The 57,671-nt window shown below is 66.3% G+C and carries 54 protein-coding genes (2 of these 54 only partly in view); 35 read left to right on the top strand and 19 right to left on the bottom strand.

What is annotated here, in order from left to right; translation table 11 throughout:
• From HPC46_RS01715 to HPC46_RS01690, 6 genes are all read right to left on the bottom strand, one after another.
• Positions 1-493: the 5' portion of an alpha-ketoacid dehydrogenase subunit beta gene (locus tag HPC46_RS01715; RefSeq protein WP_179466471.1), read on the bottom strand. The gene continues 488 nt to the left of window position 1, outside the view; the window shows 493 of its 981 coding nt (coding positions 1-493); it begins with the start codon at positions 491-493; its stop codon lies off the left edge, out of view.
• Entirely contained in the window at positions 490-1,470 is a 981-nt protein-coding gene (gene pdhA, locus HPC46_RS01710; RefSeq protein WP_179466470.1) for a pyruvate dehydrogenase (acetyl-transferring) E1 component subunit alpha, read from the bottom strand. Before pdhA ends, HPC46_RS01715 begins: the two co-directional genes overlap by 4 nt.
• Positions 1,467-3,248, bottom strand: coding sequence for an acetate--CoA ligase (gene acsA, locus HPC46_RS01705; RefSeq protein WP_179466469.1), 1,782 nt, complete (start codon positions 3,246-3,248; stop codon positions 1,467-1,469). Before acsA ends, pdhA begins: the two co-directional genes overlap by 4 nt.
• Before the next feature lie 8 nt (positions 3,249-3,256).
• A complete protein-coding gene (locus HPC46_RS01700) occupies positions 3,257-3,514 on the bottom strand; it encodes a hypothetical protein (RefSeq protein ID WP_233716140.1) in 258 nt (85 codons plus the stop codon).
• Positions 3,515-3,623: 109 nt separating this feature from the next.
• Entirely contained in the window at positions 3,624-4,799 is a 1,176-nt protein-coding gene (locus HPC46_RS01695; protein ID WP_179466467.1) for an FAD-binding oxidoreductase, read from the bottom strand.
• A gap of 23 nt (positions 4,800-4,822) precedes the next feature.
• Positions 4,823-5,491, bottom strand: coding sequence for a GAP family protein (locus HPC46_RS01690; RefSeq protein ID WP_179466466.1), 669 nt, complete (start codon positions 5,489-5,491; stop codon positions 4,823-4,825).
• Positions 5,492-5,552: 61 nt separating this feature from the next.
• Between HPC46_RS01690 and HPC46_RS01685 the strand changes: the two genes are divergently transcribed.
• Positions 5,553-5,969, top strand: coding sequence for a hypothetical protein (locus HPC46_RS01685; RefSeq protein ID WP_179466465.1), 417 nt, complete (start codon positions 5,553-5,555; stop codon positions 5,967-5,969).
• Positions 5,970-5,987: 18 nt separating this feature from the next.
• Here the strand turns inward: HPC46_RS01685 and HPC46_RS01680 are convergent, their stop codons facing one another.
• Positions 5,988-6,296 carry a hypothetical protein gene (locus HPC46_RS01680; RefSeq protein WP_179466464.1) on the bottom strand — a complete coding sequence of 103 codons (309 nt, stop codon included), beginning with the start codon at positions 6,294-6,296 and terminating at the stop codon, positions 5,988-5,990.
• 193 nt (positions 6,297-6,489) lie between these two features.
• On the opposite strand from HPC46_RS01680, the gene clpB reads away from it, so the two are divergent.
• The gene (gene clpB, locus HPC46_RS01675) at positions 6,490-9,036 is read left to right on the top strand and encodes an ATP-dependent chaperone ClpB (RefSeq protein ID WP_179466463.1); all 2,547 of its coding nucleotides are present in this window, start codon (positions 6,490-6,492) and stop codon (positions 9,034-9,036) included.
• 48 nt (positions 9,037-9,084) lie between these two features.
• On the opposite strand, the gene HPC46_RS01670 is transcribed toward clpB, so the two are convergent.
• The gene (locus HPC46_RS01670) at positions 9,085-9,639 is read right to left on the bottom strand and encodes a TetR/AcrR family transcriptional regulator (RefSeq protein WP_179466462.1); all 555 of its coding nucleotides are present in this window, start codon (positions 9,637-9,639) and stop codon (positions 9,085-9,087) included.
• An 84-nt stretch (positions 9,640-9,723) separates the two neighbouring features.
• Here HPC46_RS01670 and HPC46_RS01665 point away from each other — a divergent pair, with 84 nt between their 5' ends.
• From HPC46_RS01665 to HPC46_RS01640, 6 genes are all read left to right on the top strand, one after another.
• Complete coding sequence (locus HPC46_RS01665) at positions 9,724-10,941, top strand: FAD-dependent monooxygenase (protein WP_179466461.1); 1,218 nt, start codon at positions 9,724-9,726, stop codon at positions 10,939-10,941.
• Entirely contained in the window at positions 10,941-12,314 is a 1,374-nt protein-coding gene (locus HPC46_RS01660; protein ID WP_179466460.1) for an alpha/beta hydrolase domain-containing protein, read from the top strand. Before HPC46_RS01665 ends, HPC46_RS01660 begins: the two co-directional genes overlap by 1 nt.
• A 78-nt stretch (positions 12,315-12,392) precedes the next feature.
• Positions 12,393-13,178, top strand: coding sequence for a trehalose monomycolate transport factor TtfA (gene ttfA, locus HPC46_RS01655; protein ID WP_179466459.1), 786 nt, complete (start codon positions 12,393-12,395; stop codon positions 13,176-13,178).
• A gap of 17 nt (positions 13,179-13,195) precedes the next feature.
• Positions 13,196-13,972 carry an SDR family NAD(P)-dependent oxidoreductase gene (locus HPC46_RS01650; protein WP_179466458.1) on the top strand — a complete coding sequence of 259 codons (777 nt, stop codon included), beginning with the start codon at positions 13,196-13,198 and terminating at the stop codon, positions 13,970-13,972.
• Positions 13,959-14,519 (top strand): orotate phosphoribosyltransferase, encoded by a 561-nt coding sequence (gene pyrE, locus HPC46_RS01645; protein ID WP_179466457.1) that lies wholly within the window; start codon positions 13,959-13,961, stop codon positions 14,517-14,519. Before HPC46_RS01650 ends, pyrE begins: the two co-directional genes overlap by 14 nt.
• Before the next feature lie 4 nt (positions 14,520-14,523).
• The gene (locus HPC46_RS01640; RefSeq protein ID WP_179466456.1) at positions 14,524-15,291 is read left to right on the top strand and encodes an FAD-dependent oxidoreductase; all 768 of its coding nucleotides are present in this window, start codon (positions 14,524-14,526) and stop codon (positions 15,289-15,291) included.
• 6 nt (positions 15,292-15,297) lie between these two features.
• On the opposite strand, the gene HPC46_RS01635 is transcribed toward HPC46_RS01640, so the two are convergent.
• Genes HPC46_RS01635 through HPC46_RS01625 form a run of 3 tightly spaced genes read right to left on the bottom strand, consistent with a single transcriptional unit; the run spans position 15,298 to position 20,044 of the window.
• Complete coding sequence (locus HPC46_RS01635) at positions 15,298-17,151, bottom strand: putative bifunctional diguanylate cyclase/phosphodiesterase (RefSeq protein WP_179466455.1); 1,854 nt, start codon at positions 17,149-17,151, stop codon at positions 15,298-15,300.
• Positions 17,151-19,292 (bottom strand): Rv1355c family protein, encoded by a 2,142-nt coding sequence (locus HPC46_RS01630; protein WP_179466454.1) that lies wholly within the window; start codon positions 19,290-19,292, stop codon positions 17,151-17,153. The genes HPC46_RS01635 and HPC46_RS01630 overlap by 1 nt, the downstream gene beginning before the upstream one ends.
• The gene (locus HPC46_RS01625; protein WP_179466453.1) at positions 19,289-20,044 is read right to left on the bottom strand and encodes a hypothetical protein; all 756 of its coding nucleotides are present in this window, start codon (positions 20,042-20,044) and stop codon (positions 19,289-19,291) included. The genes HPC46_RS01630 and HPC46_RS01625 overlap by 4 nt, the downstream gene beginning before the upstream one ends.
• Positions 20,045-20,711: 667 nt before the next feature.
• Here HPC46_RS01625 and HPC46_RS01620 point away from each other — a divergent pair.
• The 3 genes from HPC46_RS01620 to nhaA are packed head-to-tail and all read left to right on the top strand — an operon-like array spanning position 20,712 to position 24,295.
• A complete protein-coding gene (locus tag HPC46_RS01620; RefSeq protein WP_179466452.1) occupies positions 20,712-21,356 on the top strand; it encodes a TrmH family RNA methyltransferase in 645 nt (214 codons plus the stop codon).
• Positions 21,357-21,371: 15 nt separating this feature from the next.
• On the top strand, positions 21,372-22,484 hold the full coding sequence (locus HPC46_RS01615) for a glycoside hydrolase family 76 protein (RefSeq protein WP_179466451.1): 1,113 nt from the start codon (positions 21,372-21,374) through the stop codon (positions 22,482-22,484).
• Positions 22,481-24,295, top strand: coding sequence for a Na+/H+ antiporter NhaA (gene nhaA, locus HPC46_RS01610; protein WP_179466450.1), 1,815 nt, complete (start codon positions 22,481-22,483; stop codon positions 24,293-24,295). Before HPC46_RS01615 ends, nhaA begins: the two co-directional genes overlap by 4 nt.
• Positions 24,296-24,300: 5 nt before the next feature.
• Here the strand turns inward: nhaA and HPC46_RS01605 are convergent, their stop codons facing one another.
• Entirely contained in the window at positions 24,301-25,200 is a 900-nt protein-coding gene (locus HPC46_RS01605; RefSeq protein WP_179466449.1) for an SDR family NAD(P)-dependent oxidoreductase, read from the bottom strand.
• Between the two features lie 62 nt (positions 25,201-25,262).
• Here HPC46_RS01605 and HPC46_RS01600 point away from each other — a divergent pair, with 62 nt between their 5' ends.
• The 4 genes from HPC46_RS01600 to HPC46_RS01585 are packed head-to-tail and all read left to right on the top strand — an operon-like array spanning position 25,263 to position 28,977.
• Positions 25,263-25,706 carry a nuclear transport factor 2 family protein gene (locus HPC46_RS01600; protein WP_179466448.1) on the top strand — a complete coding sequence of 148 codons (444 nt, stop codon included), beginning with the start codon at positions 25,263-25,265 and terminating at the stop codon, positions 25,704-25,706.
• Positions 25,707-25,710: 4 nt separating this feature from the next.
• Complete coding sequence (locus HPC46_RS01595; RefSeq protein ID WP_179466447.1) at positions 25,711-26,883, top strand: sulfotransferase family protein; 1,173 nt, start codon at positions 25,711-25,713, stop codon at positions 26,881-26,883.
• A complete protein-coding gene (locus HPC46_RS01590; RefSeq protein WP_218893525.1) occupies positions 26,883-28,145 on the top strand; it encodes a DUF1214 domain-containing protein in 1,263 nt (420 codons plus the stop codon). The genes HPC46_RS01595 and HPC46_RS01590 overlap by 1 nt, the downstream gene beginning before the upstream one ends.
• Before the next feature lies 1 nt (position 28,146).
• Complete coding sequence (locus tag HPC46_RS01585) at positions 28,147-28,977, top strand: oxidoreductase (RefSeq protein WP_179466446.1); 831 nt, start codon at positions 28,147-28,149, stop codon at positions 28,975-28,977.
• 15 nt (positions 28,978-28,992) lie between these two features.
• Here the strand turns inward: HPC46_RS01585 and HPC46_RS01580 are convergent, their stop codons facing one another.
• Positions 28,993-29,937 (bottom strand): LysR family transcriptional regulator, encoded by a 945-nt coding sequence (locus HPC46_RS01580; protein ID WP_179466445.1) that lies wholly within the window; start codon positions 29,935-29,937, stop codon positions 28,993-28,995.
• 23 nt (positions 29,938-29,960) lie between these two features.
• Here HPC46_RS01580 and HPC46_RS01575 point away from each other — a divergent pair, with 23 nt between their 5' ends.
• The 8 genes from HPC46_RS01575 to HPC46_RS01540 are packed head-to-tail and all read left to right on the top strand — an operon-like array spanning position 29,961 to position 38,612.
• Positions 29,961-31,130, top strand: a complete 1,170-nt coding sequence (locus tag HPC46_RS01575) for an XdhC family protein (RefSeq protein ID WP_179466444.1) — start codon at positions 29,961-29,963, stop codon at positions 31,128-31,130.
• Between the two features lie 59 nt (positions 31,131-31,189).
• Positions 31,190-32,080: an FAD binding domain-containing protein gene (locus HPC46_RS01570; protein ID WP_179466443.1), complete on the top strand. Its 891-nt coding sequence runs from the start codon at positions 31,190-31,192 to the stop codon at positions 32,078-32,080.
• On the top strand, positions 32,080-32,556 hold the full coding sequence (locus HPC46_RS01565) for a (2Fe-2S)-binding protein (protein ID WP_179466442.1): 477 nt from the start codon (positions 32,080-32,082) through the stop codon (positions 32,554-32,556). The genes HPC46_RS01570 and HPC46_RS01565 overlap by 1 nt, the downstream gene beginning before the upstream one ends.
• Positions 32,553-34,943 (top strand): aerobic carbon-monoxide dehydrogenase large subunit, encoded by a 2,391-nt coding sequence (locus tag HPC46_RS01560; RefSeq protein ID WP_179466441.1) that lies wholly within the window; start codon positions 32,553-32,555, stop codon positions 34,941-34,943. The genes HPC46_RS01565 and HPC46_RS01560 overlap by 4 nt, the downstream gene beginning before the upstream one ends.
• Before the next feature lies 1 nt (position 34,944).
• Complete coding sequence (locus tag HPC46_RS01555; RefSeq protein WP_179466440.1) at positions 34,945-35,856, top strand: XdhC family protein; 912 nt, start codon at positions 34,945-34,947, stop codon at positions 35,854-35,856.
• A complete protein-coding gene (locus HPC46_RS01550; protein ID WP_179466439.1) occupies positions 35,853-36,734 on the top strand; it encodes an AAA family ATPase in 882 nt (293 codons plus the stop codon). Before HPC46_RS01555 ends, HPC46_RS01550 begins: the two co-directional genes overlap by 4 nt.
• Before the next feature lie 10 nt (positions 36,735-36,744).
• The gene (locus HPC46_RS01545; protein ID WP_179466438.1) at positions 36,745-37,422 is read left to right on the top strand and encodes an SRPBCC family protein; all 678 of its coding nucleotides are present in this window, start codon (positions 36,745-36,747) and stop codon (positions 37,420-37,422) included.
• On the top strand, positions 37,419-38,612 hold the full coding sequence (locus HPC46_RS01540) for a vWA domain-containing protein (protein WP_179466437.1): 1,194 nt from the start codon (positions 37,419-37,421) through the stop codon (positions 38,610-38,612). Before HPC46_RS01545 ends, HPC46_RS01540 begins: the two co-directional genes overlap by 4 nt.
• Before the next feature lie 315 nt (positions 38,613-38,927).
• Here the strand turns inward: HPC46_RS01540 and HPC46_RS01535 are convergent, their stop codons facing one another.
• Entirely contained in the window at positions 38,928-39,290 is a 363-nt protein-coding gene (locus HPC46_RS01535) for a hypothetical protein (protein ID WP_179466436.1), read from the bottom strand.
• On the opposite strand from HPC46_RS01535, the gene HPC46_RS01530 reads away from it, so the two are divergent.
• The gene (locus tag HPC46_RS01530) at positions 39,289-41,460 is read left to right on the top strand and encodes an Ig-like domain-containing protein (RefSeq protein ID WP_179466435.1); all 2,172 of its coding nucleotides are present in this window, start codon (positions 39,289-39,291) and stop codon (positions 41,458-41,460) included. The genes HPC46_RS01535 and HPC46_RS01530 overlap by 2 nt on opposite strands.
• Positions 41,461-41,511: 51 nt before the next feature.
• On the opposite strand, the gene HPC46_RS01525 is transcribed toward HPC46_RS01530, so the two are convergent.
• A complete protein-coding gene (locus tag HPC46_RS01525; protein WP_179466434.1) occupies positions 41,512-41,742 on the bottom strand; it encodes a hypothetical protein in 231 nt (76 codons plus the stop codon).
• A 141-nt stretch (positions 41,743-41,883) separates the two neighbouring features.
• Positions 41,884-42,549 carry a VTT domain-containing protein gene (locus HPC46_RS01520; protein ID WP_179466532.1) on the bottom strand — a complete coding sequence of 222 codons (666 nt, stop codon included), beginning with the start codon at positions 42,547-42,549 and terminating at the stop codon, positions 41,884-41,886.
• A 123-nt stretch (positions 42,550-42,672) separates the two neighbouring features.
• Here HPC46_RS01520 and fbaA point away from each other — a divergent pair, with 123 nt between their 5' ends.
• On the top strand, positions 42,673-43,710 hold the full coding sequence (fbaA, locus tag HPC46_RS01515) for a class II fructose-bisphosphate aldolase (protein ID WP_179466433.1): 1,038 nt from the start codon (positions 42,673-42,675) through the stop codon (positions 43,708-43,710).
• Between the two features lie 55 nt (positions 43,711-43,765).
• Here the strand turns inward: fbaA and HPC46_RS01510 are convergent, their stop codons facing one another.
• The gene (locus HPC46_RS01510) at positions 43,766-44,497 is read right to left on the bottom strand and encodes an Rv0361 family membrane protein (RefSeq protein WP_179466432.1); all 732 of its coding nucleotides are present in this window, start codon (positions 44,495-44,497) and stop codon (positions 43,766-43,768) included.
• A gap of 92 nt (positions 44,498-44,589) precedes the next feature.
• Here HPC46_RS01510 and HPC46_RS01505 point away from each other — a divergent pair, with 92 nt between their 5' ends.
• Entirely contained in the window at positions 44,590-45,006 is a 417-nt protein-coding gene (locus HPC46_RS01505) for a DUF3151 domain-containing protein (protein WP_179466431.1), read from the top strand.
• On the opposite strand, the gene HPC46_RS01500 is transcribed toward HPC46_RS01505, so the two are convergent.
• The gene (locus tag HPC46_RS01500) at positions 45,003-46,775 is read right to left on the bottom strand and encodes an FUSC family protein (RefSeq protein WP_325096532.1); all 1,773 of its coding nucleotides are present in this window, start codon (positions 46,773-46,775) and stop codon (positions 45,003-45,005) included. The two genes, HPC46_RS01505 and HPC46_RS01500, sit on opposite strands and share 4 nt — an antisense overlap.
• Before the next feature lie 4 nt (positions 46,776-46,779).
• Positions 46,780-47,676, bottom strand: coding sequence for a cation diffusion facilitator family transporter (locus HPC46_RS01495; protein ID WP_179466430.1), 897 nt, complete (start codon positions 47,674-47,676; stop codon positions 46,780-46,782).
• Positions 47,677-47,776: 100 nt separating this feature from the next.
• Here HPC46_RS01495 and HPC46_RS01490 point away from each other — a divergent pair, with 100 nt between their 5' ends.
• The 9 genes from HPC46_RS01490 to HPC46_RS01450 all read left to right on the top strand — a co-directional run.
• Positions 47,777-48,856: a PE-PPE domain-containing protein gene (locus tag HPC46_RS01490; protein WP_179466429.1), complete on the top strand. Its 1,080-nt coding sequence runs from the start codon at positions 47,777-47,779 to the stop codon at positions 48,854-48,856.
• A 90-nt stretch (positions 48,857-48,946) separates the two neighbouring features.
• Positions 48,947-51,448 carry an Ig-like domain-containing protein gene (locus HPC46_RS01485; protein ID WP_179466428.1) on the top strand — a complete coding sequence of 834 codons (2,502 nt, stop codon included), beginning with the start codon at positions 48,947-48,949 and terminating at the stop codon, positions 51,446-51,448.
• Positions 51,449-51,614: 166 nt separating this feature from the next.
• A complete protein-coding gene (locus HPC46_RS01480) occupies positions 51,615-52,250 on the top strand; it encodes a TetR/AcrR family transcriptional regulator (protein ID WP_179466427.1) in 636 nt (211 codons plus the stop codon).
• 69 nt (positions 52,251-52,319) lie between these two features.
• A complete protein-coding gene (locus HPC46_RS01475; protein WP_179466426.1) occupies positions 52,320-52,937 on the top strand; it encodes a TetR/AcrR family transcriptional regulator in 618 nt (205 codons plus the stop codon).
• A 68-nt stretch (positions 52,938-53,005) separates the two neighbouring features.
• Complete coding sequence (locus HPC46_RS01470; protein WP_179466425.1) at positions 53,006-54,196, top strand: lipid-transfer protein; 1,191 nt, start codon at positions 53,006-53,008, stop codon at positions 54,194-54,196.
• 27 nt (positions 54,197-54,223) lie between these two features.
• On the top strand, positions 54,224-54,664 hold the full coding sequence (locus HPC46_RS01465; RefSeq protein WP_179466424.1) for a type II toxin-antitoxin system Rv0910 family toxin: 441 nt from the start codon (positions 54,224-54,226) through the stop codon (positions 54,662-54,664).
• A gap of 1 nt (position 54,665) precedes the next feature.
• Positions 54,666-55,532 carry a MaoC/PaaZ C-terminal domain-containing protein gene (locus tag HPC46_RS01460; protein ID WP_179466423.1) on the top strand — a complete coding sequence of 289 codons (867 nt, stop codon included), beginning with the start codon at positions 54,666-54,668 and terminating at the stop codon, positions 55,530-55,532.
• 28 nt (positions 55,533-55,560) lie between these two features.
• The gene (locus HPC46_RS01455) at positions 55,561-56,433 is read left to right on the top strand and encodes an SDR family oxidoreductase (RefSeq protein WP_179466422.1); all 873 of its coding nucleotides are present in this window, start codon (positions 55,561-55,563) and stop codon (positions 56,431-56,433) included.
• Positions 56,434-56,435: 2 nt separating this feature from the next.
• On the top strand, positions 56,436-57,671 hold the 5' portion of the coding sequence (locus tag HPC46_RS01450) for an acyl-CoA dehydrogenase family protein (RefSeq protein WP_179466421.1). 24 nt of this gene lie beyond the right edge of the window; only the first 1,236 of its 1,260 coding nucleotides appear in the window; the start codon lies at positions 56,436-56,438; the stop codon falls past the right edge of the window.

The raw sequence follows: 57,671 nt of genomic DNA, 5'->3' as shown, positions 1-57,671 counted from the left end.
CCGGGTCGGCCAGCGCGGTGAGCAGCATGCCGTAGGCATCGGCGACCGTGGCCGGCGCCAGCACCTTGATGCCGGGGATGTGCGCGTACCAGCCTTCCAGGCTGTGCGAGTGCTGGGCGGCGAGTTGGCGCCCAGCGCCGGTGGCCATCCGCACCACCAGCGGAACGGAGAACTGGCCGCCGGACATGTGCCGCAGTGCGGCAGCGGTGTTGAGGATCTGGTCAAGCGCGAGCAGGCTGAAGTTCACCGTCATGACTTCGACGATCGGGCGCAATCCACCGAGGGCCGCGCCCACTCCGATGCCGACGAAACCCAATTCCGACAACGGGGTGTCCCTGATCCGTTCGGGGCCGAACTCCTCGAGAAGTCCCTTCGAAGCAGCGTAGGTTCCGCCATAGGCGCCGACGTCCTCACCCATCAACAAGACGCGGGAATCCTGTTGCATCGCATGGCGAATCGCGTCATGAACGGCGTTGCGGTAGGTCGTTTTCATGAGAGGATGTCCGTGGTCGCCGGTGACATCAGATGCCGAGCGAGGTCGTCGACGCTTTCCCAGGTGCCCGCCTCGGCGTAGGCGACCGCCTCGGCCACCTCGGTCTCGGCGGCCGCCCGGATGGTGGCGATGTCCTCGGCGGTGAGAGTGCCGTCAGCCAGGCACTTGTCGCCGAAGAGATGGATCGGGTCGCGCTTGCGCCACTCCTCGACTTCGGATTTCTCCCGATAGAGTTCGGGATCGAACATCGAGTGCGGACGGAAACGGTAGGTGCGGAACTCGATGAAGAACGGTCCGCCTTCGGTGCGGATGTGTTCGACCGCCTGTTGCGTGACGGTGTGGCAGGCCAGCACATCCATACCGTCGGCCGATGCGCCGGGCACGCGGTAGGACGCCGCCTTGGCCACCAGATCCGGCTGGGACAGCTCGTGGTCGATCACCGTTCCCATCGCGTACCGGTTGTTCTCACAGCAGAACAGCACCGGCAGCTGCCACAGCTCGGCCATGTTCATGGACTCGTGAAACGCGCCCTCTGCGGTCGCTCCTTCGCCGAAATAGCAAGCGGTGACGTTCTTTCGACCCAGCTGCGCGTCGGCGAACGCCAGTCCGGCTGCCAGCGGCAGGCCGCCGGCAACGATGGCGTTGCCGCCGTAGAACCGGCGCTCGGCGTCGAACAGGTGCATGGATCCACCGCGTCCGCCTGAGCAGCCCTGCACCTTTCCGTACATCTCGGCCATGATCTTGGTCATCGGAATGCCACGAAGTAGCGCGTGGGCATGGTCCCGATAGGTCGTCACCACCGCGTCGTCAGGGCCCAGGGCCCGCAGTGATCCCGTGGCCACCGCCTCCTCGCCGACGTAGAGATGCAGGAAGCCGCGGATCTTTGCCGCGCTGTACATTTCGGCACATTTCTCTTCCATCCGGCGGACCCGGATCATGTCCGAGAGCAGACCGCGCGCCAACTCTCGGTCGGTCATGCCGGCACCTCGCTGCCGTGCTGGGCGGCGGTGGTCTCCACTGTCGAGGTGTCCCCTTCGGGCAACCCCAGCTCGCGGGCCTTGAGTAGCCTGCGCATGATCTTGCCCGACCGAGTGTGCGGAAGTGCGTCGACGAAGTCGATCTCCTTGGGGGCCACCGCCGCTCCCAAACGCTTCCGCGCGTGTCCCATCAACTCGCGGCGCAGGTCGTCGTCGCCGATGTGGCCTGTCTTGAGTGTGACGAAGGCTTTGACCAGTTCGCCATAGGTGGGGTCGGGCTTGCCGATCACTGCTGCCTCGGCGACCGCGGGATGGTCGGTCAGCACGTTCTCCACTTCGAAGGGCCCGATCAGATGCCCGGAGGACTTGATGACGTCGTCGGCCCGTCCCACGAACCAGAAGTAGCCGTCGGCATCGCGCTTGACCAGATCGCCCGACAGGTACAGGTCGCCGACGAAACTTCTGCGGTAGCGCTCGTCTTGGTGCAGATAGCCGCGAAACATCGACGGCCAGCCGACGCGCAGCGCCAGTTCGCCCTCGACGTCGGGCTCGCTGACCACACTGACCGCGCCGGACTCGTCGTGGCGCACCACGCAGGCGTCGACTCCCGGCAGCGGCCGGCCCATCGAACCCGGCTTGATGTCGAAGGCCGGGGTGTTGGCGACCATGATGCCGCCGGTCTCGGTCTGCCACCAGTTGTCGTGAATCGGCAAGCCCAGCACCCGCTTTCCCCACCAGACCGCCTCGGCGTTGAGCGGCTCACCCACACTGGCGATGAACCTCAGATGTGGGAAGTGGTACTGCGCGGGCAGCTCCTGGCCGGCTTTGATGAGCATTCGGATCGCCGTCGGCGCGGTGTACCACACTGTCACCTGCTGGTCCTGCAGAATTCGGTACCACCGCTGTGCGTCGAACTCGGCCTCGTCGATGATCGAGGTGACGCCGTGCAGCAGCGGGGCGATGATCCCATAGGAGGTCCCGGTCACCCATCCCGGATCTGCTGTGCACCAATAGATGTCGTCAGGATGAAGGTCGAGGGCATAGCGTCCGGTGATATAGTGCATCGCCACTGCACCGTGAATGTGCTGAGCGCCCTTAGGGGTTCCCGTGGTGCCGCTGGTGAAGTGCAGCAGCGACGGGTCGTCGGCGGTGGTGTGCTCGATCGGCGCGATGTCGTCGGCAGCGTCCATGAGCCGATGGAAATTCTCGGTACCGGCCAGGTCGTCGCCGACCACCAGAACATGTCTGACCGACGTCAGCTGATCGCGGATCTTGGCGATCTTGCGCTTGTAGATGGCTGCGGTGGTCACCAGCACATCGGCGGCTCCGATGTTGACTCGGGTGGCGATGGGCTCAGGACCGAATGCGGAGAACAGCGGCGAGACGACGCTGCCATTGCGAAGTGCACCGAGCATGCTGATGTAGAGCTCGGGGACGCGGCCCATGATCACGAAGACGCGGTCGCCCTTGCCGATTCCCAGACCGCGCAACACGTTGGTGAACGTGCGGGTCAGCCTGCCCAGCTCGGCGTAGCTGACGTCATGGGTGCTGAGCGCCGCGGCGGCGGGAGTGTCGGCGATGAAGCGCAGCGCGGTACGGCCGGCGTCGGGGCCTGTGGCGTGCCGGTCGACGGCGGCGTAGGCGATGTTGCAGCCGCCACCCATCCCGGCACACAGGTCGGGCACGTCCGACCAGGTGAATGTCGCGCACGTTCGCGCATAGTCGGTGAGATTGGGAGCGACCTTCAGGTCCTCCGCACCTTTGCTGATGACGTCCATGGCGTTCTTCAGACGTGCGGTGGGGCGATTATGCCGTCACGGCGGGCCCGCCCCAGATTGGCCATCACCCGGTCGAGCAGGGTCGCGTAGACGGCACCGCTTTTCAGGATGTCCGCACGGTCTTCATGGTGCAGGTACGCGTCGAGTCGTCGTTCCAGGGACCAGTCCCAGTAGATGCGCCCGGTGTAGGGCGAACACAGGAATTCCCAAGCGACGGTGTCGAGTTCACACTCGTCGGTCTCGTCGGTCGGTCCGGCAGTCGTCATCATCACAATCCCTCACTGCCACCCCAAGAACAGATGGTCGTCTCAGCTCCGTCGGTCCGAAAGGGACGAAAGTCACAGAACTTGGTGCAAAGGTCGTGCTCGATCGGGGTCAGGCCAGGGGGTCGTGTTGTATGCGCTCGGGCGGCGCTCCCTTGGCGACCAATGCCTCATAGGTGGCGCGCACCATGGCGGGCCCGCCGCAGATCAGGATCTGGCGATCCCCCCATGCGCCGTACTTGGTCACCACATCGGGTAGTCGCCCCGTCTGGCGGACATGCAGGCCGCGAGGGGGCGAAACGTCGGGATAGTCGGCCGCCCAGGGCGGGTCGCCGGCATACTCCGACACCGGTGAGACCGACAGCCAGGGGCTGGAGGCGGCGATCTCCCACAGCGTCCGCAGGTCGTAGAGTTCGCATGGATAGCGGGCACCGAAGAACACATGCACCCGCGGGTTCTCCCCGAACCGGCACATGTCCATGATCAGTGCGCGCAGCGGCGCCAGCCCGGTGCTGCCCGCCACCATCAGGACGTCCTCGCCGTCGCGATCCACCTCCATCGCCCCGTGTGGGCTGGACAGCCGCCACCGGTCGCCGGGCCGGGTTTCGGTCACCATCGAATTGCTGACCATGCCGCCCGACACGACGCGGACATGGAACTCGATGTAGCCGTCGGGGTCTGCGGGCATGGCCGGGGACAGAAACCGCCAGCGCCGCGGCCACTGCGGGATCTGGACGTTGACGTACTGACCCGGGTGATAGGGCATCGGCCGATCCAGGCGCAGGCGGACGACGGCGATATCGCGCGACACCCGGTGGTGTTCGACGACGGTGCCGTCCCACCAGGCCGGTCCGTCCTCGGCGTCGGCCGCGCCGGCCATGATGCCGGTGATCAGATTGATGGCCTGGCTGGCGGCGTCGTCGACCGCCGCGGTCCAACTGTCGATCAGATGGCTGCGCATCGTGGAGTACCAGGCCTGCCGCATGCTGTCGTAATGCTGTTGGGTTACACCGTATTTCCGGTGATCGCGGCCCAGCTGGGCGAGGAACGCCACCGGCTCATGGGCGCGTTGAGCGACGAATTCGCCGAACACCCAATGCATCGCCTGGCCGAACGCCGCGCGCTGCGGTGCCAGCTCGGGCGGGAAGTGGTCACGCACTTCGGGGTCCAGGGCGAACCACCGGGTGTAGAAGCGGCGGAGCAGTTCGTCGGACGCGGACTCAGGGGCCGCGGACTCTTCGAACGCAGCCTGCAGCACCCGCAGCGCGTCGCGATCCTCCAGGCCCACGGCGGCGATTTTAGGCGTGTCGGCTACAGGCCGTGAATGCCCTTGTACAACACCATGACACCGAGCACGACCAGGATCACGGCGACGAGCGTCGCGTGCTGGGCCTCCATCCAGTTCTTCAGTTTGTTCAGCGGTTCGTCCAGACGCTCGCCGGCCACCAGGTAGGCCAGCACCGGCAGCGCCACCGATGACGCCGCGATGGCGGTGAACACCGCGTCAGCCGTCCAGGCCCCGGTGGTGCCCAGGCCCGCCGATCCGATCGCCAGGCCGGCCGCGGCGCACATGAACAGCACCTTGGGGTTGACCACCACCAACACGATCGCGGTCACGAAGGCACGGGCGGGCCTGATGGTGGTCATCGACGTCAGCCAGCCGGGCGTGTGTTCTGCGCGCTTGCGGGTGAACCATCGGTAGAGACCGAACACGATCAGCGCCCCGCCGACTGCGATCCGAACGTAGGGCGCCCACGTCGGCTGTTTGTTCAGTCCGCCCAGAGCGTCGGACACCAGCACGAACCCCGCGGTGAGTGCGCCGATACCCAGCACCCAGCCCAGCAAGAACGCCATGCTGGTGGGGCGGGGTGAGGGCGTGTGCAGCATGAGGATGCCCGGGATGATCGTCAGCGGGGACAGCGTGATGACGAGCGCCAGGGGGATCAATTCGATCAGTTCTGAGCCCAGACTGGTCGTCACAGGTGCCTCCTGGCGATAGTCGGACAACGCGCGGCCACGGCTGACCGTACTATCTCTGCCCGTGGGCAACGATGCCGACGAAGAAAAGGGTGATGGCGGCCACGATGGCCAGCAGAACACCTTGATCTACGTCTCGGGGGTCGCAGCGGTACTGCTGTTGGTGATGTTGGTGTGGGCAGTCATGGACACCGCGGACAGCTCGCAGCGACGTGACTCGCCAGGAACGTATGCGCCGGCGATCAGCACAACGCCGACGACGACATCTCGTAAGACGTCTACGACATCGCGCACGACCTCGCCGCGGATCTCGACCACCGATATGAATCCGACTCCGGCTTCGCCGACGCCGACGTCGCCTTTGGACACCGCGGGCGAGCTGACGAGCCCACCGGAGACGGACGACTCCACTCCCACGACGACGGTCACCCTGACCAATCCGTACGCCACGACGTCCCCGCCGAACGCCGGGCGTACCTAAGCTCTGACGGTCGTCGAGTCAGCCCGGCTTGCGTCGCAACGTCCAGGCCGGCACCCAGTGCGTCACCGCCTTTCGGCGTGATCCGTACGCGATCTCGTAGGTCACCAACCCCCACCAGTCGCCCTGCTCGCAGATGCCCCAACAACTCAGGGTTCCGGTGACGACCTTGTGCATCTGCAGACCGTGCGGGTGATAGCGCCCCGACCGATGAGGCTCGCGGGGAAACAGCACGGTGAGGTCGATCAGCACCGGGATGGGCGGGCGCACCGATCTGAACGGGTCACGGACGGGCTGACCGTTGTAGCCGATCGACGCCAAGTCCCCCATGTATCGATCATATGTTCGAATATCGGGGCGGTATACCCCGAAATCAAGGCCGAAAGCCCCTCGCGAAGAGGGTTCAGAAAAGTTTAAGTTGAGCGGAACAGACTCAACCTTGACGATGTTGAAGAAGGCGACAAGCATTTTGCCGTGCCCTTCCGACTGTCCGCGGGCACGGCCTGACCGAAAGTGAGGTGTCGTGGATTCTTTCAACCCGACAACCAAGACTCAGGCGGCGCTGACCGCCGCGTTGCAGGCTGCCAGTGCGGCCGGCAACCCGGAGATCAGGCCCGCCCACCTGCTGTTGGCGCTGCTCACGCAGGCCGACGGCATCGCTGCGCCGCTGCTCGAGGCTGTCGGTGTCGATCCCGCCACCATCCGCACCGAGGCCCAGCGCCTGGTCGACCGGCTGCCATCGAGCAGTGGTGCGACCTCCCAACCCCAGCTCTCGCGCGAGTCGCTGGCGGCCATCACCGCCGCCCAGCAGCTGGCCACCGAGATGGACGACGAATACGTCTCTACCGAGCACCTGATGGTCGGCCTGGCCACCGGTGACTCCGACACGGCCAAGCTGCTCACCGGACACGGCGCCTCCCCGCAGGCTCTGCGTGAGGCGTTCGCAAAGGTCCGCGGCAGCGCCCGGGTCACCAGCCCGGATCCCGAGGCCAGCTACCAGGCGCTGGAGAAGTACTCCACCGACCTGACCTCGCGTGCCCGGGAAGGCAAGCTCGACCCGGTCATCGGGCGTGACAACGAGATTCGCCGCGTCATCCAGGTGCTGAGCCGCCGCACCAAGAACAACCCGGTGCTCATCGGTGAGCCCGGCGTGGGTAAGACCGCGATCGTCGAGGGACTGGCCCAGCGCATCGTGGCCGGCGACGTGCCGGAAAGCCTGCGCGACAAGACCGTCATCTCACTGGATCTCGGCTCGATGGTCGCCGGTGCCAAGTACCGCGGTGAATTCGAGGAGCGGCTCAAGGCCGTCCTCGATGACATCAAGAACTCGGCAGGGCAGATCATCACGTTCATCGACGAGCTGCACACCATCGTCGGCGCCGGCGCCACCGGCGAAGGCGCGATGGACGCCGGCAACATGATCAAGCCGATGCTGGCCCGCGGCGAACTGCGGCTGGTCGGTGCGACGACCCTCGACGAGTACCGCAAGTACATCGAGAAGGACGCCGCACTCGAGCGCCGCTTCCAGCAGGTGCTGGTCGGCGAGCCCTCGGTCGAGGACACCGTCGGCATCCTGCGCGGTCTCAAGGACCGCTACGAGGTGCACCACGGCGTGCAGATCACCGACTCGGCGCTGGTTGCGGCCGCCACCCTGTCCGACCGCTACATCACCAGCCGGTTCCTGCCGGACAAGGCCATCGACCTGGTCGACGAGGCCGCCTCGCGACTGCGCATGGAGATCGACTCCCGCCCCGTCGAGGTCGACGAGGTCGAACGGCTGGTCCGCCGGTTGGAGATCGAGGAGATGGCGCTGGCCAAGGAAGAGGATGCTGCTTCCAAGGAGCGCCTCGAGAAGCTGCGTGCCGAGCTGGCCGACCTTCGGGAGAAGCTGGCCGAGCTGACCACCCGGTGGCAGAACGAGAAGAACGCCATCGACATCGTGCGTGAGTTCAAGGAGCAGCTCGAGGTGCTGCGCGGCGAGGCCGATCGGGCCGAGCGCGACGGTGACCTCGCCAAGGCCGCCGAGCTGCGCTACGGGCGCATCCCCGAGGTGGAGAAGAAGCTCGACGCGGCACTTCCGCAGGTCGAGGCCCGCGAGGCCGTCATGCTCAAGGAGCAGGTCGGACCCGATGACATCGCCGACGTGGTGTCGGCGTGGACCGGCATCCCCGCCGGCCGGATGCTCGAAGGCGAGACCGCCAAGCTGCTGCGCATGGAGGAAGAGCTCGGTCGACGGGTTGTCGGCCAAACGAAGGCGGTACAAGCGGTTTCCGACGCGGTCCGGCGCTCGCGTGCCGGTGTCGCCGACCCGAACCGGCCGACGGGCTCGTTCCTGTTCCTCGGTCCGACCGGTGTCGGTAAGACCGAGCTGGCCAAGGCGCTGGCCGACTTCCTGTTCGACGACGAGCGGGCGATGGTTCGCATCGACATGAGCGAGTACGGCGAAAAGCATTCGGTGGCAAGGCTTGTCGGTGCTCCGCCCGGCTACATCGGCTACGACCAGGGCGGTCAGCTGACCGAGGCGGTGCGACGTCGCCCCTACACGGTGGTGCTGTTCGACGAGGTCGAGAAGGCTCACCCGGACGTGTTCGACGTGCTGCTGCAGGTTCTCGACGAGGGACGGCTGACCGACGGCCAGGGCCGCACGGTCGACTTCCGCAACACGATCCTCATCTTGACTTCGAACCTGGGGTCGGGTGGTACCGAGGAGCAGGTGATGGCGGCGGTGCGCGCGGCCTTCAAGCCGGAGTTCATCAACCGCCTCGACGATGTGCTCATCTTCGACGCGCTGAACCCCGACGAGCTGGTCCAGATCGTGGATATCCAGTTGGCGCAGCTGCAGAAGCGCCTGCGTCAGCGTCGCCTGGAATTGGAGGTGTCGCTGCAGGCCAAGAAGTGGCTGGCCGACCGTGGGTTCGATCCGCTGTACGGCGCTCGGCCGCTGCGGCGGCTCGTGCAGCAGGCCATCGGCGATCAGTTGGCCAAGCTGTTGCTCGCCGGTGAGGTGCACGACGGCGACGTGGTGCCGGTCAACGTCAGTCCGGACGGTGAACACCTGATCCTGGGCTGAGTCTCACGACGTAGGGTCCCCGCACCAAAGGTGTGGGGACCCTACGCGTTAAGTGTCGGGCAGGCCCAGCGCCGCGAGCGCACCGGTGACGGTGGCCTCGCGTAGCCGCCGGTATGGGGTGTCGGGGAATTGCAGACAGCAGTCCTGCAGACCGCCGAACGCGATGACACCGCGCGCCGACTGCTCGAGGGTAGGTCGCCGTCCGAACACCAACCGGCACAGCCGCTCTCGCCATGCCAGCAGTGTGTCGATCAATCCGAGGTCAGCCAGTGTGGTCAACTCGGTCACCACCAGCATCAGGTCGGCCCGGTGGCGGTAATGGAAGTCGAAGTAGCCCTCGAGCAGTTCGCGAGGCGTGGCCCGGGCGGTCGGCGCGCGGTTCTCCTGCTCGGTGACGAAGCGCTCGCCCTCGTCGATCAGCGGTTGCAGAATGCTGCGAACCAGGTCTTCGCGGGACTTGAAGTGGTAGTACAGCGCGGGCTTGGTGATGCCGAGCCGATCGGCGATGTCCTGCAGACTGGTCCGTTGCACACCCTTCTGGCCGAACAGTTCGCGGGCGACATCCTGGATCCGTTCACGGGTTCCTGACACGGGCCTGCTCACGTAGCCACCCTAACTGACCGATTGTTAAGTAAGCTCGCGACCGATATACTTACCGACCGTTAAGTAAGTGGAATGGAGGTCGCCATGCGCGTACTCATCTCGGGCGCCAGCATCGCCGGACCGGTACTGGCCTACTGGCTCACCCGCCGCGGGTTCGACGTGACGGTCGTCGAACGCGCACCCGCACTGCGAAAGACGGGCGGCCACGCCGTCGACCTCTTCCGGCCGGCGATGGAGATCTCCGAACAGATGGGCGTGATCGACAAGGTCAAGGGGCGCGCCACCGGTACCACCCGAATGATCCTGCAGCGCACCAACGGGCGGCCGCCGGTCGACGTCGACTATCTGAAACTCGTCGGCGTCATATCCGACCGGCACGTCGAGATCATGCGCGACGACCTCAGCCAGATCTACTACGACGCGGGTCGGGACGATATCGAGTACCTGTTCGGCGACCAGATCACCGCGATCGCCGACGACGGCGCCGTCGACTTCGCCCGCTCGGCGCAGCGCCGTTACGACGTGATCGTCGGCGCCGACGGCCTGCATTCAGGAGTGCGGCAACTCGTCTTCGGCCCCGACGCCGGGCACAGCAGGTTCCTCGGCGGCTATCTCGCCGTGCTGTCGGTGCCGAAAACCTTTGCGCGCGATGGCGAAATGACCAACTTCCTGGACGCCAAGCGGTGGGCGGCGATCTATACCGCCGATCACCTCGACGATGCGCGTGCGGTGTTCCTGTTCCGTCCCGACGCCCCGCTGGACTATCACCACCGCGACGACGCCCGCCAGCGTGCCCTGCTGCGCACCCAATTCGCCGGCCTGAACCCGGTTGTCGATCGCTGGTTGGGTGAACTCGACGGGCCGGGCACGTTCTACTTCGACTCGATCACCCAACTGGAAATGACCAGCTGGTCGCGCGGTCGCGTCACCCTCGTCGGCGATGCCGGCTATTGCCCGGGGCCGGCCGTCGGGGGCAGCACCAGCCTGGCGGTACTGGGCGCCTATGTGCTGGCCGGTGAACTCGAGCGGGCCGGCGGCGACCACGTGGCGGCCTTCGCCGCCTATGAGCGGGTCATGGCCGACCCGGTGCGGCACAGCCGGGCGTTCGCCCGCACCGTGGCCAAGACGCTCGTGCCGCGATCGGAGTTCGGGGTGTGGGGGCTGGTCACCGCGGGCCGCGTTCTCGATACGCTGCCGGCCGGTCTGAGCAGGGCCGTCGCCAAGCTCAACAACAAGGGGGTGCGGCTGTACGACGCCATGGGATATCCCGACTACCCGGTGCCGGCCTCTGCTATTGATTGATGGTGCCGACCATCAACCCCGTCATCAGCGCGGTCCCCGGAAAACCGAACCTCCTGACCGGGGCCTACGACCTGGCCACCGTCGGCTACCGCGCCGACGAATATTTCGTTGCCGGCACAGCCTCTTCGTACAACCCGCCGACGACCGCCGAATACACCACCCGCATCGTGGTCCTGCAGCCGATCGACGAGGCTGCCTGGAACGGCACCGTCATCGTCGAATGGCTCAATGTCAGCGGCGGGATCGACGCGCCCGCCGTCTGGTTCATGGCCCACCGGGAGATCGTGCGTGCCGGCTACGCGTACGTCGTCGTATCCGCTCAGCGTGTCGGGGTCGAGGGCGGCCTGAGTCTTGTTGGCGATGCGTCGCTGAAAACCCTTGATCCACAACGATATTCAAGCCTTCACCATCCGGGTGACAGCTTCGCCTACGACATCTTCACGCAGGTTGGCCGCGCCGTGCGCGCCGGTGTGATCGACGGTCTGACACCGCAGTTCGTGCTCGCTGCGGGGGAGTCACAGTCGGCCACCTTCCTGACCACCTACGTCAACGACGTCGACCCGGGTGCCGGTGTCTATGACGGTTTCCTGATCCACTCCCGGTTCGGGTCGGCGGCCCCGCTGGACGGCACGTCCCTGCTCGATGAATCTGGTGAATTCCACACCCGACCGGTGCCGTTCCGCGCGGACCTGCGAGTGCCGGTGCTGGCCGTCATCACCGAAACCGACCTGCTCGGCGCGCGGCTGCTCGGCTACGTCCACGCCCGCGTTCCGGATACCGACACGCTGCGCGTCTGGGAGATCCCCGGCTCGGCGCACGGCGACAACTACACGATCAAGGTGGGCTTCATCGACACCGGCGCGGTGCCGCTGGATCAGATCGTGGCGGCCTACGCGCCGACCAATGAGCTGATGGGTCAGCAGCTGCCGCACTGCATCAACTTCGCGCCGCAGCACCACTACGTGCTGCAAGCCGCGGTGGCCGGACTGCACGACTGGGTGCGGACCGGGCGGCCGGCGCCGAGTGCGCCGCCGATCGACCTGACCGATGCCGACCCGCCCGAGATCGTCGTCGATGCGAACGGCCTCGCCACCGGCGGCTTGCGCACTCCCTGGGTGGACGTCCCGACCGCCCGGACGTCGGGTGCCAGCGCGGGAGACAACGTGCTGCTCGCGATCTTCGGGTCAGGTGAGCCGTTCGACGCCGAGACGCTGGCCAGGCTATATCCCGGCGGGCGGACCGAGTATCTGGCGCGCTTCGCCGCGGCACTGGACCAGGCGATCGGCGCCGGGTTCGTGTTGGCGGCCGACCGTCAGGAAATCCTCGACCTCGCGGCAGCGAGCTTCTCGGTCGGTGACCAGATCGCCAACTGAGCAAGATAGCGGCACGTAATGGGCTTGTGACCTGCTGGAGTTCTCGCAACCGGGCAGTGAACAGATACGCTACGTCTAATGGTTCCGTTCTGGTTCACGCTGTCCGCGCTCTGCTTCGTGGGTGCGGCGGTGCTGTTGTACGTCGACATCGGCCGTCGACGTGGCTTGGGCCGCCGCCGCAAGTCCTGGGCGCGGTCGCACGGGTTCGACTTCGAACCCGAGTCCACCGAGATCATCGACCGCTGGAAACGCGGCGTGATGTCGACCGTCGGCGATGTCACCGCCCGGAATGTGGTGCTGGGTCAGATCCGCGGTGAGGCGGTGTACATCTTCGACCTCGAGGACGTCGCCACCGTGATCGCCCTGCACCGCAAGGTCGGCACCAATGTCGTGATGGACCTGCGGCTCAAGGGCATCGCCGAGCCGCGCGAGAGCGACATCTGGCTGTTGGGCGCCATCGGCCCGCGGATGGTCTACTCGACCAACCTCGACGCCGCCCGCCGGGCGTGCGACCGCCGGATGGTCACCTTCGCCCACACCGCGCCGGACTGCGCCGAAATCATGTGGAACGAACAGAACTGGACGCTGGTGTCCATGCCGATCTCCTCGACCCGCGCCCAGTGGGATGAGGGTCTGCGGACTGTGCGGCAGTTCAACGACCTGCTGCGGGTACTGCCGCCGACCGCGCAGCCCGCGCTGCCCCAGTCAGCCGGGCGCCGCAACGCGTCCCCGGGCCGCCCCCTGGCACCCGCCGGCCGCGGCGAGCTGCCGCCCGGACGCGCCGAGGTCCCGCCGCCGCTGCGTCCGCAGCAGCCGCGCAGTGCCAGTCAGGCTGGCACACAGGCTCCCAACTACCAGCGCTGAGCCGATAGGGTCTCGGGGTGTCCCGTCCTGTCGCGCTGATCACCGGGCCTACCGCAGGCCTTGGCGCGGGTTATGCCCGCCGCTACGCGCGTGACGGCTACGACCTGGTCCTGGTCGCACGCAATGTCGAGCGACTACAGGACCTGGCCGCCGAGCTGCGGGCTGCCAACGGCGTCGAGGTCGAGGTGTTACCGGCCGACCTCACCGAGGCCGCTGACCGGGCAGGAGTGGCCGACCGGCTGGCAGCCGGGGTGCAGGTGCTGGTCAACAACGCCGGATTCGGCACCTCCGGCGAGTTCTGGACCGCCGTGCCCGATCAGTTGCAGGCGCAACTCGATGTCAACGTCACCGCCGTCATGCACTTCACCCGCGCGGCTCTGCCGCCGATGATCGCCGCCGGTTGCGGCACGGTGATCAATATCGCCAGCGTCGCCGGACTGCTGTCGGGTCGCGGGTCCACGTACTCGGCGTCCAAGGCGTGGGTGGTGTCATTCACTGAGGGGCTGGCCAACGGGCTGGCCGGGACCGGCGTGAGTATCCACGCGGTGTGCCCCGGATTCGTCCACACCGAATTCCACGAGCGCGCCGGCATCGACATGGCGTCGATCCCCGACATCATGTGGCTGGGCGTCGACGACGTGGTCGCGGAGAGCCTCGCCGATGTGGCCAAGGGCAAGATCATCAGCATTCCCGGCCTGCAGTACAAGGTGCTGACCACGGTCGGCCGGCTGGTCCCGCGCAGGGTGGTCCGCGCGGTCAACAACAGAACAGGACGAAGTCGTGGGCGCACCTGACCTCAATGTCGCCGACCGCGCCGAACTCGCCGAGCTGGTCCGCCAGCTGTCGGTGGTGTTCGGCCGGGTCACCTTGTCCTCCGGCAAGGAGGCCGACTATTACGTCGACCTGAGGCGAGCGACCCTGCACCACAAGGCCGCGCCGCTGATCGGGCGGCTGATGCGTGAGCTCACCGCCGACTGGGACTACGCGGCGGTCGGCGGACTGACGATGGGTGCCGACCCGGTGGCCGCCGCGATCATGCATGCGCCAGGCCGCCCGATCGACGCTTTCGTGGTGCGTAAGGCGCTCAAAAGCCATGGGATGCAACGCCTCATCGAAGGTGCCGACGTGGCGGGCAAGCGGGTGCTGGTGGTCGAGGACACCAGTACGACCGGCGGTTCGGCCTTGACCGCCGTGCATGCGGTGCTCGAAGCGGGCGCCACGGTCGTGGGTGTCGCGACGGTGGTCGACCGGAATACCGGGGCGGCCGAGGCGATCGAGGCCGAAGGGTTTCCCTACCGCAGCGTGCTGGGCCTGGCCGACCTCGGGCTGCAGACGTCCTGACGCAGTGAGAATTGACGAAGAGCCGCTCGAGGCTTCGGAATACCAATGGGATGACGTTGTCGACGTGATCTGCGCCGGCGCCGGTCTTGGCGCGCTGGCCCACGCCATCTGGTGTGCGGACCTCGACCTCGATGTCGAGCTCGCCGATGCGGAGTTGTCTTCAGACGCAATCGATCCCGATACCGCCGCCTATCTGGTGTCGATGACCGAGGACCTGGGGCCGGCGGTGGATCGAGATCTGCGGTTGGCTGTCGCGTATGCCAAACCGGTGGTGGTCAACAAGGACCGCAAGGCCACCATCGAGCCGTTCTTCGGCTCGCGGTTACGGGACTTCTCGGCACGCTGTGTGGCTTCGCCGTTCGGCGTCGTCTACAGCCAGGTGCCCGATGGGATGACGTCGATGCACAGTGCCGGTGAGACCATCAGGGTGGCGGTGCTCGGCGACTTTCGGCCCGAAACGGACTGTCTTGGTGCGGAACTGGCCGAGTGGTTGCGCGGACAGGCTGATGAGCGGGGGTTGCTCGACGATACCGGTACGGCATTGCAGCGGCTGATATTCGAATACGGGCGCGTGGCGGGTGCGGAGCTGTCCACGCCGTCCGGACCGCGGCTGGTGCGTGCGGTCGTAGGTGTCGCACTGTCGATCGGGCCGATTCCCGACTCGGGTGATTGGCCGATTCAAAAGAAGTTGTCCGACGGCGCAGCGCAAGTCGCTGTGGTGAGTCGGACCGCCAGTCGATTCGGCCTCGTCGAACTGCTGCACAGTTCCTGACCGGACTCAGGTCATCGAGGAGAAATCCACCGGAATGATCTTCTTGGCGAAGAGTTCGGCCATCGCATCGGCGGGCACCGGGCGGGACAGCAGGAACCCTTGAGCGCGGTGGCAGCCATGCTGCAGCAGGGTCATCGCGGCGGTAGGTGACTCGACACCTTCGGCCACCAACTCCAGGTTGAAGGCCTCGGCCAGCGCGATGATCGCGCGCACGATCGCCAGGTCCTCCGGGTTGGTGCCGAGATCGAGCACAAACCCCTTGTCGATCTTGAGAGTGTCCACCGGGAGCGATTTCAGGTGCGTCAGCACACTGTAGCCGGTGCCGAAGTCGTCGATGGCGACCTGGACGCCAACGTCCTTGAGGCCGGCCAGGGTGATGCGAGTGGTCTCGATGTCCTGCACGACAACGCTTTCGGTGATCTCCAGGCATACCGACTTCGCGTCGAGGTTGAATTCGGCGATCGTGTCGGCGACGGATTCGACGAACCCGTCGGTGACCAGCTGTACCGGAGAGACGTTGATCCGGATCACCGCATCCTTGCCGATACCGCTGGCCTGCCAGCCGCTGAATTCCTTGCAGGCGGCGCGCATCACCCAGCGCCCCAATTCGCCTGCCAGGTTGATGGATTCGGCGACATTGATGAAGGAATCCGGTAACAGCAGGCCGCGCGTCGGGTGTTGCCAGCGCACCAGCGCCTCGGTCGCCAGGATTTCCCCGGTGCGCATGTCGACCTCGGGAAGATAGTGCAGGATCAGTGTTCCTGCGTCGATCACGTTCTGCAGATGCAGCTCGATGTCGTTGCGGAATTCGCTCTTGAGCGACATCTCATCGGTGAACACCGCGATCTTGTTGCCGCCGGCGTTCTTGGCGTTGAGCACTGCCTGGTCGGCGCGGCGGAGCAGATCCGAAGTGGTGTCCCGGCCCGGAACCCCCAGTGCGACACCGGCACTGACGGTACGGGTCAGCATCTCGCCGCCGATCGTCACCCGGTCGCGCAGCACTGCCTGCAGTCGATGAGCCAGGGCCAGGGCGGTGTCGGCGTCCATCGGCCCCGCCGGGACGACGACGAACTCGTCACCGCCGAGGCGGGCGATCAGATCCCCTTGGCCGGTCTCCTCGCGCAGCCGTTCGGCGAACGCCTGGATGAACCAGTCGCCGGCGTGGTGGCCCAGATAATCGTTGATCGCCTTGAGCCAGTCGAGGTCGAGAAACAATGCTGAGACCGGTCCGGGCTGACCCGCCCGGAGCCTTTCATCGAGACACGCCAGCAGTGCGCGGCGGTTGTGCAATCCCGTGAGATCGTCATGCTCGGCGAGATACCGCAGCTGATCCTCTGCGACCACGCGCGCCTGCACCTGGGCGAACAATGACGCAATCGCCTTAAGCGCGTTGAGTTCTTCCGGTGACCAGGTTTTGATACCGATCTTGATGAACCCCAGCGCTCCGGTGGTGACTTCACCGGACAACAGCGGCACCGACGCCAGCGAGGGAAGGGCGACACCGCTGGCCTCCTGCACCCGGCGCTGGTAGTCGTCGGAGTCGTTGGAGTCCTCGGGAATCGGGTCGGGGGAGAAGAAGACCGGTTCCTTGGCGGTCTCCGCGGCGGCGAAAATCGGGTCCGCGTCGGCGAAGTAGACGATGCCGAGCGGGTCGGGATCGGGAACGTCGGGCCGCGGCGGCCATTCGGCGATCAGCTTCGTGGCGCGGATCGCATGGTCGTTGTAACGCAGGAAGCTGAAATCGACACCAAAGGACGCCACCAGGTCGGCGAGCACGTCCTGGCTCACCTGCGCCGAAGTAGCCGACGTGGCTGCCATCAGCTTGGTGGCCACGCTCGTGACGAGGGTGTCGAGCGCCATTACCCGAGTGTCCTCCCGCTGGCTGTGCGACGCCTACTGCGTACCGAGGGACTAGGGGCATGGCTGAACCTCAGCACCAGTGCCTGGGCCTCGTCCGGGCCGGTTCCGGTCAGCGCCCGGAACTGAGCCTGCAGATGGCGGAGCTCCGCGACGCTTTCTGCGGCGAGTTCGTCGAGATCCCGATCGTCGTGCGCGTAGAGGAAGACCGGGGACACCGGCTGGACACCGAGACCGTGCTGCGCAGCGGCAATCCACACCGCTTCGACGGCGGCACCGGCACGGGCGTAGTCGGTGAGGGTATGGCCGGCGACGGTGACGACACCCAGCGCCGAGCTGGACAACACGCGTTCGGTGACGTCCTGACCGAGTGCCTCGCCGGCCTTCCACTGCGCCAGACGGGCCATCACGTCACCACGGCGGAGGATCTCCAGCGTTGCCATGTCGGCCGCGGCGAGCTCGAGGCCGCGGATGTCAAGACCGTCGGAATCATCGTCGCCGGGCCAGCGCACCTCGGACATCATTTCGGCGTGCAGGCGCGGCTGCAGATAGCGAATCCGGTCGGTGGCGGCCAGGATCGCCGCCGCCCGCTCCATGTCGGGGCGATCGGTCAGTAGCCGCAGCGTCCCGCCCTCGGCCTGCGCAGCGGCGTGCAGATCGGTCACCGTCGCCGTCGTCAGCGGCGACGGGGTGCCGCGGTGACGGTTCGTCGTGCGGTCCAGCATCGGTCCATACAGCGCCGCCAGCGTGTCGTCTCGGCCCGGTGCCAGCTCGACGACCGCCCGCAGCGGGGTGGGCTCGTCGTCCTCGGTGAAGGTGACCGGACCCAGCACCCCGAACTCGGCTGCCGCCACCCGTGCGTTGAATGCGGCCGCCCCGATCGCCACGGCGCTGCCCCGGTAGGCGACGTCCATCGCCGAGGTGTATTTGGGGTCCAGCTCGACGATCACCGAGTCATTGTGCGACACGATGTTCCATGGCTGCATGTTTCCCCCGGACGGGGCGCGCCGCGCTGCTGCTGCTACTGCTTCGGCAGCTGCGCAGTCCGCCTGCCCGGTCGACTCGGTGGGAACGGATGCGGCCGGTTCCGGCACCGGCGCGGGCGCCGTCAAGCCGTCGAGTGCGTGCGAGACGTCGATCCGGATTCGGCCCGACGGGAGGCGTTCGCCGAGCCCGATCCTGCGCACCGCCTCGGCCACGGTGGCCGCACCGACGGCGATGTCCCCGGCGAGCTGCGGCCAGGTCGACAGCGTGCGGCCGACCTCGACCAGTGAGGCCGCGCCGCGGTCGGACAATCGACCGGCGTCGATGATGCGCAGCACATAGGGCACCTTGTCGGCGCTGCTCAGGCCCGCCAGCTCGGCGACGCCGATATCGCCGAGCAGCCCGTGCAGGATCGGCCGGTCGGGCTCGAGGTCGTAGCGTTCCACATCGATCAACCCGCGGTCGCTGCTGGCCATCAGCACCGGAATGCGACGGGCGCGGGCCGCCTCCCGCAGGGCCGCCTTGATGTCGAGGGAGTCGCACTCCTCCACCACGATGTCGAGTCCATCGAGGAACGTTTCCATCGTGTCCACGGTCAGACCGTCGGTCATCGCCCGTACCCGCAGATAAGGATCGAGCTCGGCGATGCGCCGAGCCGCGACGACGGCCTTGTTCACGCCGATGTCGAACACGGTTGCGGGTACCCGGTTCAGATTGGACAGCTCCAACTCGTCGAAGTCGGCCAGCCGCAGCTCGCCGCACAGGCCCTGAGCGGCCAGCGTGTGTGCGATGGCGTGGCCCACCGACAGCCCCACGACACCGATGGTCAGTCCGGCCAGACGCTGCTGCTCGTCGAGGGTGATCATGTTGCGGCTGCGGTCGAGCCGCAGGCGGTGAAATGCGCGCGGTCCGGGCACCGCGATCACGGCGTGCCGCCACGGGTAGTGCGCCCAGCGCGTCGGCTCGTCGAGCAGCTCGGCTTCGACGGCGGGCCGGAGGTCGCGCAGTGCCGAATCGAATTCGGCGGAGCGGTCGATGAATTCGGTGCGCGGGTTCTCGCGCAGCCGGGCCAGTATTTGGTCGTCGTGGGGATCGTCGCTGAGCAGGACTCGCGCGTTGTACGCGTCCGCGCCGGAATCGGCGGAGACGTCGAAACTCACATGCCACTCCCGTACTGCAGGCCGAAGCCGCTGAACTGCTCGGAGATCGTCGCGAGCATGCGCATCTCCTTGACGATTTTGGCCAGCTGCCGGGGCTCGGCGTGGTTGGCGAACGTGCGCCTATCCCACCACATCATCTTGGTGCGGTAGCGATCGCTCGGGTAGGCCGCGGCCGGAATCTTGGTGGCGACCACACCACCGGAGGTGCTCCACCGGTCCAGCACGTGGGCGGCGGCGGTGGCCAGGATGAATTGGGCGCCCAGCAGCTCCATGGTCGGGAAGGCGGTGCGGGCGAAGGTGCGGGTCAGCTCGCCGCTGCGCGCGGGGTCGTCACTCACCCAGGCCGACTTCATCTCCACCACGCCGAACGGCAGGCGGTCGGTGATCATCTTGCGGACCGTGTCCTGGCCGGGCTGGCCCTCCCACTCGACGATCGCGTGCGATTCGTCGGCGCTGAAGTACGGGCCTTTGGCCCGAAGGCCGCCCAGCATCCGGCCGGTGTCGTCGACCGCGGTGTAGAACAAGGTCGTGTCGCGGCCGTCGGCGAACGACTCGAGGTCCAGTGCCGCCTCGACTCCGTGCTTTTCGTAGCTACGAGTGGCGCCCTGCAGGTAGTCTTCCCATAGCTCGGGTTCGCTGTCGGGTTGGGCACAGGTGATCGTGCAACCCGTGTCCGTGTCGCGCCAGCTAATCGTCTCCGGCAGGTGGTAGAGCTTCTGATCAGGGAAGTCCAGCACTGAAGCGTTCATCATTTCCCATCTGTCGGGCGGCCTGCGGATAGGGTTTCCGCAGTGGACGCCGAGGTTGCGCGGGCGCTATTTATTCGAACTTGCAAATATCAGTATCTCGCCGAATGGCTCCAAGACTCCAGCCGTTAGCTGGAAAAGCCCAGGTTACCGGGGGGTAGCCGCTTGGATGAGCCTCGAACTGCAGCCACGATGACCGCCTCCGTGAACATCTGTGCGCACAACATTCCAGGTCAAGGGCGGCGCTGCTGTTGACCGAGGGGGAGACCCTACACTCGTCATCGTCGGAGACCGATTTGTTATTACCGGTGCGTCGAAAGCCGGATAGTACGTCCCGGGTGTGACCTAGGGGTCGGAAAGGGCGTTGGGTGACCTGTATCGCACTGGCGTTGCGGTCCCGCTACGGTGGCGTGCGAGGACGAAAAATAGTTCCTCCCGCAACGGCCTTTCCGGTGGTCGTCAGTGTGATCTGCACCTCCGCGTGCTCACATTCGTCCAGCAAATCCAGTCGCGGAGTCGCTCAGGCCTGCACCGGGGAGTCGGTGACGTCGTCGGGCCGGGACGTCTCGGTTGCTGATCTCCGAAGCAACGGTGCTTTTGTTCTCGTCAATAGTGGAGCTGCGCTCGGTGGCGCTGACACCGTCCGCGGTGTGATGAGCGTTCTGGGTGACCCGTGACCGACAGCGGCCCCACCGAGTGGAGCACCGGCGCCCCCGGGGTCGGGCCATGGCCGGGTGAACTGCCCGACGACCCTCGTTACGACGCGGAACTGTTGCGCGAGGGCGACACTCGCAATGTCGTCGATGCCTACCGCTACTGGACGCGAGAGGCGATCATCGCCGATATCGATCGTCGGCGGCATGCGCTGCACATCGCGATCGAGAACTTCGGCAACGACGCCAATATCGGCGCAGTGGTCCGCACGGCCAACGCCTTCGCCGTCGACACCGTGCACATCGTGGGGCGCCGACGCTGGAATCGTCGTGGCGCCATGGTCACCGACCGCTACCAACGGTTGGCCCACCACGACAGCACCGACGAGTTGTTGGCGTTCGCGGCCGGCACCGGACTGACCGTCGTCGCCGTCGACAACATCGCGGGTGCGGTCCCGCTGGAAACGACGACGCTGCCGCGCGATTGCCTGATGGTGTTCGGCCAGGAGGGCCCGGGCATCTCCGAGGCGGCCCGGTCGGGAGCGGCGATCACGGTCTCGATTGCGCAATTCGGCTCGACCCGAAGCGTCAACGCCGCAGTCGCCGCGGGCATCGCGATGCACGCCTGGATCAGGCAATGGGCCGATCTCTCGGCGGCCTGGTAGGGCAGGATTGTCGGCATGGACCAGCTGTGGGCGAACCGCGCTGCCAGCGCCGAGGCGGCGATCGCGAAGCGCCATCTGAAGCGGGTGTGGAGTCTGCCGGGAACCCAGCTCGGCGTCGTCAGCTGGCCGCCCGCCCGCGGTGACCGCTGGTTCGGGACATGGCACTACTGGTGGCAGGCGCACCTGCTGGACTGCCTGATCGACGCGCAACTGCGTGATCCGCAGGCCCACCGGCTGGACACGATCAAGCGGCAGATCCGCGGACACCGACTGCGGAACAACGGCCGCTGGACCAACAGTTACTACGACGACATGGCCTGGCTGGCACTGGCGTTGGAGCGCGCCGGGCGGGTGGCCGGGGTCGATCGTCCGCGCGCACTGGCGACCCTGTCCGAACAGTTCTTGACGGCATGGGTGCCCGAGGACGGCGGTGGAATCCCTTGGCGCAAACAGGATCAGTTCTTCAACGCGCCCGCCAACGGTCCGGCCGGGATCTTCCTGGCGCGCTACTTCACCTCCCGGGGCGAACCTGTGCGCCGTGCCCAGCAGATGGCCGACTGGATCGACGAAACGTTGATCGACCCCGAAACGCACCTGGTCTTCGACGGCATCCAAGGGGGTTCACTGGTGCGCGCGCAGTACACCTACTGCCAGGGCGTGGTGCTGGGGTTGGAGACCGAGCTGGCCGGGTGCACCCGCGACGACCGCCACCCGGCACGGGTGCGGCGGCTGGTTGCGGCGATCGGGGCACACATGGCGCCCGGCGGAATCCTCAACGGCGCGGGCGGTGGCGACGGCGGGCTGTTCTCCGGGATCACCGCACGGTATCTGGCGCTCGCGGCGACCGAACTTCCCGGCTCGGGCGATGAGTCGGCGGCGGCCAGGGACGCGGCCCGGGCGATCGTCCTGGCCTCGGCGCAGGCGGCGTGGGACAACCGTCAAAGTGTGGACGAGTTGCCGTTGTTCGGGCACTCCTGGGACAGCCTCGCCGAGGTTCCGACCGCGGCCGGCGGCCAGGCACAGTTCGTCGAGGGCGCGGTGAACTCGTCGCAGACGCCCGAGCGGGACCTGTCCGTGCAGCTGTCGGGTTGGATGTTGATGGAGGCGGCGCATACGGTGACAGCGTGAGAGGCAGCCGGCTGGGTCGCGACCCGACAGCGAAACGTTTCGGCGAGAACGCCGCCGCAGCATTACTGCTGACTTTCACCGTCGTGGCCATCCTCTGGGCGAATTCGCCCTGGGCGCACACCTATTCCGAGTTCTGGGAAACGCACGTCGGATTGAGCTTCGGCGAATTCCACGGCCAGCTGACGGTCAAGGAGATCGTCAACGACGCTCTGATGGCGTTCTTCTTCTTCATCGTGGGCCTGGAAGTCAAGGCCCAGTTCACCATCGGTGAACTGACGGAGCGTTCCCGCGCCGTGGTACCGGTGGTCGCCGCGATCGCCGGGTTGATCCTGCCCGCGGTGATCTTCCTGTTGTTCAATCCTTCCGGCGACAACGCCAGCGCGTGGGGGGTGGTCATCTCGACCGACACCGCGTTCCTGGTCGGTGCGCTGGCGATCATCGCGCCCAAATACCCGGCGCGGCTGCGCACCTTCCTGCTCACCCTGGCCGTCGTCGACGACGTCGGCGCGCTGGCCGCCATCGCGCTGTTCTACTCCGACCACATCCGGCTCGCCCCGCTGCTGATCGCCGTCGTGCTGATGGTTGCGCTGGCCGCCGTGCGCTACCTGCCTGCGGCCATCCGTGGTGTGACGTATTCGGTTCTGGCCGTTGCCCTGTGGTTGGCCTTGTTCAACGGCGGCGTGCATCCGACGCTCGCCGGTGTGGTGGTGGCCCTGGTGATTCCGGTGTTCACCCCCGAGCGTCAGCGGGTGGAGGCGGCAGTCGAAGTCATCCGGGCGTTCCGCCAGTCGCCGAACTCGGAGTATGCGCGGGCAGCCACCCGCAGCCTGCGCGACTCGATCTCGATCAACGAGCGGCTGGTGACCGGGTTCGGGCCATATGTGTCCTTCGGGGTGCTGCCGCTGTTCGCATTGGCCAATGCCGGTGTGCGACTGGACGCCGACACCGTGATGGCCGCGATGCGCTCACCGCTCACCTGGGGTGTGGTGGTCGGTCTGGTGCTCGGCAAGTTGATCGGCATCACCGGGGCGACCTGGATTGTGCAGCGCACCGGGCTCGGCCGGCTTTCGCCGGGGTTGACGCTACGGCGGATCGCAGGCGGCGCAACGCTGTCCGGAATCGGATTCACCATCTCGCTGTTCATCGTCGACCTGGCGATCGCCGATCCCCATTCCGCGGATCTGGCGCGCGTCGGTGTCCTGGCGGCCTCGGTCATCGCATTCATATTGGGGTGGGCGGTCTTCCGGCTCACCGACTGGCTCAGTCCACCGGTCGCGGTCGGCCTCAAGCTGGTCCGCGACGTCGATCCGGACCGCGATCACCTGCGGGGCCGGGTCGACGCGCCGCTCACCTTGGTCGAATACGGTGACTTCGAGTGCCCGTTCTGCAGCCGTGCCACCGGATCGATTGACGAAGTCCGGGCCCACTTCGGTGACCAATTGCGGTACGTGTGGCGGCATCTGCCGTTGGAGCGGGTGCACCCGCGGGCAGTGGATGCCGCCAGGGCCAGCGAGGCGGCTGCCCTGCAGGGCAAGTTCTTCGATATGGGGACGATGATGTTCGAATTCCAGGAGTACCTGGAATGGCAACACATCTACCGCTATGCCGATCAGGTCGGTTGTGACATAACCCGATTCGATGAAGACCTGCACTCACCGCGCGTACTGCACCGGGTCGACGACGATGCGCAGGACGCCGAGCTGATGGACCTCAACGCGACGCCGACGTTCTTCGTCAACGGCATTCGCCATCGCGGACCGTGGGATTCGGCCAGCCTGATCCGCGCGCTGGAGGCCACCCGGCCGACGTGAGCCGGCTAGACGGGAAGTGTTGTGCCGGTTTCCTGTTCGGCGAACTGCACGACTCGGGCGGCCGCATCGTAATCGCACGCCCCTGGCGAGCGGCCGATCAAGGCCGGCTCACCGCGAAGACCAAACCGCGAGCTGGCCCCGACGAAGCTGCCCGGCGGTATCGGCTCACTGATGCAGTACAGCGTCGGCACCGCGCCCTCGTCGATATCGTTGGCCAACCGGTCGGCCACCATCTTGACCGCCTTGTGCGCCAAAGACATCAACCGTGACTCGCCGGTGTTCGACAGATTGGACGCCACCCAGCCGGGATGAACCAGCTGGGTGACGACACCGGAATGAGCCGCCCGCAGGCGCCGGTCCAGTTCCAGGCCCCACAGCATCATCGCGAGTTTCGAGTGCGTATAGGCACCCATCGCGGTCCATTTCGTGTGCCGCGTGTGCATGTCGTCGAGCCGAAGGGTGGCCATCCGGTGGCCGTCGGAGGCGACGTTGATGATCTGCGAACGCACGCGGGCGAACAAAAGATTGGTCAACGCAAACGGCCCGAGCAGGTTGGTGCCCAGCGTCGTCTCGAAACCGTCGACGGTCTCGCGGCGCTGGTCGGTCAGCACCCCGGCATTGTTGATGAGGATGTCGATGTCGCCGTCGAGCCGGTCTGAAAATGCCCGAACCGAGGCGAGGTCGGAGAGATCGACCTCGAGCACTTCGGTGGAGCCGCCGATCTCGGCGGCGCGCTGTGCGCCGAGTGCGGTGTTGCGGACGGCCATGATGACGTGTGCGCCGGCGCCGGCCAGTGCCCGCGTCGTGCCGAGACCGACGCCGTTGGTCGCGCCCGTCACGATGATCCGTTTACCGGTCAGATTGCCGAGCCGGGTCGGCGACCACTGCGTCACGTCGGCGAGCATAGCTATGAATTCTGGACAAACAAGACCATCTAAGCAATTGCTCTGCGATCATGCCCCTTGTTATGAGTGACAGTGCGCAGGCGATCACGAACCTCATCTACACCTATGCCGAACTGCTCGATGCCGGCGACCTCGACGGCGTCGCCGCGTTGTTCACGCACGGCCGGATCTGTGGCGTCGAGAACGGCCCACCCGAGACGGTGTTCGACGGGCCCGAGCGAGTGCGGGCGATGTATGAGATGGCCACCCGCCTCTACGAGGACGGGACTCCGAAGACCAAGCACAACACCAGCAATGTGCAGCTCTACCTCGACGAGGACGCGGGCACGGCGCGCGGCAAGTCCTACTACTGCGTCACCCAGGCCACGCCGGACCTCCCGCTGCAGGTGATCGTCACCGGCCACTATCACGACACCTTCCATCGGGTCGACGGTCAATGGTGGTTCGACTCCCGCACCATGTTCGTCGACCAGGTCGGCGACGTGAGCCAGCATTTGAAGTTCTGACCCGATGGCTACCTCGGGTGTGTTCGCGATGGACGGGGTGCTTGCCGACGCGGTCACCAAGGAAGGTCTGACCGACTGGGGTCCGGGGGATTTCCAAGAGCCGCTGGCGGTGCTGCTCGACGACTATCCGGGCGCCGGGCTCAACGCGATCGGCGAGCACATCCTGCGGTCGGGTCTCGTGCACAGCCTGCGTATGCGGCTGCGCACGCAAGAATGGATCCGCCGACATCCCGAGATCCTCGAGGAACACATCGAGGCCCCGATCGTCGTCGTCGGGATGATGCGCAGCGGCACCACGCTGCTGCAGCGTCTTCTCGCCGCCGATGAACGACTGCATTGCGCGCGCGGCTGGGAGGTCGTGGAGGCCGCGCCCAAGCTGGGATATGACTTCGCCGGTACCGACCCCCGCATCGCGATCAGTGAGATGCGGGAGAACAAGTCACGCGAGCTGGCGCCGGAGCTGTTCGCCATCCATCCGATGTACGCGCGGGAGGCGGAGGAGGAGATCGTCTTCCTGGCCGACGCGTTCCTGTCTCACGTCCCGGAGTCCGGGGCGCATCTGCCCACCTACCGATCATGGCTGAACACACAGGATTTCGAGCCGGCGTATGACTACCTGCACCGGATGCTGCGATTCCTGCAGTGGCAGAAGCGTCAGCGCGGTGTCACCGCCGGACGCTGGGTGCTGAAGTCCCCGGCGCACCTGGGCTATCTGGAGACGCTGCGCGCACAATTCCCCGACGTGCACATCGTGCACATGCATCGTGACCCGCGAACCACGGTCGCTTCGGGCGCCAGCCTCAACGCGACCCTGCACGCCATGCACGCCGACAACGTCGACACGAATCGGGTTGGCACCCAATGGCTGGAGCGGATGGGCTGGACCAATGATCGCGCGATGGCAGCGCGGGACGGTTGGGCCGACGAGTCGTCGCGGGTCACCGACATCCACTACGGCGACGCGGTCGCCGATCCGATCGGTCAGGTCGGGCGAATCTACGCTGCACTCGGAATGCCCCTGACCGACGCTGTGGTTGCGGCGATGTCCGACTGGCTGGCCTCCCGTCCGCGCGAAGTTCCGCGGCCGCCTTACGACCTGGCCGCCTACGGGCTGACCGATGCTCAAGTGGACGAACGATTTGACTTGTATAACAAACGCTTTCGAAAGGACGACTGATGATCGCCGACGATCCGGTGGCGACACCGTCGCAGCACGAGCAGGAACTGGCCGCACTCGAGCTTACCGAGCACCCGACGGTCAGGGCAGCCTATGAGACGGTCGCGGCGAACTGGCTGAGCCGGGCCAAAGCCTCCGATGCCATGCGGGAGCGGTTCGACGCGGCGTTCGCCGAGGTCATGTTCTCCGCGGCGGTATGGTCGTCCAACCAGGACAAGCTGCGGCCGAAGGTCAGCTGCATCACCCGGCTGGCACATCCGGTGGGTGACCGGCTGATCCCCGGATCACGTTGGGGTATCGACAATCCAGACACCGTTTACCGGGTGATCCCGATCTCTGGTGACGAACGCTACGAGATCCGCGGCCGTGTCGGGAAAAACCGGATGACGGAGAATTATTTCACGCTCTGGGATGCCAACATGGGTACCGTCGCCGTGCTGAACGGCAAGACCATGGACGTCGACGGCGACGGAAGTTACACCATCACAGTGGATTCCGCGCCCCCCGGCGGTCGCCCCAACCACGTGCAGACGACGGCGGAAGCGCACGAGTTCTACATTCGCGATGTTCTGCTGGATTGGGAGCGTGACGATCCCAACCACATCACGGTGGAGCGCCTCGGCGGGGCGCCGGTCACGCCGGCCCGCACTCTGGACGAACAAGCCGAGGCCACCGCGGAAATGATGGCCTACTTCGCGAACTTCACCGGCAAGCTCAGCCACGGCATCTACAAGATGCCGGCCAACAATTTCAACCTGGCCTGGTCTGCGGACAAGGTCGGCGCGATGAAGAATCAGGTGTACGTCATGGGCCGGTTCGATCTTGGCCCGGATGAGACATTCGTGGTCGACGTCAACGACGGTGGCGCAGAATACTTCACGGTTCCACTGAGCAACATCTGGGGTACCACGCTCGATATCGTCGATCGCACAGGCAGCCTGAACAAGGCGCAGTCGGTGGCCAACGACGACGGCAGCTACACGTATGTGATCTCGCCAGTCGATCCCGGGGTGGCGAACTGGATCGACTCGGCCGGCCTGCGTGAAGGCATCCTGACACTGCGGATGGCAGAGTTCGAAGAGGGCGGTCCGCGACCGGATCTCGGCGCGCATGGGCGGGTCGTCGCACTCGACAAGCTCGGCGACGAGCTACCCGAGATCGCGCGCGTGACGCCGGCCGAGCGGGCCGAACAACTGGCCCAGCGCCGTCGCGCCTACCTGCGCAGGCTCCCGGAAGGCACCCCGAACGAGAGGACCAACTGAGATGGGTTGCTGGCTGGTTACCGGATGCTCCACCGGTATCGGGCGTGAGATCGCACGGGCCGCACTGGAATCCGGAAAGAACGTCGTGGTGACGGCTCGGCGGATCGAATCGGTGCAGGATCTGGCCGACGAGTTCGGCGATCGTGCCCTGGCCATCGCGCTGGACGTCACCGACAAGGACCTGATCGCCGATGCGGTGGCCGCGGCCGATACCACGTTCGGCGGGGTGGACGTACTGGTCAACAACGCAGGCAACGGTTACTTGTCGGCCGTCGAGGAAGGTGAGGACGCCAAGGTCCGACTCTTGTTCGACACCAACTACTTCGGTGTCGTCGACACCATCAAAGCGGTGCTGCCGTCGATGCGGGAACGTGGGGCCGGGCACATCATCAACATCTCGTCGATGACGGGACTGGTGGCCAACCCGCCCAACGCGTACTACTCATCGACGAAATTCGCGCTGGAAGCGCTCACCGAGGCGCTTGCCCAGGAGGTCAAACCGCTCGGGATCAAGGTGACGGCCATCGAGCCGGGTGCCTTCCGCACCGACTGGGCCAAACGGTCGATGTGGGAATCGTCCACACCGATCGGTGATTACGACGACAGCGTCGGCACCCGCAAGAACTTGATCAAAGATTTCGCCGACCACCTGCCCGGCGATCCACGTAAGGTCGCCGAGGCGGTGCTGATGGTCGCCGGCCTCGACGACCCGCCGCTACGCCTGCTGCTCGGCCGCGACGTCCTCAAGGCGGTCCGCGACAAGCTCGCTGCGTTCTCGGCTTCGATCGACGAGTGGGAAGCCGTCACCAAGGACGTGAATTTCCCGAGCTGATGTCCCCGCAGGCGCTCAACTCCAGAGCGTGACATGGACTTTGGGCCGGAACCTCGTCACGCCCACACCCGTACCGCGGATCATGGCCTGCGTACAGCGCGGCGTGGTGATGAAGTTCAGCAGTTCGGTGACCGCGGGCTGGCGTGCGCTTACCGGTAACGTCGATGCACACCACTCGCCGGACAGTTGCAGGCCCGGTCCCTTCACATGAACCAACCGGCCCGCCGAGAGATCCTTGCCGACGGCGAAGCCGACCGCCAGCGACACCCCGCCCACCCGCTGGACCTCCTCGAGCGCGGCCGCATCGCTCTGGAAAATCCGCTGATTCCCTTCCGGTATCGCCAAAGCCTGTAGAACAGAAGCTATTTCACCGTCGATGCCACCGGCCGACGGCCCAAGCATCCAGTGCTGCTCACGCAGCATCGCCGGTGTCGGGGTGCCGGTGGCGAGCGGGCTGCCTGCCGAGGCGACCGTGATGATCTGGTACTTCAGGAACGGCCGTTCGGTGCTGACGCCCGCCGTCGGGCCGAGTGCGATGTCCACGGCCCGGGATTCGATCAGGTCGCGGAAACGGCTCGTCGGATGCACGCTCAGCTCGACCGACAGATCATCCGCCCGCGACGAGAACAACTCGATCAGCCCCGGCGCGGCGTGCTCGGCGAACGCGCTCGACGCGGCGATGCGTAACAGCCGCCGTCCGTGCGCGGCCTCGGTCACCTCGATGGCCGTCTGCTGCTGCAGACCGAGGATCTCGATGGCGCGGCTGGCCAGCCGCAACCCGCCCGGCGTGAATGCCAAGCCGGCCGAGGTGCGGCTGAACAGCGGATCGTCGAGCTCCTTACGCAACTGCGCCACATGCATCGAGATTCCGGCGTCAGAGACACCCAATTCGGCTGCTGCGGCATGCACGGAGCCCAGCCGTACGACGGCCGAGAAGGCCCGAAGTTGCGCCGGTGTCACGAAATCAGCCTACGTTTGAAGTCGTGCAGGACGTTCTCGCAGAACTGGCAGCCATCTGGCGAACCGGCGAAATCGCCGGTCTCGGCACGGTGGTGCGCACCTTCCGGTCGGCTCCCCGCCAGCCCGGCGCGGCCATGGTCGTCGCACCCGACGGCTCGGTCAGCGGCTCGGTATCGGGTGGCTGCGTGGAAGGCGCGGTCTATGAATCGGCTACCGAAGTCGTCGCCACCGGAATGCCGCGTTTGGAGCGCTACGGAGTCAGCGACGACGACGCGTTCGCCGTCGGGCTGACCTGCGGCGGGATCCTCGACATCTTCATCGAGCCGGTGTCGCAGAGCAGTTTTCCGCACCTCGACCAGGTCATCGAGGCCATCGCCGAACACCGCCCGGTGGCGATCGCCACCGTCATCACCCACCCTGATCCGGCCTGGCTGGGGCGCCGGATGGTTCTTGGACCCGACCTCGCCGAGGGCACCCTCGGATCGGCTCGCGCCGACGCCGCCGTGACTGACGATGCCCGCGGTCTGCTGGCCGCCGGTCGAAGCGAAGTGCTCACTTATGGTCCCGACGGCCAGCGCCGCGGTGAGGGCATGGAGGTGTTCGTCGCCAGCCACGCGCCCCGCCCGCGGATGCTCGTGTTCGGAGCCATCGACTTCGCTGCCGCGGTGGCCCAACAGGGTTCGTTCCTCGGTTACCGCGTGACCGTGTGCGATGCGCGCGGGGTGTTCGCCACCCCGGCCCGGTTCCCGACCGCCGACGAGGTCGTGGTCGACTGGCCGCACCGTTATCTGGCCGCACAGGCCGAGGCCGGGACCATCGATTCCCGCACCGTCATCTGCGTCCTCACCCACGACGCGAAGTTCGATGTGCCGCTGCTGGAGGTCGCGCTGCGGCTCGACCTCGGCTACATCGGGGCGATGGGATCGCGGCGAACCCACGATGACCGGCTGGCCCGGTTGCGTGAGGCCGGACTGACCGACGCCGAGTTGAGCAAACTTGCGAGCCCGATCGGGCTGGACCTCGGCGCCCGCACGCCGGAGGAGACGGCGGTCTCGATCGCCGCCGAGATCGTCGCCCGCCGATGGGGCGGCGGGGGCCTGCCGCTCTCGGCGCTGGACGGACGGATACATCACGACGACGACGGTAACCCTTCGCAGGCAGGGGAGTTAAGCGATCACTTAAGTCGCTATTGACGGTCCTGAAATAGCAGGCCGACACTGGTGTCCCCATCGGCGGACGTGAGGTCGGTCACATGCAGGTTCCGGGTCCCTTCGAATACGAGCGCGCCACTAGCGTCGACCATGCCGTCGGCCTGCTGGACAGATTGGGGGAGGGCGCCTTCGTCGTCGCCGGCGGCCACAGCCTGCTGCCGATGATGAAACTGCGCATCGCCAACCCCGAATACCTGATCGACATCAACGACCTGGCCGGCGAGCTCGGCTACCTCACCGTCGAGCCCACGCTGGCCCGGCTGGGTGCGATGACCCGGCATCGCGAGGTGCTCGAGTCGGCCGCGCTGCTCGAGGTCTGCCCGATCTTCGCCGACGCTGAACGGGTCATCGCAGATCCCGTCGTGCGCAACCGCGGCACCGTCGGCGGGTCGTTGTGCCAGGCCGATCCGGCCGAGGACCTGTCCACCGTGTGCGAGATCCTCGACGCGGTGATCGTGGCCCGCGGGCCTGGCGGCCAGCGGGAGATCGGCATCGACGATTTCATCCTCGGACCGTACGAGACCGCGCTGGCCCACAACGAAATCCTCACCGAGGTGCGGATCCCGCTGCGCCACAACACCTCCAGCGCCTACGCCAAGGTGGAGCGCCGGGTGGGGGACTGGGCGGTCACCGCGGCCGGTGCCGCGGTGACGTTGGAGGGGGACCAGATCGTCGCAGGCCGCGTCGGATTGACGGCGGTCAATGCCGACGCCGACGGGCTGGCGGCGGTCCGCGAGGCGCTCATCGGTGCGCCGCCGACGCCGGCGACCTTCGCCGAGGCCGGCCGGTTGGCTGCGCAGGCCTGCGAGCCCGTCACCGACCAGCGCGGCACCGCCGACTACAAACGGCATCTGGCCTCCGAACTGACCATCCGGACCCTGCGCACTGCGGTGCAGCGGGTCCGCGCCATCCCCGCCCCGAAGGGAAACTGATGCACGTCACCATGACCGTCAACGGCGAGCAGGTCAACGCCGAGATCGAACCCCGCATGCTGCTGGTGCACTTCCTGCGCGACCAGTTGCGCCTGACCGGAACCCATTGGGGCTGCGACACATCCAACTGCGGCACCTGCGTGGTCGCGGTGGACGGGGAGCCGGTGAAGTCCTGCACGATGCTGGCCGCGATGGCATCCGGCCACGACATCCGCACTGTCGAGGGCCTGGCCGACGGCGCAACGCTCGACCCCGTGCAGGAAGGATTCATGCAGTGCCACGGCCTACAGTGCGGGTTCTGCACACCGGGCATGATGATCACCGCCCGCGCGCTGCTGGACCGCAACCCTGATCCTTCCGAAGACGAGATCCGCGAAGCGATCTCGGGGCAGATCTGCCGCTGTACGGGATATACGACGATCGTCCGCTCCATCCAATGGGCTGCCGAGCACGCGAACCAGGGGGTCCAGGCATGACCACGGTGGAGCGCCGCCCCGAAGACACCGTCGACAACGACAAGAAGCCCTGCGGCTACGGCCGGATGCTGCGTAAGGAGGACCCCCGGTTCATCCGCGGTCGCGGCAACTATGTCGATGACGTGCAACTGCCCGGCATGCTGCACCTGGCGATCCTGCGCTCGCCGTACGCGCACGCCACGATCAACAGCATCGATATCACTGCCGCACAAGCCCATCCGAAGGTCAAGGCCGTCGTCACCGGTGCCGATCTGGCCGAGAAGGGGCTGGCGTGGATGCCCACGCTGTCCAACGATGTCCAGGCGGTACTGGCCACCGATAAGGTGCGCTTCCAAGGCCAGGAAGTGGCGTTCGTCGTCGCCGAAGACCGGTACTCGGCGCGAGATGCCTTGGAGCTCATCGATGTCGATTACGGGCCACTGGATCCCGTCATCGACGTCCGCACTGCCCTGGACCCGTCCTCGCCGGTGATCCGCACCGACCTGGACGGTAAGGCCGACAACCACTGCTTCGACTGGGAGACCGGGGACGCCGCGGCCACCGACGCCGTCTTCGCCAAGGCTGATGTCGTCGTCAAGCAGGAAATCGTCTATCCCCGAGTGCATCCCGCGCCGATGGAGACCTGCGGCGCGGTGGCCGATCTGGATCCGGTGACCGGCAAGCTGACGCTGTGGTCCACCACTCAGGCCCCGCACGCCCACCGCACGCTGTACGCGTTGGTGGCCGGGCTGCCGGAGCACAAGATCCGGATCATCTCGCCCGATATCGGTGGCGGCTTCGGCAACAAGGTGCCGATCTACCCGGGCTACGTGTGCGCGATCGTGGCCTCGCTGGTGCTCGGCAAGCCGGTCAAATGGATGGAGGACCGCAGCGAGAACCTGACCTCCACCGGGTTCGCCCGCGACTACATCATGGTCGGCGAGATCGCCGCCACCAATGAGGGCAAGATCCTGGCGCTGCGCTCCACCGTGCTGGCCGACCACGGCGCATTCAACGGCACCGCCGCACCGGTCAAATACCCGGCCGGCTTCTTCGGGGTGTTCACCGGCAGCTACGACATCGAAGCTGCCTACTGCCACATGACCGCGGTGTACACCAACAAGGCACCCGGCGGGGTCGCTTACGCCTGCTCGTTCCGGATCACCGAAGCGGTCTACTTCGTCGAGCGGCTCGTCGACTGCCTGGCCCACGAGCTGAAGATGGATCCAGCCGAGCTGCGGCTGGCAAACCTGTTGCGGCCCGAGCAGTTCCCCTACAAATCCAAGACCGGCTGGGTGTACGACTCGGGTGACTACGAGGCCACGATGCGACTGGCGATGGACATGATCGGCTATGACCAGTTGCGTGCTGAACAGGCCGAGAAACGCGCCCGCGGCGAGCTGATGGGCATCGGCATGTCGTTCTTCACCGAGGCGGTGGGAGCCGGCCCACGCAAGGACATGGACATCCTGGGCCTGGGCATGGCCGACGGCTGCGAGTTGCGCATCCATCCGACCGGAAAGGCGGTGCTTCGGCTTTCGGTACAAACCCAGGGCCAGGGGCACGAGACGACGTTCGCCCAGATCGTCGCCGAGGAACTCGGCATCCCACCCGACGACATCGAGGTCGTGCACGGCGACACCGACCAGACGCCGTTCGGGCTTGGCACTTACGGCAGCCGGTCCACGCCGGTGTCGGGTGCGGCTGCGGCATTGGTGGCGCGCAAGATTCGCGACAAGGCCAAGATCATCGCCTCCGGCATGCTCGAGGCGTCGGTGGCCGACCTGGAATGGGAGAAGGGCTCCTTCCACATCAAGGGCGACCCGTCGGCGGCGGTGACCATCTCCGACATCGCGATGCGCGCGCACGGTGCAGGTGATCTGCCCGAGGGGCTGGAAGGCGGTCTGGATGCCGAGGTCTGCTACAACCCGGAGAATCTGACCTACCCGTACGGTGCGTATTTCTGCGTCGTCGATGTCGATCCGGGCACCGCGGTGGTGAAGGTGCGTCGCTTCCTGGCGGTCGACGACTGCGGCACTCAGATCAATCCGATGATCATCGAGGGTCAGGTGCATGGCGGCATCGTCGACGGTATCGGCATGGCGCTGATGGAGATGATCGCGTTCGACGAGGAGGGCAACTGCCTTGGCGGCTCGCTGATGGACTATCTGATTCCGACCGCCGTCGAGGTCCCCCACCTGGAGACCGGACACACCGTGACGCCGTCACCGCATCATCCCATCGGCGCCAAGGGAATTGGCGAATCGGCAACCGTCGGCTCACCGCCGGCCGTTGTCAATGCGGTGGTGGACGCGCTGGCACCGTACGGAGTTCGGCATGCCGACATGCCACTGACCCCGTCGCGGGTGTGGGAAGCCATGCAGGGTCGGGCCACTCCACCGATCTGACATGAATACCATCGCGGACCGGGCCAAACAGCTTCTGTATGAACGTAAACCGTTCGTGCACGCGACAGTGGTGCGTGCCCAGCCGCCGACGTCGGCACGTGCCGGAGACGAGGCGATCCTGCTCGCCGACGGCACGATCGAAGGATTCGTCGGCGGCGAGTGCGCCCAGAACTCGGTGCGCAAGGCCGCGCTCGGCGCGCTGCAGGCGGGCGAGAGTGTGCTGCTGCGGGTGCTGCCCGACGGCGACGTCCACTTTCCCGATGCTCCCGGCGCCTGCGTCGTGGTCAACCCGTGCCTGTCCGGGGGAGCGCTGGAAATCTTTCTGACACCGCAGTTTCCCGCGCCGCTCGTGCGGATCTGCGGCGCGACACCGATCGCCGAGAGCCTCGCTAAGGTGTGCGAGGTGCTCGGCTACGAGGTTCGCCGCGATGGTGGCTGTGACATTCCCGGGTCGCATCGCTCAAGCCCGCCGGACGAGACATTCGACGGCGCCACCGCTGTCGTCGTTGCCACTCACGGTGGGGCTGAGGCCGAAACCGTCAGGGCCGCACTGGATGCCGGTGTCGGGTACGTCGGCCTGGTGGCCAGCCGGGTCCGCGGCGCGTCGGTGCTCGACGCACTGGACCTCGACCCGGCCGACCGGGCCAAGGTGCACACCCCGGTCGGAATACCGATCGGTGCTAAGACACCGGCCGAGATCGCCGTGTCGATCGCGGCGGAGGTGATCGCGGGAGTCCGCCGCGAAGGTCTGCCGGTCGCACCTCGACCGGACGCACCCACGACCACGGTGGATCCGGTCTGCGGGATGACGGTCAGCATCGGACCCGACACCCCACATCTGCGGTCCGGCGGCCAGATTCACTGGTTCTGCTGTCCGGGCTGTCGAAGCAGATTCGTGGCGGCGCGAGCGTGACGTTCACCAGCGTCGACGACGTGATCGGCCGGTTCGACGAAGGCGGGTATCTGCTCGACGAGGGCACGGCATCGGCGTTTTATCTCGCCGCCGCCCTGAACCGGCCACTGCTGCTCGAGGGAGAGCCGGGCGTCGGCAAGACTACGGCCGCCAAAACCCTTGCCGCGGTGCTGAATACCCCCCTGGTCCGGCTGCAGTGCTATGAAGGGTTGACCGCGGCCGAGGCGCTCTACGACTGGAACTATCAGCGTCAGCTGCTCGCCATCAAGCTGGCCGAATCACGCGGCGCGGCGATCGACGAGTCCGATCTCTACAGCGAGACCTACCTGGTGGACCGGCCGATCCTGGCCTGCGTGCGTCACCGCGGGCCCGTCCCACCGGTGCTGCTGATCGACGAAATCGACCGCGCCGACGACGAATTCGAGGCGCTGCTGCTGGAATTCCTCGGAGAGGCGGCGGTGACAGTGCCTGAGCTCGGCACGTTCGCCGCAAAGCAGCCGCCGTTCACGGTGCTGACCTCCAACCGCAGCCGCGACCTGCATGATGCGCTGCGCCGGCGCTGCCTGTACCACTGGATCGACTATCCGCAGCCGCCCCGGGCCGCGGCGATCGTGCGGCGCACCGTGCCGGGGGCGGGCGCACCGCTGATCGAGCACGCCACGCAGTTCGTCGGCCGGGCCAGGGACCTCGATCTGGACAAGCCGCCGGGGGTCGCCGAGACCATCGACTGGGTCGCCGCACTGGTCACTTTGGGGGTCGGTGATCTGGTCGATCCGGCTGCCCTGGCAGGCTTGAGTGCACTGGCCAAGACCCCGGACGACAGCGCAGCAGTAAGCGATGCGTTTAACGAGTACCGCACCGAACTGGCCACTGGATGAGGGAGAGCCCATGAAGATCGACAACGAGTTCACCGTCAGTGTCCCGATCGCGAAGGCCTGGGAAGTCCTCAGCGATTTGGAGCAGGTGGCCCCGTTGATGCCCGGCGCGCAGCTGACCGGTCGGGAAGGCGACGACTTCCTGGGCAAGGTCAAGATCAAAGTGGGCCCGGTGACCAGCGAGTTCAACGGCAAGGCGCACTTCCTGGAGCGCGACGAGACCGCCCACCGCGCCGTCGTCGACGGCCGGGGCAAGGAGGCGCGGGGCACCGGCAACGCCGCTGCCGTCGTCACTCTTCAGTTGCACGAGGCCGGCGAGCACACCCGGGTGACCGTCGAAACCGACCTCAAGATCGTCGGCAAGCTCGCCCAGTTCGGCAGCAGCATGCTGCAGCAGGTCTCGGAGAAGCTCCTCGGACAGTTCGTCGACTCGCTGGAGGCCAAGCTGGCCGCGGGCGACGAGTGGACGCCCGAGGAGATCGTCTCGGCCCCCGCCACACCGGGTGCCGAAGCCCTGAGCGCCCCGGCCGCCACCGCGACACCCCGTATCGCGCCCGCCCCGGAGCCCGAGCCCATCGACCTTCTGCAGCTGGCCGGTGGCACCTCGGTGACCAAGTACGCCGCTGCCGGTGTCGCCGGCCTGGTGCTGCTGATCCTCATCGTGCTGCTACGCAGGCGGCGCACCGAGTGACCTCACCGGCGCTGCTGCGCGGTGTCGACCTGGCCGCTTTCGCGGCCGCACTGGTCGCCCGCCTGCGCGCCGGTGGTGTGGCGGTGGCGGCGAGCGGTCCGGCGGCGTTCGTCGCCGCGATGCGCGAGCTGGTGCCGACATCGCGAATCCAGCTGTACTGGGCGGCTCGCCTGGCGCTGGTGAACCGCGTCGAGGACCTGTCGGCGTTCGACGCCGTCTTCGAGGCGGTCTTCGCTGACGCCGTCCTGCCGATCGACCCGATCAGCCTGCGGGCTCAGCGGGGGTCGGCCGCCGGCCCGGTTCCCGCGGCGGGGTATCGCGATGCCGCTGCGCCGGAGGCGGGCGGGCTGCCGTGGACCACGCGCCCGCCGTCGCTGCGCACGACCGACGCGAGAGGTGACGCGGCCGCCATCCCCGACGTCCTGCCCAGCCGGATCGTCGCGCGCGCGGAGGAGCGCTTCGAGAAGTTCGATGACGCCGACCTGCGGGTGATCGGAACCTGGCTCGAGCAGGCCGTCGGGCTCTGGCCGACTCGGCGCACGATGCGCGCCGAAACCAACCGGCATGGCAAGCGAATCGACCTGCGTGCCACGATGCGGGGCGCCAGGACGACCGGATGGGAACCGGTCGTGCTGACCCAAACCCGGCCACGACGACGGCGCCGCCGGCTGGTGCTGGTGTGCGACGTCAGCCGGTCGATGCAGCCGTATGCGGCGATCTATCTGCATCTGATGCGGGCTACAGCCTTGCGCCAGGCGGGTTTTCGCCCCGAGGTGTTCGCGTTCTCGACGACGCTGACGCGATTGACCGCCGTCATGGCGCATCGCTCGCCGGAGACTGCGCTGACCAAAGCCAACGCCAAGGTCACCGACCGCTACGGCGGCACCCACCTTGGCGGTGCGATCGCCGAGCTGCTGGCCCCACCCCACGGCGCCGCGCTGCGCGGTGCGGTTGTGATGATCGCCTCCGACGGCTGGGACAGCGACCCGCCCGAGGACCTCGAGCGAGCCTTGGCCCGGCTCAAACGCCGTGCAGCCCAACTGGTTTGGCTGAACCCGCGGGCGGCTGCACCGGGCTTTCGGCCGCTGGCCGGGTCGATGGCGGCGGCGCTTCCGTTCTGCGACCTGTTTCTGCCCGCGCACTCACTGAGCGGGCTGCGGGAGTTGTTCGCCGCGCTGGCCGCCCTGTAGGGCTCAGGCGACCATCGCCACGCGCAGGCCACGATGCGTTGACTAGATACAGCTCTGTAGGTATGTTACTGAGCTATGTGTCACATCACTGCGTCGAAGTGATGTACGGCATACCGCTGCGACGGCGCAGCCCATCGAGATTGGACCCACGTCAATGGCCAAACCCCGTCCCACGACCGACCCGTCATCCACGCCTGCGGGGGACAGCCCGGCTACCGGATCGCGCGGGTTGAACGTTGCGCTCATCGGTACGCGCGCGGCTCAGGTGGGTGGGCTTGCGCTCGCCGCCTATGTCATCACCGCTGTGGCCGGCGGTCATGGAATCGCGTCCGCCGAGGCGGGGAGTGCGGAAACGGGAAGTTCGGTCACCTCGTCGGCACAGCACGACACCAAGACGCCGAACACCAGTAGGTCCGGGCCGCGCACTGCTACCCGTAGCCCGGCGCATCGACCCGCCGCCGCAGCCAACGACGGCAATCCCACCGCGAAACGGCCGACCACCGGAGGCTTCCGGAACTCCTCGAGCGACAGGCGGTCGCGGTCGAGCTCACCGTCGACGGTCAGGTCGGGGGAAAGCTCGTCGATCGAGGCGCCCGTTGCCACAGCGAGCACGGTTGCGGCTCTCGGGCCGAACCGTGCCCTGTTGCCGTCGCCAACGGCGCCCAAGTGGATGTCCATGGATTGGGCTCCGCTCACCTGGATCCGGCGTACGTTCTTCAACCGGCCGCCGACCGTTCGCTACCGCGCCAGCCTCAACTCTCAAGACATGAGCAACGGCGTCATCACGGGCAACATCGGCGCACTTGATCCTGACCGAGACCGGTTGAGCTACACGGTGATTGCAAACCCGAAGTACGGCAGTGTGGCTATCGACCAACTCACGGGCGAGTTCACCTTCACGCCGACCGAGCTCTTCGCTGAGTTCGGTGGTACCGACGCATTCACCGTCAAGGTCAGCGACGGCCGCTTCCATCCACTGTCGGTCATGTTCTCACCGGATCGTGGAACCCCGACATCCCGGCTCCCCGTCGCCGTTGCGCCCCTGCCCGGCGCCTCGCCGTCATCCCCGTTGGAGACGTTCAAGGTCGACAAGGAGATCGAGTTCGACGTCCCGGACGGCGTGGTGGTCACCGGCGCGGACCTGACCCCGGACGGCGAGCACCTACTGCTCGAGGTGAAGATCAACGGGAAGACTCAGATCGCCGTGAGCAACCTCGACGGCGGTGACTACCAATGCATTTCGTGCGGTGTAGTAACCAACGCCGCCAAAGCCCGTGTGCTCGAGGACAATCAGAGAGTCTGGTTCGCCAGCACCTCCGGGCAGCAGTCCGCCGATGATCCGCTCGGCGGAGCAGGGTTGATCAGCTATTCGATTCTGGAGTGCGAAGGTTCGATCTCGTCGTGTGCGAACCCCACCGTCAAGAACGTGGAGTTCCCGTCGGATCGAGGTCCAATGGCCGCCACTACTCAAAACCGGGAGACGAAGCCCGACCCGTTCGGCGAGTACGTGACGTGGACCGAGAACACGCCGGTCACCGGCCCGCGGATGAGCATCGCCAGGCTTGTCGCCACCGACACCGGATACCAGCTCGTCGATCAGCGGATCTTCAGCCCCCAATGGGACGAAGACACCGAGTACGCACAGGACTTCGTCAACGCCACGCGCTTCTACGAGGGCGCGAGCTGGCACGGTGGCGGCAGGTACCTGAAGTACCAGACGACCACTACCGGCCTCAACTACGACATCTGGTTGTTGGACACCCTCACCGGTGAGCGGCGCCAACTCACCACCGACCTCGACTACAACGAGTCGGGCGACATGTCCCCGGACGGCCGATCGATCTACTTCAGCTCGGCGCGCGGAGCGGACCGCATGGACGTCTTCACTGCGCTGCAGCGGCCGTCGCTGCTTGATGTCGCGGCGTTCCCTCAGATGGGGCGGGTGAGTCTGTGGAACAACCGGCGCGCGATGAACGAGCCCTGGGTGATGAACCTCGAGGACGGCCAGCAGTTGGGTGGCTACTCGGGTCAGCCGATCATCATGGACCCCGACTGGACGATCCGGGGCTGGAGCTGGTTCCCCGATTCCACGCGCGCGCTGATCAACGAGCAGCAGCGGCCGGACACCGCAACCCCCGGCGCGCCCGAAACCCCTTGGCGCTTCAGCATCATCAGCTTCCCGACCCGGGAGGCGACGACCCCGCTGGCGCCGGTGCACCAAGACCCCGCGGCCATCGCCAAGTGGTCGGTGCCGGTCGAGGAATACAACCCGATGATGGGCCGCCAGGTGCCGTCCCGAGTCCTCAAGGGGATGCACTCCGGAACGGCCACACTGCAATACAGCGGGGCCTTCGCTTCGGGTTCGTACTCGGTGACCTACGACAACTACTCGGACGACGGCAAGACCTTCATCAACGGCACCGAGAAGGTCACGGTGGTCAATCCGATCGGCAATGCCACATGGACTGCCGATCTGACCAGCACCGGTGAACGCACCGGCTACCTCAAGGGCTCTATCAAGGCCGGAAAGGCCAACGCGTTCACAGGAACGGTGTCCTCCGAGATCAACGGAGTCACCTACACCGGCGTCCCCACCCAGACCGACTTCCCGGTCATCAATCCGCCTCAGCTCGCGGTCTCATCATTCGACAACAGGGTCCGAGTGACCGCCACGGTTGCTGAGGACGGTTACCCCCGACCCGTCCACGGTGCGACCGTGACCGTGGGCTCGCTCACGACGACCACCGACGAGCACGGCTTCGCCCAGATTCCGTTCGCCCCCGGCGACACCATCACCGCTATCGCCGGCGGCTTCGGTTCGATCACTCAGCAGGTGCCTTCCGCCTGACCGGTGCCGCAGGCCGGCCTCAGCACTGGACCTTTCGCGGCCCGAGCGGTCCTAGGTCTGGGGCGTCGCGACTATCGACGGGCCGTTCATCGTTCCGTCGACCGCCGCCTTGAAATCGCCCTGGGTGCCGTCGGAGTCGATGGCCGCCCCGGCCGCGCCGCTGTCGCCGTCCTGGACGGCAAACGTGGTCGTGGGGCTGGCGACGGCAACGACAGTCGGGCCGAGCGCCGTTGCCAGTGCAATGCCAGCTACCACAACCGCGCCCTGGAGAATCACCTTCATAATCGGTGTGTCCTTTCGCTTGGTCAGCGAAAAGTACCGACGCTTCCTGGCAGAATCGCTGTGCGGAAGCTGGCAACATCCTGATCTGACGCCAGTCAGCGGCCCGGGTGAAAGTCCGACCTTGGTTCCGCTAGCAACGCTCTAGGACTCGGCGACGGGGTTCGGCGCCTCCGCCGCCGCCCCGGCCGCCTTGCGGCGCTTGTACCACTCCCACACCATCGGAGCCACGGACGCTACCGCGATGAGGATGAAGATCGGCTCGAGCAGTTTCTGGATGATCTCGAACTGACCCAGCCCATAGCCGAGAAGTGTCAGACCGACGCCCCACAGGAGTGCGCCGATCACGTTGTACAGCGTGAAGACGCTGTACTTCATCTTCGCCGCACCCGCGGTGATCGGGGCCAGCGTCCGCACGATCGGGACGAACCGGGCGAGCACGATCGCAAACGGCCCGCGCTGCTCGAAGAAGAGGTGCGCCTCGTCGAGGTAGCGCTGCTTGAGGATCCGCGCATTGGGCTTGAACATGGCGGTGCCCAGGAAGCGGCCCACGAAGTAGCCGACTTGCCCGCCGAGGACGGCGGCGATCGGGATGAACACCAGCAGCTGCCACAGCTGGAAGTTGGCGTCGACGTCGGCGCCCTGAGCGGCGGTTCCGGCCGCGAGCATGCCCGCGACGAAGAGCAGTGTGTCACCGGGTAGCACTGGAAACAGCACGCCGGACTCGATGAAGACGACGACCAGAATGCCGACCAGGGCCCAGGTGCCGAACTGCTCGATCAGCTTGAGCGGGTCGAGAAAGTCAGGCATGAGCGCCAGGGTGGTGGGGGTCACGACGCCCAAGGGTACCGGGGGCCGCTACCAGCGCCGTGCCAGTCGACCTGCTTCTTGTCATACTGACTCCATTCAGCGCCAGCGTCGAGAGGAAGTGCCATGCCCATCGCAACGCCCGAGGTCTATGCGGAGATGCTGGGCCGCGCCAAGGAGCACTCGTTCGCGTTCCCGGCGATCAACTGCGTCGGCTCGGAGAGCGTCAACGCCGCGATCAAGGGCTTCGCCGATGCCGGCAGCGACGGCATCATCCAATTCTCCACCGGCGGAGCGGAATTCGCGTCCGGACTGGGTGTCAAAGACATGGTCACCGGCGCGGTGGCGCTGGCTGAGTTCGCCCATGTCGTTGCCGCGAAGTACCCGATCACCGTCGCGCTGCACACCGATCACTGTCCCAAGGACAAGCTCGACACCTACGTTCGTCCGCTGTTGGCGATTTCCGCCGAGCGTGTCGCCAAGGGACAGGATCCGCTGTTCCAGTCGCACATGTGGGACGGCTCGGCGGTCCCGATCGACGAGAACCTGTCGATCGCGCAGGAACTGCTCAAGCAGGCCGCCGCCGCCAAGATCATCCTCGAGATCGAGATCGGCGTGGTCGGCGGCGAAGAGGACGGCGTCGAGGCCGAGATCAACGAGAAGCTCTACACCAGCTCAGAGGACTTCGAGAAGACTATCTCCGCACTCGGCGCCGGCGAGCACGGTAAGTACCTGCTGGCCGCGACCTTCGGCAACGTGCACGGCGTCTACAAGCCGGGCAACGTTGTGCTCAAGCCCGAGGTGCTGGCCGAGGGGCAGAAGGTGGCCTCGGCGAAACTGGGCCTGCCCGAGGGGTCCAAGCCGTTCGACTTCGTCTTCCACGGCGGTTCGGGCTCGCTGAAGTCCGAGATCGAGGACTCGCTGAAGTACGGCGTGGTGAAGATGAACGTCGACACAGACACCCAGTACGCGTTCACCCGTCCGCTCGCGGCGCACATGTTCACCAACTACGACGGTGTGCTCAAGATCGACGGTGAGGTGGGCAACAAGAAGGTCTACGACCCGCGCAGCTACCTGAAAAAGGCCGAGGCCTCCATGTCCGAGCGCGTCGTCGAGGCGTGCAACGACCTGCACAGCGCGGGACGCAGCGTGTCGGCCGGCTAGCAGCGACTTCGGCTCGGAAACCGCCGCTAGGCGAACGAAAACGCGCCGAGATCGCTCAGGACGCCTGGCAGATCTTCCACTGGTTATCGCGGAACTGCAGGTCGAAGCTGCGGGTGGACCGGGTAGCCGGGTCAAAGGCCATGAACGAGGTGACGTTGGCCTCGGCGTGATCGCCGTTGACGACGACCTCGTCGATGCTGGCCACCACCGGGTACTGCCGGGCCGCGGCCACCCGCGCGTGGGTGTCCGACCAGGCCTGGTCGTCGTACTTGACGTAGCTGTCCATGGTCTGGCCGCAGGTCAACCCGCGCAGGGCGGCCAGGTCGCCGTTCTGCACCGCCGCATCGAAGCTCTGGATGGTCGAGCGGACCATGTCCTCCCGAGACGCCTTGGGGGTTCGGTCCCGGGTCAGCAGGAAGGTGGCCAGTACCGCCACCGCGGCCAGCGCCACGATGACGGCGATCACCGCGAGCACCAGCGCCCAGCTGCGCCGGCGGGTCGGAGCGGGGCGCGGCGGGATGGCCTGTGGACCGGTCCGCGGCGTGCCCGAGACCGGGAAAACCTCGGTGGGTGTGGAGAAGATCTCGGTCTCGGGGTCGGGCTCGCGATGGATGATCTGTGTCGACCCCGCATCGAATCCCGGTGCGGTGAAACGACGTTCGGCCGGCGCATCGCTGGCCCCGATGGCCTCGGTGGCCGCCTCGGTCTCCTGAGTCGGCTGCTCGTCATCGCCGCCGACGACGGGCTTGGTCTCGTCGTCGTGGTCGGGCCCGGATGGGTTCGACATGGGGTGCTGCCGTCCTCCTGAAGTGCTGTTGCATCAGACCCTAACTGTTGGGTGCGACCAACTGCTGGCGGCCGCACCGGCACAATGGGGCAATGACATCGTTTGGTGATCTTCTCGGTCCAGAGCCTGTGCTGCTTCCCGGTGATATCGAGGCGGAAGCCGAACTCCTGGCCGGTGAGAAACCGGCGATCGTGGCCGCCGCGCACCCGACCGCCTCGGTGGCGTGGGCGTGCCTGGCCGAGGAGGCGCTGGCCGACGACAAGGCGGTCACCGCGTATGCCTACGCCCGGACCGGCTATCACCGCGGGCTGGACCAGTTGCGGCGAAACGGCTGGAAGGGGTTCGGGCCGGTCCCGTACCGGCACGAGCCGAACCGTGGCTTCCTGCGCTGTGTGGCGGCGCTGGCGCGGGCGGCCGACATGATCGGGGAGACCGACGAGTTCGCCCGCTGCCTGGACCTGCTCGACGACTGCGACCCGGCTGCTCGCGTCGAACTCGACCTGGCCTAGCGGTCCCGCGCCAACGAGTGGCGTAGCTGCGCGACCACATCCGCGACGAACAGTGGGGGATCACCCGGTTCGGGAGGCGCCTGGCCGCTTCGCGCCGCAGCCGCCAGCTCCCGCAGCGCCACAGCGTCGGCGTCCGGGGAGCGGCCGTCGAACAGCGACCGGCCGAATTCGGCACCGTCGGCCCGGTGCTCGACGGTCCAGCAGGCCGCTATCGTCCGGTAGGCCAGCTGCTCGCTCGCCGTGACGGCAGGCAACAACTGTTCGGCGATCGCCCGGTTGCGCGGCGAGCCGGCCGACATCACCTCGTCGGCTTCCATCAACGCGATTGCCGCGATCTGTAGGTCTCTGCGCGCGGCACGGGCGGCCAGCGCGGCGGTTTCGCCCGCGGCGATGTGCGGAAAGACGTCGGCGGTCGCCTCGAGTGTGCGTCCGATGGCGTCGGTCAGCCGGGTGAACTCCTGCCGGCGTGCCGCCACCAGGTAGACCGCCACTCCCACCACGCAGCCGATCAGCGTGTCGATACCGCGCGCCAGCAGCAGATGGCCGATGTCGACCGCGTGGGTTCCAGACGAGATGGTCAGCGCGGTCGTGGTGATGAAAACCGTTGCAAGCGCATAGTTTCGGACCACCAAAAGTTCGATGACGAAATTCAGAAGAGCCAGCAGCACGACCAGCCAGAGGTCGTGGGGGTGCAGCGCCAGGATCAGCGCGGCCAGTCCCAGGCCCACCCAGGTGCCCAGCAGCCGTTCGGCGCCCCGACGCAAGGTCCGGCTGCGGTCGGCGCCTTGATGCAATACCAGCAAGGCGGCCGCCATCGCCCAGTACGCGTGGTCGACGCCCAGCGCCATCGCGGCCGCCCCGGCCAACGGAACTCCGACGGCGACCCGTTGCATGATGTGGCGGACGTGCGAGCCGGGGCTGACGGCGCGGCGGAGCACGGTTGCCAGTGGCGGGCCGCCCAGGGGGATCCGGTCGACCGCGCGGGTCGCGACCGTTTCCGGTGCCAGCTCCAGCGCACCGAGCCGGCGCGCTTGGTCGGCCGACTCCGGAGCCGGGGCCGCACCCTGGGCGGCGGCGCTGACCGCCGTGGTGAACAGGACGTGCACCGCGTGGTTGGCTGCGCGCAGCCGGTGCAGGACGCTGGTCTGCGGCGTGTCCAGAGGCTGATAGTTGACCAGCACGTTCCATGACCTGTGCAGTGCGCTGGCCGCTCGATGGCGGGCCGCTCGTTCCTGCGGGGAATTGGCGGCCTCGATGTAGGAGGCGACGGCCTCGGCGGCGGCCGCGACCGCGGCCCGCTCCGGGCGGCGGAAACCGGCCAGCGCGCCAGCCATCTGCACCAGCCAGGCCACCGCCCCGCCGGCGAGCACCAGCAGCCCGATCGCCCACGGTGCCAGGTGGGCCGCCGAAACACCGATACCGGCGGCACAGGCCACCACGAAGACGTACGCCCCGGGTGGCCCGACTGCCAGCGCGTTGCACAGCCACACCGCCGCGACCGCGACCAGGGACACCGTCGCGACACCGAGCCAGGGCACCTGCGCCGACCAGTCGCCCAGGGCGACCGCCGCGGCAAGCGATACCGCCACGGTCGCCAATTCGATGCCGCGGTTGGCATAGGGCCGATCACCGCCGAAGCGTGAGGTGAACGCGCCCAGGGTGGCGATCAGCCCAGAACCCATTGCCCCGGCGGCCCATCCGGCCGTGACGGGGATGGCGGTGCTGACGGCCGCGCGCAGGCCGATGGGCCAACGCGACGGAGTGCTCACTAGCTCACCAGTGGGTCTGTCCGGGGCAATCGTCGGCCGATCCGGGCGGTTCGACCTGGACGGTCGCGTGGTCCAGCCCGCGGGCCGCCAGCACCGCCCTGGCGTCGTCGAGCACCCGGTCCGAGTCGCCGGTACTGGTCAGGTGGGCGGTACACATGTCCTTGCCGGGCACCAACGTCCACACATGCAGATCGTGCACCTCGGTGACGCCGTCGACGGCGGCCAGCGCGGCGCGCAGTTCCTCGACGTCGATGTGCTCCGGTGACGATTCGGACAGGATCCGCAATGCGGAGCGGGCCAGCCCGATCGCCCGCGGCAGCACCCACAGTGCGACGAACACCGCGACCACCACATCGGCGTAGGGCCAGTGCGTCGTCACGTTCACGATGCCGGCGATCAGAACGCCGATGCTGCCGACCGTGTCGGCCACGACCTCCATGTAGGCGCCCTTGACGGCCAGGCTCTCCTGGGACTGCGAGCGCAGCAGCAACACCACCGCGAGGTTGGCGACCAGGCCGGCCAGTGCCACGACAATCATTGGGACGCCCGGGATTTCGGGCGCGTTGCCAAGGCGTTCGATCGCCTCGTAGAGGATGAACGCTGCGACACCGAGCAGCAGGACCGCGTTGGCGACGGCGGTGAACACCTCGGCTCGGTGCCACCCGTAGGTGCGTGCCGCCGACGCCGGACCGTGGCGGGCCAGCAGCACCGCGGTCAAGCCCATGAACATCGCGACGAGGTCGGTCAACATGTGGCCGGCGTCGGCAAGCAGGGCGATCGAGTTGATCATCAGCGCGGTGGTCAGCTCGATGACGAAGAACACCGTCAAGATGCCGGAGGCGATGAGCATCCGGCTCACCCGCGTGTCACCGCCGTGGCTGTGGTCGTGACCTGATCCCATGACCGAAATATATGCGCAAATACGCATATGTCGCAAGGTCTGCGAGGCGCCAATCCCGCGGAGTTGATGAGCTGCTTGATGGTGAACGCCGGACGAGCGTATGGTTGAGATCACATACAGGTGTGAATGTTTGTTTAATCACGCGTTGAGTCGCCGAGGAGTCCGGATGTCCGATCGCAATAGACGCTCTGCCTATGGCCGGTCTGCCACGGCCGGCAGCTTGGCAGCGTTGGCCATTGCTGTGTCGTTTGTGGCGGTGCCCGTCTCAGGAGCCGCGGTGGCCCGGCAATCCGCTGATCCCGTCGTGCCTGACGTGTTGGTGGTCGGAGGGTCTGGCAACAGCATGCCCTCCCAGAAGATGATGCACGTCCTGTTCGAGCAGGGCATCTTCAGCGACCCCGATCCAACGGGGGTGCGTTACCCGGCTCAACTTTGGCCGATTCGCGGGAAGCTGACTCTTGACCAGTCGGTCGCGGTCGGCGTCGCCAATCTCGATGCAGCACTGGCTGCCTCGGATGGCCCAGTGACGGTGGTTGCGCTGAGTCAGGGTGCCGTAGTTGTCAACTATGAAAAACGGGCGCTGATGGCGCAACCGAATCCGCCGTCGGATATTTCATTCGTCACGATAGGTGACCCCACCAACAGTGACGGCGGTCTCCTGGCCAAACTGCCGCACGTCCACATACCGATCCTCGACGCCACAATTCCTCGAGCACCGATCGAAACTCCTTACGACACAACAGAAATAGTCCACGAATACGACGGGTATGCTGACTTCCCGGACAATCCGTTCAATCTCCTCGCCGACCTGAACGCGATCGCCGGCGTGATCTATGAGCATCCCAACAAGGGCGGGGTGGACCTGACTGACCCGCGCAACGTGGTCACCGTCAGCACGAACTCTCTTGGGGGCACCACGACCCACATCTTGGTGCCCACGGATGAACTTCCGCTGACGCGACCACTGCGCGCTCTCGGAGTTCCGGACCGGCTTGTCGACAAGTTGGACAAGCCGCTGCGCAAGATCATCAACACCGGCTATTCCGGCGAACGACCAGGGCGGAAAGCACCCAAGTCCGGCGTCGGGGCGTCGCCCGTCCATGTCGCCGCCGCGAACGGCAACAGCGCGCGCAGCGGAAAGGCGCAGCCGAAGCGGCACGCGCAGTCTGCCCCGACCTGACCCCGGTTTGCCTGGCGTTGTGATCTGGAATATTGCCAAAACAAACATACACACTGGTTTGTAAATCACTATGAGTGCTGGAGGACGACGATGTATTCGGTTGAGCAGAACCCGTATTCGCGTAACCGAGCTACCGACACCCGCGGTGGCCGGTTGGCCCCGGCGTGGGCATCCACGGACGCATCCGCAGGCGAGCAGCGTGCCCCTCGGCGCAGGCGCGTCGAGCCGTACGGGTGGTTGGGGCTCGGCGCGATAACGCTGGGGATGGGTGCGGCGCTGGCCTGCGGCAGCGGCGTCGCGCACGCGGATACGACGGGTTCAACTCCCCGCGGCGGCGCAGCGGCCGCCGACACGGGGGCGAAGCATTCGACTGCGCCGAGGCGGCCCGCGGTGACCGACCAGACCACCGCAAGTGCCGGGAAGCACGCCTCGCGAGTCGGCGTTCTGAAGCCGCTCCGTACCGAGGTGCCTGCAGTTTTCCGACGTGCGTCGGTGACGGTCCCTCCTGCTGTTCCCGCTTCGCCGGCCGGACTGGCCGGCGCGCTGGCATCCGCCGCTCGCGACGTCGAGAACATCGCCACACCGCACCGGCTCCCCGGTATCGGCCTGCGCAAGGCGACAGCTGAGGCCGCGTTACGTCAGCCTGCAACCGCCATTGATGCGGCGGCTGCTCCGGTCTCGGTCTTGCCCGCACTGCAGGCGCTTATCCAACACGTCGAAGCCACGGTGGCCACGACGCTGCGGGTTGTCGGCAACCTCGTTCAGTCCGCGGTACACGCCGCGGTCGTGACGGTGCGCACGGTCGTCGGCACCATCGCCAATGTCATCGAAATCGCCTTCCACCCAGCGCCGTACGCAGACGGTGCCACAGTGGGGTTGCCTGATGCCCCCACCGGGGCAGTGACCGGTGAGCTGGGTTTCCGCGCGCCGGGTGATCTGCCGCTGTCCTACACCGTGGTCTCCGGACCGACGCAGGGGTCCGTGGTCGTGAGTAGCTCGGGAAACTTCGTCTATACCCCCACGCAGACCGCACGGCTGGCGGCCGATGGCGCCACGCCCCTCACGGACACGTTCGTGGTGATGGCCAGTGACGGATTCGGTACCACCACGCAGACCATCACCGTCCCGATCGCACCGGCCCGCTACGTCGTTGCGCTACCGAGTGATATCCAGACCCCGCGGATGCCCGACTTCACTCCGGACGGCAAGTCGCTCGTGTTCAGCGCGACCCCGCTAGGCGGTACGAGGTCGGAGATCTACCGGGTCAATGTCGACGGTTCGGACCTTCAGTGCCTCACGTGCGGGCTCGCTCCTGAAGTGACGGGCAACCTGGCCAAACCGTTCGCCATGGAGAACGGGACGGACTATCTGCTCAGCGGCGGCACTCAATCCTCCACCGGGGGATCTTCGGCCGACCATTTCATCCTGCATTGCACCGGTGGCTCCGGCGGCTGCGGTGAGGGTTCGACGTTGTCACTGATCAACGTTCCGACGCAGTACGCGGCAGGAGTGAGTGTGGTGCAGACCCGGGAGATGCGGATCGCACCGGATGGCACTCACATCGCCTACACGCAGTTGCTGGCCTCCGGTACCCAGACAGTGTTGGCGACGATGGTCGGCACGCTCGAGGAGAACGACGGCAGTTATGACATCGTCGATTCCCGGGTGGTCTACGACGGCGGTGAGATCAAGAGCTTCACCCCCGACGGCAAGGCTGTGATCGTCACAGATTTCTACGGTCGCTACAACCAGGGCAACGCCGACAACGTCATGGTCAATCTGCAGGACGGATCGGTCACCAGACTGACCGCCAATCTGGACTACGACGAGAGTGCCAATCTTTCGCCGAACGGGCAGTGGCTGGTTCTGGGCAGCTCCCGGACGCTGAATCTGCTGACACCGATGACGCAGATCGTGCGACCGACGTTCATCCCGGCCTACGTCATCTTCCCCACCTTCCTGAGCAACCAGGGCACGACCAACCAGGCCTGGCTGGTGTCGCCCGCCGACGAGCTGGCCGGTGAGAACGGGGTGTTCCTCGGTGACCCGAGTGGCGCGTATGTCTCTCGCCCCGTCGCGAGTTGGAGTCCCAGCGGGGACGCGGTCACCTTCTGGGAAGCCTCGGCGACCGATCCCACCCAGAGCCGTTTGGTGGTGACCTACTTGAACGACACCGGCGGCGGCACCACGCCGGTCGACACGTCGACGCCGGACCTCTCGGGCTGGGCCACACCGCTGGCCTCGTTCGTGCCGAAACTCCCGTCATTGGAGCCGGGTCGCGCGGGACTCGTCGGCGGCGACGCGCAGGTTGCCTCGGTCAAGAACGGCAAGCTCACCACGACGACGGTCACGTACAACAACTTCGAGGACAGCTCCGGATACATTCTCAACGGGACGGAATCCACCACCGCGAATGCGACGATGACGACGATCACGTACAACGCCGACATCACCGTCACCGGACCAGATGGCACCACAATCGGGTGGTTGAGAGCCGACAACGTCGTGATCTCCAATCAACAGACCATCCAGGGCACCATCGAGTCGTCGATGAACGGCAATGATCTGGTCATGGGGACACCGACGGTGTGATCGTCGGATGCCCTCGATGCCCGTGACGAGCCATGTGTGGCCAGCGCCGTCGCGACGTTGTCGATCTGCATGACAACGGCACGCCACGGCGCCCCAGCCGCCGTCCATCGCTACTATGTCCGACAAAGATCGCTTCTGATGAGGGTCGGGATGTCGTAAGGCGGCAATGGTTGTGGTGAGCGTGGGTGAGCGTCGGACTCAGGCCGAGCGCACCGCCGCCATGCGAACCCGGTTGCTCAACGCCACCATCGAGTGCTTGGTCACCTTCGGTTACGCGGGCACGACGACGCCAAGGATCGCCGAAGCCGCCGGGGTGACCCGCGGCGCGCAGGTGCACCATTTCCGCTCGAAAGAAGACCTTGTCGTAGCGGCTGTCGAGCATCTGGCACAGCAGCGAATTCAGGCCGCGATTCGCCAAAGCAGCGGCGTGTGGAAGAACCCCGATCCGGTGGCCGCGGTGTTGGAGTTCCTCTGGGACTCGCATCAGGGTGACATGTTCGTGGCCACGATCGAACTCTGGGTCGCCGCGCGCACGGACGACGTCCTGGCCAGGGAAGTGGCGCGGGTCGAGCCGATGGTGAACAGTACGTTGATTACCGCCCTTGCTCAGTTGCTGCCAGATCATGTGGCGCGCAAGCAAGTTCGCAATGCGTTGTTCACTGCAATGGATGCGCTCCGCGGGATCCTCGTCGTCGGGTTTGTCGACCGCGACGTCACCCAGGCCCGCAAGCGATGGGATCGTGCGGCTGTTCATCTCGCCGCGATGCTGTCAGAAGCCTTGGCTTCCAACGGTTCTGACTGAGGCGGGCCAACCGTCCGTATAACGACGGGTATCTTACATACAGTTTGGAATGCAGGTATTCTCCCGCGGATGGGCATCGGGCGCAAGACGCAGTCGGAGCGGACTGCTGTCATGCGCCGCCGCCTGCTCGAAGCGACGGTCGAGTGTCTCATCGCCTACGGCTACGCGGGCACCACGACACATCGCATCGCCGCAAGGGCCGGCGTAACCCGGGGTGCTCAGGTGCATCACTTCCGGTCGAAGGAAGACCTCGTCGTCGCGGCGGTCGAGCATCTCGCCGAACAACGGGTCCGAGCGGCCTTGCGGGGGCATCGCTGGTTTCACCAAGACGCCGACCCGGTAACCGATGTTCTTGGCTTCCTTTGGGATACGCATCAGGGTGACATGTTCGTCGCGACCATGGAGCTATGGGCCGCGGCGCTGACGGATGACGTGCTTGCCGGCCATGTTGCCCGGGTGGAGCGGATGGTCAACCAGGCGGTGATCGGCGCGGTGGCCCAGTTACTGCCCCATTGCGCCGGCCAGCAGGCGCTGCGCAACGCCATCTACACCGCAATGGATGTCCTTCGCGGGATCTTGGTGGCCAGTTTCGCCGACCGCGAGCCGAGCCAAGTCCAGCGTCGCTGGGACCGCGCGGCGGCTTATCTGACCCCGGTCCTGGCTCAGGCCATCGCACCTGGCAGCTGAGCCCCTTGCCAAAGATACGTTCTGGTTGGTATGTTTCTTTCATCGGCGAGGCCGGGAGAGGAGAAGTGATGGCGAACAGAGTGTTCGTGATCGGCGTGGGGATGACCAAGTTCGAAAAGCCCGGTCGGCGCGAGGGCTGGGACTACCCGGAGATGGCGCAGGAATCCGGCAGCAAGGCCCTCGAAGACGCCGGAGTCGACTACAACCTCATCGACCAGGCATTCGTGGGTTACGTCTACGGTGAATCGACTTCGGGGCAGCGCGCGCTCTACGAGCTGGGTATGACCGGAATCCCGGTGGTCAACGTCAACAACAACTGCTCCACTGGTTCGACGGCGTTATACCTTGCCGCACAGGCGATTCGCGGCGGTTTGGCCGAATGCACGTTGGCGCTCGGCTTCGAGAAGATGCAACCGGGATCGCTGGGCTCGACGTTCAACGACCGGGCTCAGCCGATGGAGAACCACTTCCTGGCGCTGGCCGAGATTTCCGAGGTGCTGTTCCCGCCTGCACCGTGGATGTTCGGCGCGGCCGGGCGCGAGCATATGAAGGAATATGGTTCTACCGCTGAGCATTTCGCCAAGATCGGTTACAAGAACCACCGCCATTCGGTGAACAATCCGTACGCGCAGTTTCAGGAGGAGTACAGCCTCGACGACATTCTCGCGGCGCCGATGATCTACGACCCGCTGACCAAGCTGCAGTGTTCCCCGACCTCGGACGGATCCGGTGCGGCGATCCTGGCCTCCGAGGCGTTCGTCGAACTGCACGGGCTTGCCGATCAGGCTGTCGAGATTGTCGGGCAGGCGATGACGACCGACTTCACCAACAGCTTCGACGGGACATGCAAGGCGCTGATCGGCTATCACATGAACGTCGAAGCGGCGCGACGAGTTTACGACCAATCCGGGCTGGGCCCGGAGGACTTCCAGGTCATCGAACTGCACGACTGCTTCAGCGCCAACGAGTTGTTGCTCTACGAAGCGCTCGGCCTCTGCGGTGAAGGCGATGCCCCCAAACTCATCGACGCCGGCGAGACCACTTATGGCGGCCGGTGGGTGGTCAACCCGTCCGGTGGCCTGATCTCCAAGGGGCATCCGCTCGGAGCCACGGGATTGGCGCAATGTGCCGAACTGACCTGGCAGTTGCGCGGTACAGCAGACAAGCGCCAGGTGTCCAACGTGACTGCCGCACTTCAACACAACATCGGACTTGGCGGCGCGGCCGTCGTCACCGCCTACCAGCGCGCCGAGCGCTGACTTCACCAGACGAAAGGAACTATCACCATGGGACACATCGAAGCGACCCGCGATCTGGCTGCCAGTCCAGAAGCGTTGTGGGACATCATCGCCAACCCGAACACTTGGGGACAGTGGTTCACCGTGCATGACAAGTGGCTCGACGAGCCGCCGGCCACGCTGACTCCAGGCGTCCGGCTCACCGCCAAGATCGTGATGCTCAACATGGCCAACAAGATCGAATGGTCCGTGAAGTCCGTCGACGCGCCGAGCAGCCTGGCACTCGGCGGTACCGGAATGGCTGGAGTCAAGGCCGATTTCCGCTTCACCATCGAACCGGTCGGAACCGGATCGCGCTTCACCGTTGCGGGTGACTTCGAGGGCGCGCTGGTGAAAGGCGCACTGGCCAAGGCCGTCGAAAAGGACGGTGCCAAGCAACTGGACAAGACCCTGGCCAAGCTCGACGAGTTGGCATCGGCAGCCGTCTGACATGACAGACACGCTGGAATTCGACGACTCCGGACTGGACACCTGGACCGAGGATGACCACTTCGAGGTGACTCGGGAGCGCATTGCCGAATACGCCGCTGCTACCAACGACCCGATCGCGGCGCATCAGGCAGGCGATATCGCGCCGCCGGTCTTCGCGATCGTCCCGGTCTTCGAGGCGATGATGATGCCGACTGTGGATGTGCTGCCCGTCGAACTGGTACCGCGAGTGGTGCACGGTGAGCAGGACTTCTACTTTCGCCGGCCCATTCGTCCGGGTGACAAGCTCGTCTCGCGGGGCAAGATGATCGGCTATGAAGGGCTCGAAAACGGCACCCGCGCGGCCATTCTCGTCGAATGCCGCACCGAAGAGGGAGAACTGGTCAACGAGCAGTACGTGACCTGCTTCGTGCGAGGTTTCAATGCCGGCAAGAAGATCGGGAGACTGACCCCCTCACACAAGTTCGACGAGAAGCTGCGCGCGAAAGGCCCGATCGCCAAGGTCACCCAGCACGTCGATCTCGACCAGACCTTCCGGTATTCGCCTGCCTCCGGCGATCCGATGCCGATCCATCTCGACGAGGAGGTGGCCCGCGACGCCGGGCTGCCGGGCATCATCGCGCACGGTCTGTGCACCATGGCGTTCACGTCGTGGGCGGTGCTCACCGAGGTAGCCGGTTCAGACGTCACGCGGCTGCGCCGGCTGGCGGTCAGATTCTCCAAAATGGTGCTCCCCGGCGACGATCTGGAAACCCGGATCTGGAAGCAATCCAGCGGCGAAGGTGTGACGACCTACGCCTTCGAAACCAGCCGGGGCGCCGCTGGCGAGCTGGCGATCACCGACGGTCTCGCCGTCATCGCCGACTAGAACTGAAACAACACACAGGAGTAGACAAATGGGAATTCTCGACGGGCGGGTCGCCGTCATCACCGGCGCCGGTCGTGGGATCGGCCGCGAGCACGCATTGCTCTTCGCTCGAGAGGGTGCCGCCGTGGTGGTCAACGACCTCGGCGGTTCGAATACCGGTGAAGGCGCCGACTCCGGGCCGGCCCACGAGGTGGTTGCGGAGATCACCGCGACCGGCGGCCGCGCGATCGCCAACGGCGACAACATCTCCAGCTGGGCGGGAGCCAAGAGCCTCGTGCAGCAGGCGATCGGCGAGTTCGGCCGCCTCGACGTGTTGGTCAACAACGCCGGCATTCTGCGCGACGCGTTCATCGCCGGAATGGACGAGGCACAGTGGGACGCCGTGGTCACGGTTCACCTCAAAGGCCATTTCGCGATGCTGCACCACGCGTCGGAGTATTGGAAGGCTCAGTCCAAGGCCGGTGATCAGCCGGTTGCCGCGGTGATCAACACGGCATCGGGATCCGGGCTCACCATCCCCAACGCCGGTCAGGCGAATTATGGCGCGGCAAAGGCCGGAATCGCGGCATTGACTCTGATCGCCGCCGAGGAGCTGGAGCGCTATGGCGTCCGGGTGAATGCCATAGCGCCCATTGCCCGGACCCGGCTCACACTGGCGACGCCCGGCATGGGTGCATTGATGGCCGAACCGGAAGACGGTGGGCTCGATCTGTTCTCGCCGGCCAACATCTCGCCGCTGGTCGCCTATCTGGCCAGCGAGAAGTGCGCCGTCACGGGGCAGGTCTACGCGGTGCAAGGCGGTGCCATCTCGCAGCTGAAGGGGTGGCACGACGTGGAGACCATCGAGACCGACAAGGTGTGGGAGATCGACGACATCGCCGCACGGCTGCCGGGAGCCTGACGATGATCGAATGGTCGGACACCGACATCATCATGCGCGACACCGCGCGTGAGTTCATCGCCAAGGAGATTCGGCCGCACCTCGAGGAACTCGAGAGCGGAAGCCGGTCACCGTATCCGATCGCGCGAAAGTTGTTCAGCGAGTTCGGCCTCGACGTGATGGCAGCCGAAGCGGTCAAGACGATGCTGGACCGCGAACGGTCCCGAGCCGGGTCCGGTGAGGTGTCCAATACCTCCCGCGGTAACGGGGGTGGGCTGGGTGAGCTCGGGGCCCAGGCGTCGATGGCCGCCGTCCTGATCACCGAATTGGCCTCGGTCAGCATCGGCCTGCTGTCGACGATCGGCGTCAGCCTCGGCTTGGGAGCATCGACGATCATGACGCGCGGCACGCTGGCTCAGAAGGAACGCTGGCTGCCCGAGCTGATGACGATGGAGAAGATCGCGGCCTGGGCGATCACCGAGCCCGACGCCGGGTCGGACGCCTTCGGCGGCATGAAAACCTATGTCCGGCGCGATGGTTCGGACTACCTACTCAACGGTCAGAAGACCTTCATCACCAATGGTCCGGATGCCGACGTCATCGTGGTGTACGCGAAGCTCGATGAGGGTCCTGGCTCCGACGTGGACAAGCGCGACCGGCCAGTGCTCACCTTTGTGCTCGACGCCGGGATGCCGGGGCTCACGCAGGGCAGGCCGTTCAAGAAGATGGGCATGATGTCGTCACCCACCGGGGAATTGTTCTTCGACAATGTCCGCCTCGGCCCTGAGCGGCTGCTCGGTGAGACCGAACAGCACAGCGCGGGTGACGGACGAGATAGTGCCAGAGCGAACTTCGCCGGGGAACGCATCGGGATCGCGTTGATGTCGCTGGGCATCATCAACGAGTGTCACCGGTTGTGCGTCGACTACGCGAAGTCGCGCACGCTCTGGGGCAAGAACATCGGCCAGTTCCAGTTGATCCAGTTGAAGCTGGCACAGATGGAAGTCGCCCGAATCAACGTGCAGAACATGGTGTTCCAGACCTTGGAGTCCCTCGGTGGCGGCCGGTTGCCCTCGCTGGCTGAGGCGTCGGCGATCAAACTCTACTCCTCGCAAGCCGCGACCGAAGTCGCCATGGAGGCCGTGCAGCTCTTCGGCGGCAACGGATACATGGCTGAGTATCACGTGGAAAGGCTTGCCCGCGATGCGAAGTCGTTGATGATCTACGCGGGCAGCAATGAGGTCCAGGTCACCCACATC

Source organism: Mycolicibacterium vinylchloridicum (genome assembly GCF_013404075.1).
Classification (GTDB): Bacteria; Actinomycetota; Actinomycetes; order Mycobacteriales; family Mycobacteriaceae; genus Mycobacterium; species Mycobacterium vinylchloridicum.
Note: the sequence above shows the minus strand (reverse complement) of the source record. Positions and strands in the feature narration are given on the sequence as shown.

Excerpts from the sequence above, each read along its gene's own strand:
- pdhA (WP_179466470.1), bottom strand. The coding sequence starts at position 1,470 with ATGACCGACCGAGAGTTGGCGCGCGGTCTGCTCTCGGACATGATCCGG.
- HPC46_RS01465 (WP_179466424.1), top strand. The coding sequence starts at position 54,224 with ATGGGACACATCGAAGCGACCCGCGATCTGGCTGCCAGTCCAGAAGCG.
- HPC46_RS01665 (WP_179466461.1), top strand. The coding sequence starts at position 9,724 with ATGCGCGTACTCATCTCGGGCGCCAGCATCGCCGGACCGGTACTGGCC.
- HPC46_RS01560 (WP_179466441.1), top strand. The coding sequence starts at position 32,553 with ATGACCACGGTGGAGCGCCGCCCCGAAGACACCGTCGACAACGACAAG.
- HPC46_RS01660 (WP_179466460.1), top strand. The coding sequence starts at position 10,941 with ATGGTGCCGACCATCAACCCCGTCATCAGCGCGGTCCCCGGAAAACCG.
- HPC46_RS01495 (WP_179466430.1), bottom strand. The coding sequence starts at position 47,676 with ATGGGATCAGGTCACGACCACAGCCACGGCGGTGACACGCGGGTGAGC.
- HPC46_RS01565 (WP_179466442.1), top strand. The coding sequence starts at position 32,080 with ATGCACGTCACCATGACCGTCAACGGCGAGCAGGTCAACGCCGAGATC.
- acsA (WP_179466469.1), bottom strand. The coding sequence starts at position 3,248 with ATGGACGTCATCAGCAAAGGTGCGGAGGACCTGAAGGTCGCTCCCAAT.
- HPC46_RS01545 (WP_179466438.1), top strand. The coding sequence starts at position 36,745 with ATGAAGATCGACAACGAGTTCACCGTCAGTGTCCCGATCGCGAAGGCC.
- HPC46_RS01635 (WP_179466455.1), bottom strand. The coding sequence starts at position 17,151 with ATGGCGCTCGACACCCTCGTCACGAGCGTGGCCACCAAGCTGATGGCA.
- HPC46_RS01585 (WP_179466446.1), top strand. The coding sequence starts at position 28,147 with ATGGGTTGCTGGCTGGTTACCGGATGCTCCACCGGTATCGGGCGTGAG.
- HPC46_RS01530 (WP_179466435.1), top strand. The coding sequence starts at position 39,289 with ATGGATTGGGCTCCGCTCACCTGGATCCGGCGTACGTTCTTCAACCGG.
- HPC46_RS01510 (WP_179466432.1), bottom strand. The coding sequence starts at position 44,497 with ATGTCGAACCCATCCGGGCCCGACCACGACGACGAGACCAAGCCCGTC.
- HPC46_RS01615 (WP_179466451.1), top strand. The coding sequence starts at position 21,372 with ATGGACCAGCTGTGGGCGAACCGCGCTGCCAGCGCCGAGGCGGCGATC.
- fbaA (WP_179466433.1), top strand. The coding sequence starts at position 42,673 with ATGCCCATCGCAACGCCCGAGGTCTATGCGGAGATGCTGGGCCGCGCC.
- HPC46_RS01680 (WP_179466464.1), bottom strand. The coding sequence starts at position 6,296 with ATGGGGGACTTGGCGTCGATCGGCTACAACGGTCAGCCCGTCCGTGAC.
- HPC46_RS01700 (WP_233716140.1), bottom strand. The coding sequence starts at position 3,514 with ATGACGACTGCCGGACCGACCGACGAGACCGACGAGTGTGAACTCGAC.
- HPC46_RS01475 (WP_179466426.1), top strand. The coding sequence starts at position 52,320 with ATGGGCATCGGGCGCAAGACGCAGTCGGAGCGGACTGCTGTCATGCGC.
- HPC46_RS01455 (WP_179466422.1), top strand. The coding sequence starts at position 55,561 with ATGGGAATTCTCGACGGGCGGGTCGCCGTCATCACCGGCGCCGGTCGT.
- HPC46_RS01470 (WP_179466425.1), top strand. The coding sequence starts at position 53,006 with ATGGCGAACAGAGTGTTCGTGATCGGCGTGGGGATGACCAAGTTCGAA.
- HPC46_RS01505 (WP_179466431.1), top strand. The coding sequence starts at position 44,590 with ATGACATCGTTTGGTGATCTTCTCGGTCCAGAGCCTGTGCTGCTTCCC.
- HPC46_RS01535 (WP_179466436.1), bottom strand. The coding sequence starts at position 39,290 with ATGGACATCCACTTGGGCGCCGTTGGCGACGGCAACAGGGCACGGTTC.
- HPC46_RS01460 (WP_179466423.1), top strand. The coding sequence starts at position 54,666 with ATGACAGACACGCTGGAATTCGACGACTCCGGACTGGACACCTGGACC.
- HPC46_RS01485 (WP_179466428.1), top strand. The coding sequence starts at position 48,947 with ATGTATTCGGTTGAGCAGAACCCGTATTCGCGTAACCGAGCTACCGAC.
- HPC46_RS01605 (WP_179466449.1), bottom strand. The coding sequence starts at position 25,200 with ATGCTCGCCGACGTGACGCAGTGGTCGCCGACCCGGCTCGGCAATCTG.
- HPC46_RS01525 (WP_179466434.1), bottom strand. The coding sequence starts at position 41,742 with ATGAAGGTGATTCTCCAGGGCGCGGTTGTGGTAGCTGGCATTGCACTG.
- HPC46_RS01600 (WP_179466448.1), top strand. The coding sequence starts at position 25,263 with ATGAGTGACAGTGCGCAGGCGATCACGAACCTCATCTACACCTATGCC.
- ttfA (WP_179466459.1), top strand. The coding sequence starts at position 12,393 with ATGGTTCCGTTCTGGTTCACGCTGTCCGCGCTCTGCTTCGTGGGTGCG.
- HPC46_RS01625 (WP_179466453.1), bottom strand. The coding sequence starts at position 20,044 with ATGATGAACGCTTCAGTGCTGGACTTCCCTGATCAGAAGCTCTACCAC.
- HPC46_RS01520 (WP_179466532.1), bottom strand. The coding sequence starts at position 42,549 with ATGCCTGACTTTCTCGACCCGCTCAAGCTGATCGAGCAGTTCGGCACC.
- HPC46_RS01490 (WP_179466429.1), top strand. The coding sequence starts at position 47,777 with ATGGTTGAGATCACATACAGGTGTGAATGTTTGTTTAATCACGCGTTG.
- HPC46_RS01595 (WP_179466447.1), top strand. The coding sequence starts at position 25,711 with ATGGCTACCTCGGGTGTGTTCGCGATGGACGGGGTGCTTGCCGACGCG.
- HPC46_RS01480 (WP_179466427.1), top strand. The coding sequence starts at position 51,615 with ATGGTTGTGGTGAGCGTGGGTGAGCGTCGGACTCAGGCCGAGCGCACC.
- HPC46_RS01570 (WP_179466443.1), top strand. The coding sequence starts at position 31,190 with ATGCAGGTTCCGGGTCCCTTCGAATACGAGCGCGCCACTAGCGTCGAC.
- HPC46_RS01590 (WP_218893525.1), top strand. The coding sequence starts at position 26,883 with ATGATCGCCGACGATCCGGTGGCGACACCGTCGCAGCACGAGCAGGAA.
- HPC46_RS01555 (WP_179466440.1), top strand. The coding sequence starts at position 34,945 with ATGAATACCATCGCGGACCGGGCCAAACAGCTTCTGTATGAACGTAAA.